Annotated in this window: 45 protein-coding genes and 1 pseudogene (2 of these 46 running past the window's edge); 31 read left to right on the top strand and 15 right to left on the bottom strand. The window is 68.7% G+C overall.

The window, feature by feature from the left end:
- The 3 genes from P2Q00_RS43080 to P2Q00_RS43070 form a co-directional block, all read right to left on the bottom strand.
- Nucleotides 1–88, bottom strand: partial view of a hypothetical protein gene (locus P2Q00_RS43080; protein WP_275780225.1) — the 5' portion only. Its footprint begins 1,196 nt before the window's first position; the window shows 88 of its 1,284 coding nt (coding positions 1–88); its start codon is at nucleotides 86–88; its stop codon lies off the left edge, out of view.
- Nucleotides 89–113: 25 nt separating this feature from the next.
- Complete coding sequence (locus P2Q00_RS43075; RefSeq protein ID WP_275780224.1) at nucleotides 114–1,307, bottom strand: OmpA family protein; 1,194 nt, start codon at nucleotides 1,305–1,307, stop codon at nucleotides 114–116.
- Between the two features lie 583 nt (nucleotides 1,308–1,890).
- Entirely contained in the window at nucleotides 1,891–2,898 is a 1,008-nt protein-coding gene (locus P2Q00_RS43070) for a hypothetical protein (RefSeq protein ID WP_275780223.1), read from the bottom strand.
- 300 nt (nucleotides 2,899–3,198) lie between these two features.
- On the opposite strand from P2Q00_RS43070, the gene P2Q00_RS43065 reads away from it, so the two are divergent.
- Complete coding sequence (locus tag P2Q00_RS43065) at nucleotides 3,199–4,422, top strand: hypothetical protein (protein ID WP_275780222.1); 1,224 nt, start codon at nucleotides 3,199–3,201, stop codon at nucleotides 4,420–4,422.
- 11 nt (nucleotides 4,423–4,433) lie between these two features.
- On the top strand, nucleotides 4,434–5,972 hold the full coding sequence (locus P2Q00_RS43060) for a hypothetical protein (protein ID WP_275780221.1): 1,539 nt from the start codon (nucleotides 4,434–4,436) through the stop codon (nucleotides 5,970–5,972).
- Nucleotides 5,973–6,034: 62 nt separating this feature from the next.
- Here P2Q00_RS43060 and P2Q00_RS43055 read toward each other — a convergent pair whose 3' ends face one another.
- Nucleotides 6,035–9,346 (bottom strand): CHAT domain-containing protein, encoded by a 3,312-nt coding sequence (locus P2Q00_RS43055; protein WP_275780220.1) that lies wholly within the window; start codon nucleotides 9,344–9,346, stop codon nucleotides 6,035–6,037.
- Nucleotides 9,347–9,705: 359 nt separating this feature from the next.
- Nucleotides 9,706–10,005 (bottom strand): hypothetical protein, encoded by a 300-nt coding sequence (locus P2Q00_RS43050; protein ID WP_275780219.1) that lies wholly within the window; start codon nucleotides 10,003–10,005, stop codon nucleotides 9,706–9,708.
- Between the two features lie 200 nt (nucleotides 10,006–10,205).
- On the opposite strand from P2Q00_RS43050, the pseudogene P2Q00_RS43045 reads away from it, so the two are divergent.
- A pseudogene (locus tag P2Q00_RS43045) lies at nucleotides 10,206–11,366 on the top strand (IS3 family transposase).
- A 70-nt stretch (nucleotides 11,367–11,436) separates the two neighbouring features.
- Complete coding sequence (locus P2Q00_RS43040; protein ID WP_275780218.1) at nucleotides 11,437–12,549, top strand: site-specific integrase; 1,113 nt, start codon at nucleotides 11,437–11,439, stop codon at nucleotides 12,547–12,549.
- On the opposite strand, the gene P2Q00_RS43035 is transcribed toward P2Q00_RS43040, so the two are convergent.
- The gene (locus tag P2Q00_RS43035; RefSeq protein ID WP_275780217.1) at nucleotides 12,524–13,150 is read right to left on the bottom strand and encodes a nucleotidyltransferase family protein; all 627 of its coding nucleotides are present in this window, start codon (nucleotides 13,148–13,150) and stop codon (nucleotides 12,524–12,526) included. The two genes, P2Q00_RS43040 and P2Q00_RS43035, sit on opposite strands and share 26 nt — an antisense overlap.
- 192 nt (nucleotides 13,151–13,342) lie before the next feature.
- Between P2Q00_RS43035 and P2Q00_RS43030 the strand changes: the two genes are divergently transcribed.
- The 4 genes from P2Q00_RS43030 to P2Q00_RS43015 all read left to right on the top strand — a co-directional run bounded on the left by P2Q00_RS43030 (nucleotide 13,343) and on the right by P2Q00_RS43015 (nucleotide 16,757).
- Nucleotides 13,343–13,714: a hypothetical protein gene (locus tag P2Q00_RS43030; protein WP_275780216.1), complete on the top strand. Its 372-nt coding sequence runs from the start codon at nucleotides 13,343–13,345 to the stop codon at nucleotides 13,712–13,714.
- Nucleotides 13,715–13,856: 142 nt separating this feature from the next.
- Nucleotides 13,857–15,203: a pentapeptide repeat-containing protein gene (locus P2Q00_RS43025; protein ID WP_275780215.1), complete on the top strand. Its 1,347-nt coding sequence runs from the start codon at nucleotides 13,857–13,859 to the stop codon at nucleotides 15,201–15,203.
- 413 nt (nucleotides 15,204–15,616) lie between these two features.
- Nucleotides 15,617–16,495 (top strand): hypothetical protein, encoded by an 879-nt coding sequence (locus P2Q00_RS43020; RefSeq protein ID WP_275780214.1) that lies wholly within the window; start codon nucleotides 15,617–15,619, stop codon nucleotides 16,493–16,495.
- A gap of 139 nt (nucleotides 16,496–16,634) precedes the next feature.
- A complete protein-coding gene (locus P2Q00_RS43015; RefSeq protein WP_275780213.1) occupies nucleotides 16,635–16,757 on the top strand; it encodes a hypothetical protein in 123 nt (40 codons plus the stop codon).
- A 232-nt stretch (nucleotides 16,758–16,989) separates the two neighbouring features.
- Here P2Q00_RS43015 and ligA read toward each other — a convergent pair whose 3' ends face one another.
- Nucleotides 16,990–19,077, bottom strand: coding sequence for an NAD-dependent DNA ligase LigA (gene ligA, locus P2Q00_RS43010; protein ID WP_275780212.1), 2,088 nt, complete (start codon nucleotides 19,075–19,077; stop codon nucleotides 16,990–16,992).
- A 596-nt stretch (nucleotides 19,078–19,673) separates the two neighbouring features.
- Between ligA and P2Q00_RS43005 the strand changes: the two genes are divergently transcribed.
- Entirely contained in the window at nucleotides 19,674–24,308 is a 4,635-nt protein-coding gene (locus P2Q00_RS43005; RefSeq protein ID WP_275780211.1) for a hypothetical protein, read from the top strand.
- 207 nt (nucleotides 24,309–24,515) lie between these two features.
- Nucleotides 24,516–25,355, top strand: coding sequence for a hypothetical protein (locus P2Q00_RS43000; RefSeq protein WP_275780210.1), 840 nt, complete (start codon nucleotides 24,516–24,518; stop codon nucleotides 25,353–25,355).
- A gap of 423 nt (nucleotides 25,356–25,778) precedes the next feature.
- Here P2Q00_RS43000 and P2Q00_RS42995 read toward each other — a convergent pair whose 3' ends face one another.
- A complete protein-coding gene (locus tag P2Q00_RS42995) occupies nucleotides 25,779–26,276 on the bottom strand; it encodes a hypothetical protein (protein WP_275780209.1) in 498 nt (165 codons plus the stop codon).
- A gap of 58 nt (nucleotides 26,277–26,334) precedes the next feature.
- Here P2Q00_RS42995 and P2Q00_RS42990 point away from each other — a divergent pair, with 58 nt between their 5' ends.
- A complete protein-coding gene (locus tag P2Q00_RS42990; protein ID WP_275780208.1) occupies nucleotides 26,335–27,402 on the top strand; it encodes a DUF6292 family protein in 1,068 nt (355 codons plus the stop codon).
- A gap of 130 nt (nucleotides 27,403–27,532) precedes the next feature.
- Here P2Q00_RS42990 and P2Q00_RS42985 read toward each other — a convergent pair whose 3' ends face one another.
- Both P2Q00_RS42985 and P2Q00_RS42980 read right to left on the bottom strand, forming a co-directional pair.
- Nucleotides 27,533–27,721: a hypothetical protein gene (locus P2Q00_RS42985; RefSeq protein ID WP_275780207.1), complete on the bottom strand. Its 189-nt coding sequence runs from the start codon at nucleotides 27,719–27,721 to the stop codon at nucleotides 27,533–27,535.
- Nucleotides 27,722–27,842: 121 nt separating this feature from the next.
- Entirely contained in the window at nucleotides 27,843–28,778 is a 936-nt protein-coding gene (locus tag P2Q00_RS42980) for a hypothetical protein (protein ID WP_275780206.1), read from the bottom strand.
- Between the two features lie 757 nt (nucleotides 28,779–29,535).
- On the opposite strand from P2Q00_RS42980, the gene P2Q00_RS42975 reads away from it, so the two are divergent.
- Nucleotides 29,536–30,765, top strand: a complete 1,230-nt coding sequence (locus P2Q00_RS42975) for a PIN domain-containing protein (RefSeq protein ID WP_275780205.1) — start codon at nucleotides 29,536–29,538, stop codon at nucleotides 30,763–30,765.
- A gap of 45 nt (nucleotides 30,766–30,810) precedes the next feature.
- Here the strand turns inward: P2Q00_RS42975 and P2Q00_RS42970 are convergent, their stop codons facing one another.
- Nucleotides 30,811–30,939, bottom strand: coding sequence for a hypothetical protein (locus P2Q00_RS42970; RefSeq protein WP_275780204.1), 129 nt, complete (start codon nucleotides 30,937–30,939; stop codon nucleotides 30,811–30,813).
- 228 nt (nucleotides 30,940–31,167) lie between these two features.
- Entirely contained in the window at nucleotides 31,168–31,947 is a 780-nt protein-coding gene (locus P2Q00_RS42965) for a hypothetical protein (RefSeq protein ID WP_275780203.1), read from the bottom strand.
- Nucleotides 31,948–32,095: 148 nt separating this feature from the next.
- Here P2Q00_RS42965 and P2Q00_RS42960 point away from each other — a divergent pair, with 148 nt between their 5' ends.
- A complete protein-coding gene (locus tag P2Q00_RS42960) occupies nucleotides 32,096–32,269 on the top strand; it encodes a DNA ligase-like domain-containing protein (RefSeq protein WP_275780202.1) in 174 nt (57 codons plus the stop codon).
- A gap of 215 nt (nucleotides 32,270–32,484) precedes the next feature.
- Here P2Q00_RS42960 and P2Q00_RS42955 read toward each other — a convergent pair whose 3' ends face one another.
- Nucleotides 32,485–32,661 (bottom strand): hypothetical protein, encoded by a 177-nt coding sequence (locus tag P2Q00_RS42955; protein ID WP_275780201.1) that lies wholly within the window; start codon nucleotides 32,659–32,661, stop codon nucleotides 32,485–32,487.
- 168 nt (nucleotides 32,662–32,829) lie between these two features.
- Between P2Q00_RS42955 and P2Q00_RS42950 the strand changes: the two genes are divergently transcribed.
- The 7 genes from P2Q00_RS42950 (at nucleotide 32,830) to istB (ending at nucleotide 39,613) form a co-directional block, all read left to right on the top strand.
- Nucleotides 32,830–34,446 carry a hypothetical protein gene (locus P2Q00_RS42950; protein WP_275780200.1) on the top strand — a complete coding sequence of 539 codons (1,617 nt, stop codon included), beginning with the start codon at nucleotides 32,830–32,832 and terminating at the stop codon, nucleotides 34,444–34,446.
- A gap of 747 nt (nucleotides 34,447–35,193) precedes the next feature.
- A complete protein-coding gene (locus P2Q00_RS42945) occupies nucleotides 35,194–35,592 on the top strand; it encodes a DUF3846 domain-containing protein (RefSeq protein WP_275780199.1) in 399 nt (132 codons plus the stop codon).
- A gap of 78 nt (nucleotides 35,593–35,670) precedes the next feature.
- Nucleotides 35,671–35,907 carry a hypothetical protein gene (locus tag P2Q00_RS42940; protein WP_275780198.1) on the top strand — a complete coding sequence of 79 codons (237 nt, stop codon included), beginning with the start codon at nucleotides 35,671–35,673 and terminating at the stop codon, nucleotides 35,905–35,907.
- Complete coding sequence (locus tag P2Q00_RS42935; RefSeq protein ID WP_275780197.1) at nucleotides 35,895–36,113, top strand: hypothetical protein; 219 nt, start codon at nucleotides 35,895–35,897, stop codon at nucleotides 36,111–36,113. The genes P2Q00_RS42940 and P2Q00_RS42935 overlap by 13 nt, the downstream gene beginning before the upstream one ends.
- Nucleotides 36,114–36,210: 97 nt before the next feature.
- Nucleotides 36,211–37,074 (top strand): DUF932 domain-containing protein, encoded by an 864-nt coding sequence (locus tag P2Q00_RS42930; RefSeq protein WP_275780196.1) that lies wholly within the window; start codon nucleotides 36,211–36,213, stop codon nucleotides 37,072–37,074.
- A gap of 104 nt (nucleotides 37,075–37,178) precedes the next feature.
- Nucleotides 37,179–38,828 (top strand): IS21 family transposase, encoded by a 1,650-nt coding sequence (istA, locus tag P2Q00_RS42925; protein ID WP_338059408.1) that lies wholly within the window; start codon nucleotides 37,179–37,181, stop codon nucleotides 38,826–38,828.
- Nucleotides 38,825–39,613, top strand: a complete 789-nt coding sequence (istB, locus tag P2Q00_RS42920) for an IS21-like element helper ATPase IstB (protein WP_425579548.1) — start codon at nucleotides 38,825–38,827, stop codon at nucleotides 39,611–39,613. Before istA ends, istB begins: the two co-directional genes overlap by 4 nt.
- Before the next feature lie 42 nt (nucleotides 39,614–39,655).
- Here the strand turns inward: istB and P2Q00_RS42915 are convergent, their stop codons facing one another.
- On the bottom strand, nucleotides 39,656–40,129 hold the full coding sequence (locus P2Q00_RS42915) for a phosphoribosyltransferase family protein (protein WP_275780195.1): 474 nt from the start codon (nucleotides 40,127–40,129) through the stop codon (nucleotides 39,656–39,658).
- Between the two features lie 6 nt (nucleotides 40,130–40,135).
- On the opposite strand from P2Q00_RS42915, the gene P2Q00_RS42910 reads away from it, so the two are divergent.
- The 7 genes from P2Q00_RS42910 to P2Q00_RS42885 all read left to right on the top strand — a co-directional run bounded on the left by P2Q00_RS42910 (nucleotide 40,136) and on the right by P2Q00_RS42885 (nucleotide 46,307).
- Complete coding sequence (locus P2Q00_RS42910; RefSeq protein WP_275780193.1) at nucleotides 40,136–40,702, top strand: hypothetical protein; 567 nt, start codon at nucleotides 40,136–40,138, stop codon at nucleotides 40,700–40,702.
- A 656-nt stretch (nucleotides 40,703–41,358) separates the two neighbouring features.
- The gene (locus P2Q00_RS42905) at nucleotides 41,359–42,753 is read left to right on the top strand and encodes a hypothetical protein (RefSeq protein WP_275780192.1); all 1,395 of its coding nucleotides are present in this window, start codon (nucleotides 41,359–41,361) and stop codon (nucleotides 42,751–42,753) included.
- Entirely contained in the window at nucleotides 42,653–43,105 is a 453-nt protein-coding gene (locus P2Q00_RS51030) for a HEAT repeat domain-containing protein (RefSeq protein WP_369293697.1), read from the top strand. The genes P2Q00_RS42905 and P2Q00_RS51030 overlap by 101 nt, the downstream gene beginning before the upstream one ends.
- Before the next feature lie 50 nt (nucleotides 43,106–43,155).
- Nucleotides 43,156–44,409: an IS256 family transposase gene (locus P2Q00_RS42900; protein ID WP_275780191.1), complete on the top strand. Its 1,254-nt coding sequence runs from the start codon at nucleotides 43,156–43,158 to the stop codon at nucleotides 44,407–44,409.
- Entirely contained in the window at nucleotides 44,406–44,885 is a 480-nt protein-coding gene (locus P2Q00_RS42895) for a hypothetical protein (RefSeq protein WP_275780190.1), read from the top strand. The genes P2Q00_RS42900 and P2Q00_RS42895 overlap by 4 nt, the downstream gene beginning before the upstream one ends.
- 30 nt (nucleotides 44,886–44,915) lie before the next feature.
- Nucleotides 44,916–45,476: a HEAT repeat domain-containing protein gene (locus P2Q00_RS42890; protein ID WP_275780189.1), complete on the top strand. Its 561-nt coding sequence runs from the start codon at nucleotides 44,916–44,918 to the stop codon at nucleotides 45,474–45,476.
- A 255-nt stretch (nucleotides 45,477–45,731) separates the two neighbouring features.
- Nucleotides 45,732–46,307, top strand: a complete 576-nt coding sequence (locus P2Q00_RS42885) for a DUF6650 family protein (RefSeq protein WP_275780188.1) — start codon at nucleotides 45,732–45,734, stop codon at nucleotides 46,305–46,307.
- Nucleotides 46,308–46,401: 94 nt separating this feature from the next.
- On the opposite strand, the gene P2Q00_RS42880 is transcribed toward P2Q00_RS42885, so the two are convergent.
- A complete protein-coding gene (locus tag P2Q00_RS42880) occupies nucleotides 46,402–48,567 on the bottom strand; it encodes an AfsR/SARP family transcriptional regulator (protein WP_275780187.1) in 2,166 nt (721 codons plus the stop codon).
- 3,067 nt (nucleotides 48,568–51,634) lie between these two features.
- On the opposite strand from P2Q00_RS42880, the gene P2Q00_RS42875 reads away from it, so the two are divergent.
- The 4 genes from P2Q00_RS42875 to cas7e form a co-directional block, all read left to right on the top strand.
- The gene (locus P2Q00_RS42875; protein WP_275780186.1) at nucleotides 51,635–54,586 is read left to right on the top strand and encodes an HD domain-containing protein; all 2,952 of its coding nucleotides are present in this window, start codon (nucleotides 51,635–51,637) and stop codon (nucleotides 54,584–54,586) included.
- A gap of 375 nt (nucleotides 54,587–54,961) precedes the next feature.
- Entirely contained in the window at nucleotides 54,962–56,548 is a 1,587-nt protein-coding gene (casA, locus tag P2Q00_RS42870; protein WP_275780185.1) for a type I-E CRISPR-associated protein Cse1/CasA, read from the top strand.
- Nucleotides 56,535–57,119, top strand: coding sequence for a type I-E CRISPR-associated protein Cse2/CasB (gene casB, locus P2Q00_RS42865; RefSeq protein WP_275780184.1), 585 nt, complete (start codon nucleotides 56,535–56,537; stop codon nucleotides 57,117–57,119). The genes casA and casB overlap by 14 nt, the downstream gene beginning before the upstream one ends.
- Nucleotides 57,116–57,671, top strand: partial view of a type I-E CRISPR-associated protein Cas7/Cse4/CasC gene (gene cas7e, locus P2Q00_RS42860; protein WP_275780183.1) — the start only. Its footprint extends 632 nt past the window's final position; 556 of the gene's 1,188 nt are visible here — the first part of the coding sequence; the start codon lies at nucleotides 57,116–57,118; its stop codon lies off the right edge, out of view. The genes casB and cas7e overlap by 4 nt, the downstream gene beginning before the upstream one ends.

Below are 57,671 nucleotides of genomic sequence, written 5' to 3'. Positions count from 1 at the left end.
CCTTCTTTGAGACAGCTCCCCGGGTAGCCGTCGGGGACAGGGAGCCGTCGGAGGACGGTGGTGAGGTGGTGAATGCGGTGATGGCCATGATCGTGATGTCCTTTATGGGGTGTTCAGCGGGTGGTGGTCGTGGTGTCGAGCAGAACCTCGGTCCTGCGGTTTCTCGAGGCCAGGGCCTCGTTGAAGGAGCCGTTGGTCCAGTTGTGGATGACCGGGTCGAGGTCACCGCGGCCGGTGACTGAGCGCAGGGCACCCCGGGGTGCTCCCAGAGCGACGAGACGGTCCGCGACGGCGCGGGCCCGCCGCAGGCTCAGCTGCATGCCGTCGTGGCCCGGGCCGACGTCGGCAACGTGTCCTGTGATGTCGGCGCGCAGGTGGCGGGTGTTGATCAGCTGGACCAGCGGACGCAAGGCGGCGTCCGCGGCCGGGGACAGGGCCGCGCTGTCGGCTCGGAAGCCGAGCACGGTGTCCGGGAGGGATGCCTTCTGGCTGCCGGGCCGGGGGCCCGGACGGGTTACGGTGAGGGGGACGTTGATGCGGGGGACGGGTTTGGTGGCGGTCGGCGGCATCGCCGCCGCGAGCTCGTCGATGACCTGGCAGCTGCTGGCGTCGGCCAGCGTGCAGATCCGGCGCCAGGTCTCTTGAAGGGTCTGTCGGGCAGCCGGGGGCAGCGCCGACTGACCGCCGGCGGTCTCTCCCAGGCCCGCGAAGGAGATCTGGTGGCCAGACAGATCTGGCAGCAGGTGACGCGCCTTCAGGTCGGCGGCGACCTTCTGCGGATCCCCGGACAGGCCGAGCTGACGGTAGTCCACCGGGTCGGCGGTCGACAGGCCGGAACTGATCACGATGATCCGCGTATGAGACTGCACCCGGGCCGCCCGGTCGAGCAGGTTCAGAAGATCGAGCCCCGGGGCGCCGGACCGGGCGGTCCTGAGCCGGCTGTCGAACGCCTCGAGTCCCTTCTGGATCTTGCCTTCACGCTGGCGGGGGCTGTGCTCAACGGCGCCATTGCTGCGGCGGGGCGTGAGGTCTGCGGCGAAGGCCAGCTGCGGCCGGGCACCACCGCCCACGAGCAGCCTCACCACAGCATCCCCAGGCCGCTTCGACGCAGCTGCGGCCTGGTGCAGCTCCTTCATCACCGACTCGGGCAACGCCGGGGCGGGCTCAGCGCTCGTCGCGGTGACGGCGACCGTGACATCGGCAGGCTTGTGATGCGGTGACGAGCAGCCGGTCGCGGCCACAGCCGTGCTGGCCACCGCCACCGCGGTCAACACAGGCCCGACTATCCGGCCAAGAACACGATGCATAAGAAACACTCCTCTCATCCGGCCCCCGGGCGGGGCCGTCACACTGTGGCTGCTGGCGGGACTTCGCGTGACGGGAAACCCAGCCGCCCCTGCGGGACAGCCCAACCCGAGATGCGGAAAGCACGCAGGTCCTCAAGGACCGTGGAAGGGAAAGGGGCTGACCAATGGCAGGGTGCAGCCCGGAACGGGTGGGACGAGAGCCGGTGTCAGCGCCGCGGGCAGATCGACCGGTCCGGGTCCTTGAGCTTGCGGAAACCGCCACCCTCAATACGGATCCGAAGCATGCATGACGAGAGCGCATGGCAGCGCTGGCGTCCCTGTGACGCACCAGGCCAGGTACGGCGGGACTCCCGGCCAGGCGCCACGGGGCCAGGGCAAGCCGACAGCCAGCAGAATCACGGCGTGCAGCGCGCGGTCCAGGGCGCCCGGAGGGCCATCGCGCCAGCGACACGGGTGAGGGCGTGGCCAGCGCTGCGAGTCCGGACAACCGGAGATCGGGTGGCCCGGCCCCACCTTGCACCTCGTGCGTGCGCGCGGGGATGGGGAGGCGCGCAGAGAATGGCGGGCCTCCCCATCTGGAGGGCTACGCGGGCTCTTCCCGGTGGCCGTTCGTGCTGCCGCCGGATGAGACCGCGGGAAGCGGCGTGTCGTTCCGGCGCCGGGCATCGAGGATGTCTCCGCCTCCGGCGGCGCCGTCGCGCCCTGCCCCGCCTGTGGGAGCAGATTTCTCGGGACTCGCCGGGACCTGAAGCTCCGTCTTCCACGGGTGGTAGAGATTCAGGGCGGCCCGGGCGGTGTCCAGTGCCGGGGTCGGCAGGGTGGGCAGGCGCAGCGCGCCGAAGATCGGGAAGATCCTGCCGGGGTCGGGGATGCCGGGCACGGTACCGCCGGGTGGGTCGGTGTTGATGTCGGGCTGGATGAGGTCGGGCGGAAGCGCCCCGGTGTGGCCGCCGAGCGCGCGGGCCAGCAGCAGTGGCCCGATCGCATCCGCGTATCGCTGGTCCAAGTGCTGGGAGAGTTCGCCCAGCAGTCCTGCCAGCTCCCACCAGACGATCTCGAACCGCTCACGGGCCTTCCGGGCCGCCTCAGAAAGGGCGTCGAGTTCGGCGCGTGCGGCAGCCGCCGCGGCCGCGGCCGCAGCCAGCACCCGCTCCGCGTCATCCGCTGCGCCCGCCAGTGGGTCGGTGGAGCTCAGTCTGTGCCGCGCTGCCAGCTCCCGGCTGGCCCGGGCTGCCTCGTCCCGAGCCTGCTCGGCCGCCCTGAGCCGGCCACCGTGCTCGGCCCTGTCGTGCCTGGCCCGCGCGGCCGCGGCGGCGTGAGAGGCCTCGACGAGGCGGGCGACACCTGCCCGGGCCGGCGTGGCCGCCGCGCTGATCAAAGCATGTCCCGCCAGCAGTGCGGGCAGTACCAGATGCAGTTCGGTGTTATCCCATCGGTCACGGTCGTGCTCATGCCCCAGCACCACCACAGCCTCGATCAGCCGCTCCCTCTCTTCCTCGGACAACGGCTGCATCGTCAGTGGCGGCCCCGCCTCCGGCCCCTGTACCGGCGGCGCGACGCCCGCCGACCTCTTGCTGATTCCGAAAGGCATGATCTTCTCCTTGATTCCCGAGACACGGCACCGCGATTCGATGCCTGTACAGAGCACCCACGGGCTGTGCTGGCTGTGACGGGAATGGGGACGCCCCCTCATCGGAGCGATGCCCCGGTGGCTGCGGAGCTGCCATGGCCATGCCCCGGGTGACCATGCGAAGGGCAGGCACAGGCTCGCGGGACTATGGCTGCTGGGACATCCTTGAAGCACGGCGACGGTTGGAGCACGTGGGGCAGCGGTCCGCAGACACGGCCGGACAGAGCGCACAGCACCGCAGGCGCCGAACGGAGACAGCTGATGGATCCAACGAACGCAGACAAGACCCGGGGCGGGCAGTCGATGGCCGATGCCTGGCCGGAGATCCAGCAGCGGGTCTTCGGTTCAGTGCTGTACTTGGACCGCGCCTGTGAGTTCCAGGCGCGCCCCGGTGAGCCCGGGACAGAGGAACTGGCAACCCGGGACAGGGGAAACGCGTTGCAGGAAGACGACTTCAGTTCGGACTTCCACGCGCTCATCGTCCGGCTGGTGGCCGAATTGGAGCTCCCGGCAAGGAATCTGCTGCGGCTCAAGCGGTCCACCTGGACGGCGCTGAAGAACTCGGCCCTGGCCGAGGATCGGGTGGTGCTGAGCGCGGGCACTCATGTGGGGCGGGTCGCACGAATCACCTGCACGCGGGCGATCTACGGCTCGGGAAAGGTGTCCTGGACGTGGATACCGGCCGAGCGGCGACGGTGGCATCCCGTGCCCAGCACGAAAAGCGCGGAGGAGGCCTACCTGCAGCAGCAGGATCGGCACGAGGACGAAGCCCAGTTCGAGCAGGACCTGGCAATCCTGCTCCAAGCGGTCAATACGTACGCCGCCCAGAACGCCTGCTGCCCCGTACACGAAACCTTGCACGCGTACCGCAACCGAGCGGCCAACCAGAAAGTCCCCGTCGCAGTCTTCACGCTGGTCAACCAGCTGGGTGATCTACGGCCAGTCGATCAGGCCAGTCGGTCCAAGCAGATCAGAGTGGACGACGTACTTGCCGAGGCCTTGGCCGAAGCAGACCCTGACACGTTTGCGCAAGGCGGGAACCGGGCGCGTAAGGCCCGGTCCCGGCTATACCCCTGCCTGGGCACTTGGCTGATCCACACGGCCTGGCTGGCGGCATCCGCCGGGAGGCCCGGACTGCTGTTCGCGATCGCGAGCGAGCTGGGCCGGACGGCGGTGGCCGAACACATACTGACCCGCCTCGGCGACTATGCGAGCGAGTGCAGCCGGCGGGGAGGCAATCCGGACCCGGTGGAGGCCGCCCTGGAGCAGACGGAGGACTCGGTTTCCTGGTTGGGAAGCCCGGACCGCCTCCGCCATACCGCTGATCACCGCGCCGGCCTGCGTACGAAACTGGGGTCTGAACTTGAAACGACGTCCGGTGCCGTGACTAAGCACGCGAAGGACTGCCCACGCCCGGACGCCGCTGCCGTACTCACCCAGACAGCAGGGGCGCTGAACCGGCTGGCCGCCGTCTTCATCATCTGAAAGGGGCAGCCATGGGCACGACGACCCCGCCGAGTCCGCCGCCGGACGTGGGGGTGCGCTACGACGCCGACCTGGCCGCCTGGCGCATCGGCGAGCAGCCGGTAGGGCCAGCGGGGGGAGCCGTCCTCACCCTGGCGCCGGGGCTGTTGCTGCGTGTGGACCGCGCCAGCGGCCAGGCCACCGGGCTGGAGGTGCTGCTCGGTGCCTCCGATGACCGGCCCAGAGCCCACCCAGAGGCGGTCGATCTGGTCACGTCGCTGCTCGGACGGCAGGTCGCCGCGCTGCTGGGCGACGCCCCCTCTACCGGCAGTGCCCAGCGCCGCGTGCCGCTGGACACCAGCTCTGCGAACCGGTGGCGAGCCGCCTGCCGGCTGGTGCTCCTGGAGGCGGTCCGCGACGACGAGGTCGACGAGCCCTCGCTGTGGGCGGCCGAAGCTGCCCTGCTCACCCGTGAGGCGGGGCTCCGCGAGGAGTGCGCGATCGAGCAGGCGCACCTGGCCGCAGAGGCGCTGGAAGCCCTCCCTCCGCAGCAAGCTCTCGCCCGGTGGTTGCCTGAGCCCGCTCGGTTGCGCGCCCCTTTGACGGTGGTTCGCAGTGTGGTCGGTGACCAGCAGGCCGTGGTGGGCTGGTTGCAGGCGATCGAGGGGCCGTATTCCTCCCGCGTCCGCTTGTCGGAGGAGGAGGTGCAAGAACGGCTGGACGCGCTGGAGGCTCACGAGTATCGAGGCATGAGCGTAACCGCAGCCGAGGAGTCCCCGGCGGGCGCGTTCAGGCTGGCCGAACCAGTCCGCGAGGCCGACGCGTCTTCGGTCGCCGCCATGTTGCAGGGCACGCTGCCGGGCGACGCAGTGTTGCTGCCTCGCTCCGCCCTCGCCGGTCCGGCTCGGTGGACGTTCGCCCCCATCCCCAGGACGCTGCGGATCGAGGCCCCCTTGGCTGCACAGTCAGACACCCGGCTGCCAAGGCACGTGTGGGCCCGCGCCAGCGAGGACGATGGGACCATCCTGGCGATGGCGGCCTGCCGGCGTGACGACCACACTCTGACCGCGACCATGCGGCTGCCTGCCATCAGTCCCGGCGGATACCGTCCCGTCGATGTCCACCGGCTATGGATGGAGATCCTGTCGGACCCCGCCCGGCCTGTGGTACCTCCCGGGGAGCGCGAGCTGCAAGCAGCCTGCCGCCTCGGCGCCGTCGCCGCCGACCTGGCGGCCGCCGCCGAGGTGGCCCGCTACTCCGGCTTCCCCCCGCCAGCCGTGGCCGACGTCTGGCGGTCAGCCGGCGACGCCTGGCAGACAGCTGGCGGCGCCTGGCAGCGCCTTGACGACGACCGGTACGCGGTCAGCCTCGGCTACGCCCAGTACTGCTGGCAGCAGGCCTTCCATGCCGCTGGTGCGGCAGCGGATGCAGCCAAACGAGCTCACCGGATCTCCCAGAAACTGATGCAGCTCGCCCCTGGCCTGACCTGGGGCGCCTACGTTCTTCGTGCCCCCGTCCCCGTGGCCGAGCCGTTCCTCGTCGAGCCCCTTGCCACCCGCCGTCCCGCCTGACCGGCCTCATGCCGGGCCAGCCAGCCCCGCGGCCGCCGTGCCTTCACCCGGGCACCGTGAGATCACGGGCCAGCGTGGACGTAGGGGGCCCACCGCAGGGGGTCGCCCGGGTTGCTTGCGCGGAGCTCGCGGACCGCGGCGTGCAAGGCGGAAGCGGTCCCTCCAACGTCCGGTTCCAGGGCGTCGGAGGCGTCCAGCTCAGCGTAGATCCTCTCGGCCACCTGGACCGACGACTGATCGAGCACCGGCCACATCGCGGCAACGACGTGTTGATAGCCCGCGAGCTGGAACGCGGAGGCCAGGTGGACTGCCTCGTCCGGGAGCGCCGCTCCGCCGCGGTAGGTGCTGCAGGCGGACAGGAAGGCCAGTGCGGCGTCGTTGGCCTGCAGCCGTGAGACGTCGACGATAGTCAAGGGGGCGCCGTGGAGGAGCAGGTGGCTGTTCGAAGGGCTCGCCATGTCGCTGTAGGCATGGCACGCGAAGTGCGCCCATGAGCAATCCCGGAGAGCTGCGAGTACACGGTCGCGTGTTGCCGCGGCCGCCAGCAGGAACTCGGTTCCGGGAAACCGGTGCGTGATGATCTGTGCCTCTTGTTCTGCTCCGGGGAGGTCGGCCTGACCGGGAGTGCGGGGCATGGCCACGACGAGCTGGCGGGCTGTTTGGGCCAGCTGTTCCATGGACCAGGCACGGCCGCCTTCCGATTCCAGGCCGGGGTCCAGGGCTTGCTTCCGCCGGGCGTCCTGCAGGGCACGGACGGTTGGGGTGTAGGAGGAGATCGCCCGGTCCAAGACCGTGGGCGGCGCCGTCTGCGTCAGGCGATCGTGGTGGCCAGCCGCGTGGAGGGGGAGGAAGTTGAGCAGCCCGGTCGGCGACCACCAGATACGTGGCCAGGGCTGGCCGTGTTCGGGTGGCGTGATCAGGCCGAGGTCGGTGAGCACCGGCTCGGCGAGCACGTCCCACAGCCAGCCGAGTGTGCTCTGCACGCGGTCTGCTGCGTCCCTGCGCTTCTTCTGGGCGGTCTCGACCGCGGTCAGGAATGTCGCGACGTGCCCGGCCACCGCTTCGGGGGTGAGGGCGGGCAGCGGCACGGCATGCGCCCCCTGGGGGGTCAGAATGAGAGCATCGGAGCGATATCCGCTGACGTTGACGGTGATGATCGCGCCTGCCTGGGCGGCAGGGAGCAGGTCATCCAGGCTCGGGGGCAGCAAGAAGCGCTGCAGTTCGGGTTCTGACCTGTTGCGAATCTTTTGGATCAGGATGTCCCACTGGAGGGCCAGCGCATGGCGCCGATCCGCCGAGCCTCTTGGAGCCGATCCGAGGCCGTCGGTTACGAGTGGCGCAGTGTAGAGGTCGTCGTCCAGTGCTTGGCGCAGTTGGTTGACCTGTGCGGCCAGCTTGGGGTCGTGCTTGTGCAGTTCGGTGAGGTCGCTGCGGGACTCCAGGGCCTGGGCGAGTAGGACTGCGCGCCCCTGCTCCAGCACTTCCATGGCTCTGTCCGCCCTCCCGCACTGCAGGGCGGCGGCCGCGGCATCGGACGCAAGCCCCGGGAAGTGGGTCAGCTGATGCTCTTGGTCGCTTCGTTGCAGATGGCGTGCAGCCAAGCGTGGCAACAAGCCGACGGCTGTCGACAGCCCCTCGGCCGCCTCCGCCCAGTGCCCGGCCGCTGCCTCAAGACGGCCCCAGTCACGGGCAGCGCACAGGCGGACGTTGGGCGGCGCGGCGGTCACGCCCGCCGCTTCTCGCAACGCCCCTGCAGCCTTGTCGCGGGCCGCGGTGTCCCCGGGGCGCGCATGCTGCTGTTGGGCGTTCAATACGCCGCCAAGGTTCGCCAGAACCTTGGCGCTGTCTGGGTGTGGGGGTGGGGGATCCGTGGGGGTTGCCGCGACTGCTCTCCGGCAGTACTGAACTGCTTCCTCCAAGGCGGACAAGTCCCCCGTACGCTCGTAACGCGTCCGCAGCGCAAGGCCCACGCCGGACAGAACGATGCCCCGATTGGGGCTGTCGTCCGGCGCTTCCTCCGAGGCCTGCCTCAACACGGTGATCGCCTCGGCGAGAGGATCCGGGGCGCCGGTCTGCTCGTGCCGGGCCATTAGGACGCCGCCCAGATTGGTCAGGATGCCAGCTCGCCGGGAATCGCCGGGCGGAACTTCCTCGGCCGCCTGCTGGCTGGTGCGAATCGCTTCCTCAATCGTCGCCTCGTCCGGTATCCGCTCGTAGCGGACTCTCAGAGCATTGCTAAGGCCGGTCAGGAATCCCGGCCGCAGAGGGCCGCCACGGGTCACCGCGACGGCTTCCCGCAGGTTGTCGATGGCATCGTCAAGCGTGGTCAGGTCGCCTGTCGCGTCGTATCGAACGCGCAGGGCGATACCCAGGGCGGACAGGTTGGCCCCACGCCCCTTATGCCTAGGAGGAGTCTCCTCGACGGCTTCCCGGTAGAACCCGATCGCCTCCTCCAGCGCGGCAGGGTCTCCCGTGCGTTTGTGCCAGAGCAGCAAGCCGCCGGCGAGGCTGCCCAGGGAGGACCATCGGAGTGGGTGGCCGGACGCAGTCTCTGCCAGTGCTTCGCGGCCCAGTTCAATGGCCTCCTTCAGCCGCTCCGGGTCCTCCACCCGCTCGTGCATGGCCTGCAGCGCGTTGCCGAGGGCGCGTACAAAGTCGGGGCGGTCCTCGGCAGAACTTTTCGTGACCGCTTCGCGCAGCGCGGATATGCCCTGCGTGAGCGCCTTCAGGTCGTCCACGCGCTCGTGCCACACGTGGAGCACCTGGCCATAGTGGGACAGGTAGCGGGCCAGTGTCGGATCGTCGACTCCGGTCGCCTTGCCCGCCTCGACTGCCTCCTGGCCGATTCGCACGGCCTCCGCGAGCACGTCCAGATTTCCCGTGTTGGCGTGCAAGTCCACCAACGCGCTGCACAGGGTCGACAAATACATCGCGCGTAGGGGGTCGATGAGCGCCGTATACTCCAGCGCCCGCTGCAGCAGGTCTCTGGCCTTCTCGATTGCGGCGCGGTCTTGGGTGTCGGCCGCGTCCAGCAGGTCAACGGCGCGGTTGTGCCAAGTAGTCACCTCATCAAGGAACTCTCGAATCTGCCCGGGGACAACGTCTGGGCTCTCCCGGTACACGGGGCTGAGAAGCTCAACTGCCCGCTCCAGCTCTTCCGGGCCTTGGTCTTCCGGAAGAGCGAGGTAGCGCTGCCAGTGCAGGAGACCGGCCGCACACAGAGGCTCCCAGTCAGACACCGGGTCCGTACGGCAGTCCATCAAGGCCGCGGCCTCAGCCAGCGCCCTGGGTTCAAGAACTACTCGGGCATTACCCGTCGCATGAAACTCTTTAAGCCGTTCTATCACAGCGGCCAACAGACTCTCGCGCGTCATGTGTCCTGAGCCCCTTATCTGGCTAGCGCTCTTGACGGGGCCGGGTGTACCGGACTGCACCGGGGCCGGGAACGGTAAGCCGCCAGGGGAAACCGGTTTGCGGCAGATGTCGATTAGTCCGTTATCCCGGCCGTCGCTGGTGTAGGTTATTTCACCCGTCCGTTGCCTGGCTGCCCTGCGCGGCAAGCTGGCTTCAGGTGATATTGCAGCCGAGTGAACCGCTCATTCGTCGAACCAGGAGAAAAGCGCTCCGCCCCTAGTCTAGGAGTGGCTGGGCGCGTTGTCCTGTTGCTGCACTTTGCAGCTGAATGCTCGCGCAGCGCGATAGACGCCGCAGTCTTTAGAGCCCATCCTCTCGCTCAGTGCCAATCGGCCGGCTGAACGAGAACAGTGGGATTCGGTATCCCAGCAGGCTCAGGGGGCGGAAATTTGCCCGACTTTTTTATGCAGTCGGCGCAGACGATCAGCGGCAAATCTTCGTACTTTTGATGACTGAAAACCTCGTCGGGTTCACAGTCAAGAAGGTTGCCGATCATGTATTTGGCGTCACCGGGCGAGATTCCCAGTGCCATCAGGACGCCGGTCAGCCACTTGCCGCCTCCCTGGAGGCAGAGGAGTGTGTCAGTGGGCTTCCCGCAGATGGTGCATTTCGCTTCCATAGCCAGTCCATGACTGCTTGCCGATTATCTGGTCCACTTCCAGTGTGTGCCGCAGTCTCCGAGCCTTCCAGTTGAGCCCCTACGTGATCACGGTTTGCAGTTGTTGAGGCGTCATCCAGTGACAGTGGGACACCGGGCCTTGACCCCTGATCTTGGACACACGAGACACTGGATCCTGAGGATCTGAGGACGGACATCTCGTGGTCATGAAGAACTATCCGTCGCAGTTCAAGGCGGACGCGGTCGCGCTGTACCAGTCGCGGCCCGAGGCGACGATCCGGCAGGTTGCCGCCGATTTGGGAATCAACCCCGAGACCTTGCGGAACTGGGTCCGGGCAGCCGGCGCGAGCCGGCCGCGCGGACGCCGGGCGGAGTTGCCGGCCGAGCCGTCGACACCGCTGGAGGCGGAGAACGCTGCTCTGCGCAAGAAGGTCCGCGAACTGGAGGAAGAACGCGAGATCCTGCGCAAGGCGCCGAAGTATTTCGCCGGGGAGACGCGCTGGTGAACCGCTTCCAGTTCGTTGCCGACCACCAGCGCGCTACGGCGTGAAGCGGCTGTGCACCATCCTCGGCATCGCCCGCTCCAGCTTCTATTACTGGTGCCGGACGGCCGCGGACCGGGCCGCCCGGCAGGCGGCCGACGCCCGCCTCGCCACCCGGATACGGACCGTGCACCACGAATCGGGCGGCACCTACGGCGTCCCCAGGATCACCGCCGAACTCCGCGGCGACGGTGAGCGAGTCAACCACAAGCGGATCGCGCGGGTGATGCGGAGCATCGGCCTGGCAGGCGTGCGGCTTCGTCGCAGGCACCGCACCACGACCGCGGACCCGGCCGCGGTGAAGGCCCCGGACCTGATCGGCCGCGACTTCACCGAGAGCGAGCCGAACACGAAGTACGTCGGCGACATCACCTATCTCCCGCTGGAGGGCGGGAAGTTCCTGTATTTGGCAACCGTCATCGATCTCGCCTCACGCCGCCTGGCCGGCTGGGCGATCGCGGACCACATGCGCACCGACCTCGTCACCGACGCCCTGGCCGCCGAACGCACCCGCGGCAGCATCGCCGGAGCGGTCATGCACCTTCGCCGTGCCGCCAGGCCGGCGTCCGCCAGTCGATGAGCGCGATCGGCTCCAGCGCGGACAACGCACTCGCCGAGTCCTTCAACGCGACGTTCAAACGAGAGACGCTCCAGGGCCGCAAGCACTGGTCCAGCGAGCGCGAGGCCCGCCTCGACGCGTTCGGCTGGCTGCACCGCTACAACACCCGACGCCGTCACTCCCGCCTCGGACACCGCAGCCCCATCGCCTACGAGACAGCACTCGGCACAACATCAACTACCCTGGCCCAAGCCGCATAGCCCGTGTCCAAGATTCCGGGTCAAGGCCCCCGGCACCATCGCTCCTGAACTTGTGCCGCTCCACCAGGCATTGACGACTGCCGAGCGCCCCGACGTCGCTCTGGCCTGGATCTCCCGGCCGAAGGTCCAGGACCTGCTGGAACGCATCGGCCGCGACGAACGTCGCGTCACCCACGACATCCTCGACGACCTTCCTTCGGGCAAGGTGCTCGCGCACCTACGCAGCGTCCTCGTCGCTACGGGCGCCCTGACGCCGGGTGACGAACGGCTCGTCGCTCTGGAGAAATGGATCACCGAAACGGTCCAGGCCCGCACGGACCTCACCGCACGCCGGATCCTGCACGGCTACGCGGTCTGGCACCACCTGCGCCGACTCCGCCGGCGCATCGGTGACCAGCACACCACCCAGCTCCAGGACATCAACGTTCGCTGCCACGTCACCGCCGCCGACAACTTCCTCACCTGGCTCGCCGCCCAGGGACTTGCCCTGGGCACCTGCACGCAAGCCGACCTGGAACGTTGGATGACCGATCCCGCCTTCACCTACCGTGACGAGACCGGCCATTTCGTCCGCTGGTCCGTACAGCACCGCCATGCCCATGGCCTCACCTTCGGCACCGTCCGCTGGACGGGCCCGCAGGGCACCATCGACAGCGAGAAACGCTGGGCCGACGCACGACGCCTCCTCAACGACGACACCCTGCCCACCGCGGACCGCGTCGCCGGACTGCTGCTGATCCTCTACGCACAGAAGATCTCCACCATCAGCCAACTCACCGTCGACGACGTCAATATCAGCGGCGAGACCGTCGCGATCACCTTCGGGACCTCGCCGGTCGTCCTCCCCATGTCGCTGGCCACCCTGGTCCACGAACTCCTCGCGAACCGACGAGGCAAGGCCAAGATCGGCACCCCGGATGATGGCCCCTGGCTCTTCCCTGGAGGCCAGCCAGGTCGCTCGCTCAGCGACAGCCAGATCGGCCTGCGGCTCCACAAGATCGGCATTCGCCCCCAACAGGACCGCTCCACTGCCCTGTTCACCCTCGCCGCAGAACTCCCCGCCGCGATCCTCGCCCGGATGCTCGGCGTCCACATCCAGGTCGCCGTCCAGTGGCAGAAGGCATCCGGCGGGGACTGGGCCGCCTACGCCGCCGACGTCAGTCGCCGGACGAGTTCGACGTGACGCTTGTGGAAGGCCAGTCCAGGACAGTCAGTTCGGGCCATTGCTCTCGCCACCGCGCTGCCTTCGTCTCATAGACCGCCCGGGGGGCAAGCACCGGGTTTGGCCGAACGACGAGGTTGAACACGTCCGACAGGCCGTGCGGTGCATACACGCGCCACTGACCGTCCGCCTCCACTCGTACTCCGAGGCAGCATGTCGTGGCGGCGAAACTGTCGATCGCCGCCTCGGTGGAGTCATACGGTGGACACGCCACCCCGAACTTTTCCTCATACCAGAGGTGAACCCGTGCCTCGTTACGGATCTCGACCTCTACAGGCAGGTCGGCGAAGATCTCTCGCCCGGCCTTGATCACCGCGTCTTCGGCTTCCCAGGACAGATCACCGGCGTCGAAGTAGAAGACGTCGTAGTCCTTGATGCCGTTGGTCGGCGGGCTGCCCGTGACGACGTTCCACACGGTCTGGAACAGACAGCCGGCCGTCACATACCACCCGGGGAGATCCAACGTCGCAGCCCGCGCCAACACCTCCGTCAACATACCGTTACGGGACAGAACTGCACGAAGGGACTCGAGTTGCTGATCGAGAGGGAGTCGGCTGATCATCAGCCCTGCCTACCACAGCTCGTGCGCCGGAGGGGCCAGAGCTGCCTCAAGCACCCCCGCATCCGGGAGGTATTCCGGGAGTTCCAATACCCGACTCCACCATTAGCGATCTACCCGGAAGACGCCATCGAGACTCACCGAGCCTTCATCGCCCGGCACCGCGGCCTACGGCCCGCCGGGGAGTACCGGGCGGTGACCGACGAGGAGTGGCAGGAGTTCCTCGGGCACTTCGAGCGGCGCAAGCTGGCCCTGGGACAGTGCGGCCGAGCATACGGAAGCAGCTGCGTGCATGAGCACGCATATGTTCGATGCCCAATACTAATCGTGGGGCCAGGCGAACGGCCCCGCCTGGAAGAGATCCGCGAGAACCTCCACGCCAGGATCACCGAAGCCGAGCGCGAAGGATGGCTGGGCGACGTCGAGCAGCTGACCGTCAGCCTCGCGGCCACCGATGACAAGATCGGCCAAATTGACTCCAATGAGCGACGAAGGAACTTGCCGGTGTTCGTTGCCACCGATCGGCCAACTCGTAGTTCGAAACGCCGACGCCGAGAACCGGCATAAAACGGACTGACTGCGACGCAGTCAGACGTGAGTCAACCCCTGAAGTCATGTTCGAGTCAGAGACGCGTCGCGTTTCCGGCGCGTCGGCGGTCCTCGCCGAGCCCTTGCCAGAATCCGACGACTTTGATCTACCGTCACAGCCATGACGACGCTGACCAGCCTGGTGGACGTCTTAGGGGCGCTTGCCGTAGGTCCGCTGCCTCAGCCTCCCGGCCAGGGGACAGCGCCGGGAACGCCATGGTGGGCTCTTGGGGGTGCGCTGATCGGCGGTGGCATCGCAGTACTGGCAGCCTGGCTCTCAGCTAAGCAACTCCGCCAGAGCGCCAAGGAAGCATTGGACCATGAACGGGTACGGCTGCTCAACGAGCGGTTCGCGACGGCCGCCAGCCTCCTCGGGCATGAGGAACCTGCCTGTCGGCTGGCTGGCGTCCACGCGATGGCAGGCCTCGCCGACGACTGGGACAAACGTCGCCAGACTTGTATCGACGTCCTCTGTGCGTATCTACGCATGCCCTACCCGGCCGAGCCCGCCGAGACCGCACCGAGCGAGGAGCGATTGACCTGGCAGGCTGACCGCGAGGTCCGACACACGGTCATCCGCATCATCCGTGATCACCTGCAGGAGGAAGTCACCGGTTTCGGGACCTCGTGGGAGGGGCACGACTTCGACTTCAGTGGTGCGGTATTCGACGGCGGAAATTTCACTGGCGCGCGGTTCGCAAAGGGAAAAGTCTCCTTTGTGCGTGCGCACTTCACCGGAGGTCAGGTGTCGTTCGACGACGCCCACTTCAGCGGCGGAGAGGTGTCATTCGAACGTGCGCACTTCACCGGAGGTCAGGTGTCGTTCGACGACGCCCACTTCAGCGGCGGAGAGGTGTCATTCGAACGTGCGCACTTCACCGGAGGTAGGGTGTTCTTCCGGAGCGCTCGGTTCACTGGAGCCACGGTGATGTTCTCCTGTGCCAGCTTCGCGGGGGGTGAGGTGTGGTTCTCGGAAGGCCGTTTCGCACGGGGCGAGGTGTCGTTCGAAGGAGCAGACTTCACTGGAGCTGAGGTGAGATTCTTCCACGCCCGCTTCACTGGTGCCAGCGTGTTCTTTGGAACCGACGCGGCCAACAGTGATCGTCCTCATGTGCTCACTACGCTCTATCGCGGCGAACTGTTCTTCGACGATGCACACTTTACCGACGGTGAAGTCTCGTTCGCCGAAACCCGTTTCAATGGGACGCGGGTCTCTTTTGCGGGTGTGCACTTCACGGGCGCCTCTGTCTCATTCCGCAAGGCTGTCTTCACTGGTAAAGAGAGGGTTTACTTCGATCGCGCCAGATTCATCAATAGCGATATTTCCTTCGCCGGAGTTTCGTTCAGCGGTGGCGTAGTGGACTTTCGATCGAATGCGGCCTGGACCCATCGGCCGACCTTCGACGCCGGTGTACTGGACGCCCCACCGGCTGGCCTGCTACTTCCTATTCTTCGGGACCGAGAATGAGAAGGCAGACAAGCTCGGCAACGCCGTCGACTCGGCCATGACGGATGGCCTGGCCCAGGAAGCGCTGGACACTGGGCTCGCTGCGGCGACTGGCAATCATCGGGGCCGTTATCTTGGCAACCCTCCGGGGTGCGATCCCAGTTTCACGAGCAGTCACGTGCCTAATGTGCCTGTAGCCCCTGCATAGCCGCTGAGCTGCGAAGTCAGACACCGGACCCTAGATAACACACGGGTCCGGGTTGATCTCGGACGAAGTCCCGTCTCGCAGTAGTTCGGAGAAGACATGTGAGCCAAGTGGCCCGGCCGGTACTTGCCTCACGGATTATCTGGGGGTTGTAAGGCACGTTCGGCACGTGAATCACGGCTGCGCCGATCGGCTCGCATACGCTCCTTCGGTTTCTTACCGTGCTGGTATGTCCTCCGACGCTTGGGGCGATCTCACTAACTCCCTCACCGCGGTGTGCGACCAGTTCAGCCAGGACCGCCAGATCTACGAAGGCTTCCTCACTGGCTCGCCGGCGGCCCTGGAGGTCGTCGGCGAGCCTTATGCCGACGACTGGGGTCCGAGGCCGAGCCGAAACGCCAACATGGCCGGACTGCTGCTCACCCTCGTAGCCGTGGACCACTTGGCCTGCCTGGCTGCCCTACTGCGGCCGCAGTCGCGGGTGATCTACGGCCCGTCGGCTGAAGCCCGCAGCGCGATGGAAGTCGCGGCCCGGGGATATCACCTGCTTGACCCGGAGATCACACCGCTTGAGCGGATATGTCGACAGCAGAACGAACGGCTGGTGTCTCTGTCGGAGGGGAAGCGACTGGCAGTGTTGCTGAAGCAGCCCCAAGAGAGCATCAACGTGCTGGACAACCGGACCAAGGCCATCTTCGACTCGGCGCGCAACCACGGCTTGACCCCGCACCCCAAGGCGAATCCGCATCCCTACATCGGCTCGAAGCCGCCCAGCGCGACCAAGCTGATCGACGAGGCGGTTGGCCAGCCCAAGGGGCTCGGCGAGACCTACTACAAGGTCATGTCCGCAGTGGCCCATGGCCGCGAACACGGCATCACGCAGTACTTCACCTATCAGGGTGCGCTGTTGGACCCCACTCACGCAGATGCCTTCGGCAGCATCGAGACCACTCCGAAGATGACTGCCCAGTACTTGAGCGGGACGCCACGGGCCATGGCGAACATTTTGGATCGGCTCTACGACCGATTTGGGTGGCCGGGCGCGGCCATCCAACCGGCTCTGACGAGGATGCGGGCCACCTGGGACCGGATCGCCACGTCAACGTGAGCACAAGGATGTCGCACATGCCTCACGTAGCTGAATGGATGATCACCGAGCTGACGTGCTGCGACGTGTCAGCGACCCCAGATAACACATGAGGTCATCGGGCGAGGCTACCGGCGCGAGCGTCATAGGATCCATGGACGTGGCACACACATTCGATGATCTCGTGGAGATGCAGCAGGCAGCCGACGAGGCGCACGCTCAGGTACTGGAACTGCGGGACCGCTACGGTCGGCCCACGGAAGCACCGTGGTCGCAGGAGTAGACCGAGACGTACGAGAAGGCCTGGCAGCACTGGTGGAAGGCGGCCGACAAGGTTCAAGCCGCCGTCACTGCCCACGCGAACGACGAGGGCAAGCCCCGATTCGACGTCGAGGCCGCCGTACGGACCAAGGCCTGGCATCCGGAACCCGAGCCGGCGGAAGCCGCGGCCAGCTGAACCCAACGTGTGGGGCCCGCACCGTGCCGGTGCGGGCCCCACACGCATGACCGGCAGCTCAGATCAGGTGGTCGGCGACCAAGGCGGCGAACTCGTCGGGGGTAGCGAGGCTGATGCCGAGCTGTTCGGCCTTGGCGCGCTTTGAGCCCGCACCCTCGCCCGCGACGACGAGCGTCGTCTTCCTGGAGACGCTGGACGAGGAGCGCCCGCCGGCCCGCTCGATGAGCTCGTTCATCTCGTTGCGGGACAGCTTCTCCAGGGCCCCGGTCATCGCGCCGGTGACGACCACCGTCATCCCGGCCAGCGGGCCGCCGTCCGCCGCAGCCGCGGGTGCCTCCTCGCCGGGAGCGGCTTCGGCCGCCGCTGGCGGGGTGGCGCCGGGCTCGGTCATGGTGACGCCCGTGGCGGCGAGCTTGTCGATGAGCGGGGCGAGCTCGGCGAGTTCAGCGACGATCGAGGGCGCCTTCTCCGCACCGATGCCCTCGACCTGCTGCATGGCCTCGGCGTCGGCGGCACGGATGGCGTCCATGGTGGCGAAGTGGCGGGCGATCCGCCGGGACATGGACCGGCCGGTGCCGCGCACCCCGAGCGCGCACAACACCCGAGACAGCGGCTGCTGTTTGGCCTTCTCGATCGCGGCGAGCAGGTTGTCGGTGCTGGTCTCGCCCATCCGCTCCAGGCCGAGCAAGTGCTCGCGGTTGAGGGTGAACACATCGGCGAGATCGGCGACCAGGCCGGCGTCGACCAGCTGGACGATCCGGGTGGCGCCGAGGCCCTCGATGTCGAGCTGATCGCGGCCGGCGGCATACGAGAGGGAGGCGACCAGGTGGCAGTTGCGGCCCTGCGCGCACCGCCAGCGCTCCTCGCTCTTGTCGATGTCCGATCCACAGCGCGGGCAGAACTCCGGGAAGACGATGGGCTGTTCGTCGCCGGTGCGCAGGTGGGCGACCGGCGCCTCGATGCGGGGGATGACGTCACCGGCCCGGTGGACCATGACGTGGTCGCCCAGACGCAGATCGCGACGGGTGATGTCGGCCGGATTGTGCAAGGTGGCATAAGTGATCGTCGAGCCGTCGATGACGACCGGCTCGAGCACGCCGCGCGGCGCGATGATCCCGGTCCGGCCGACGTTCCACTCCACCTCCAGCAGCCGCGTGATCTTCTCCACGGCTGGCAGCTTGTAGGCGATCGCCCACCTCGGCGCGCGCGAGCCGGATCCCGCGGCCTGCTGGTCGGCAGCGAGGTCGGTCTTGATGACGATGCCGTCGATGCCGAACGGCAGCTCGGCGCGGGCCGCGGCGATTTCCTGCACCCGGGCCAGGACCTGCTCCACGCTCTCGGCGAGCGTGTCCGGGACCGCGGTGCCGGCGCTGGTGTGCACGCCGAGCTCGGCCACCAGGCCCATCAGGTCACTGTGCGCGGACGCGGTCAGCCGCTCGGCCAGGGCGGGCTCGGTGTCGGGCAGGGGCAACAGGCCGTAGCCGAAGAACGTCATCGGCACCGTGTAGAGGCGTTCCTTGGCCCGCAGCGTGCCCGCCGCCGCATTGCGCGGGTTCGCGAACGGCTGCCCGCCATGCCCGGTGCGCACCTCGTTGGCGTACTCGAACTGGGCCGTCGTCATCAGGACTTCGCCGCGCACCTCCACGGTGACCGGCTTGCCCAGTTGCTCGGGCAGCCCCTCGATGGTGCCGATCGCATGCGAGACGTCCTCCCCGGCCGTCCCGTCCCCGCGGGTGATCAGCCGGGTGAGGCGGCCACCGGTGTAGCGGGCGGCGACCGCGAGCCCGTCCAGCTTCGGCCCCACGTGGAAGCGGGTGACCTCGTGGCCGATCCGGCGGGCCAGGGACTCCGTCCAGGCGGTGAACTCCTCCGGCGAGAACACGTTGTCCAGGCTCAGCATCGCCACCGTGTGCGGGACATCGCCCTCCACCGCGCCGCCAGCCACCTTCCCGCTGGGGGAATCGGGCAGCACCTGCTCGGGGTGCTCGGCCTCGTATGCGGCGATTCCGCGCACCAGCCGGTCGTAGGTGTCGTCGTCGAGCGGCGAGGTGCCGCCCTCGTAGTACGCGGCCGCCGCCCGAACGGCGTCCTCGACCGCCTGCGCGTAGGCGGCGGCATCCACGATCAGTGCTGCAGGTGTTGTCATGGCCAGCATCCTGCCGCCCGCCACTGACAGTGGGCCCAAGCCCTGCAGATGCGAAGAGGGCCAGGTCCGGGGTGCGGCTGGGACTGCGGCCGGCGAACTGGTCGGCGTAGTTGCTTCCTTAGTGGGCCCCACCGTTGGCTGGACGGTTGGCTCCACCGTTGCACCGAGAGGTGCACCGAGGGTTGCAGCACCCCTTCGCGCGCTCTCGGCGTTCGCCCAGCTCAGCCCCCATGGGCAAGCCCCTCACCCTTAGCGACACCTCTTTCTCCGCGTAAGTCGGAGGAAGAGGACTCAGTTCAGCACAGGCCAGCCCAGAGTTCAGCCCCGCTCAGCTCCGGCTGTTCGCCCTGGCGGCACCCGGCCGGCTCGGCCTCCGCTGGCGCCCGCCGCCGGCCCGCCCGAGGGTGCCGCGGGCGGGGGTGCGCGCGCCCGTACGGGCGGCGGCGTGCGAGCCGCTGACCAGCGGCGATTCTCGAAAACGCGCCGCTAACCCCCTTCCGTGGGTGATGAAAGTGCGGTATATTTCTCTCGTTGGGTCGGTCGGTGGCACGGCCCCCGACACCGAAGCGCACACCCCTCACTACGGAGGACACCGCATGCCGAACAACACGGTCCCCATGCTCGTTGCCGACGCGATGACGCGTGAGGGTCTGTCGGAGGCTGACACCGTTTACGACACCGACGCCAACAGCGTTGCCGTGTCCCTCACTCTGCTGGGGTTCAGCGTCCGCAACCGTGCCGGTCGCTTCGACTTCATCGAGACGGACGGAACCCTGCACCCGCGCGGATACAAGACCCGCGGTCCGGTCACCTCTTGGGCCCGGAAGCGTGCGGCAAAGGCGACCCCGGGCGCACCGATTTCCGAGGCGGCGCCGGTCGACGAGATCCCGGACCCCGTGGCGGACGCGCAGGAAGCGCAGGATAAGGATGCGGAAGCCTTCCGGGTCAAGGCGACTCGGGCACATGACCGTGTGGTGAAGGGGCACAAGCGCGTGATGGCTGCCCACGAGCGCGCGCACGCCGCACTGACCCGCGCGGAGGCTGCACGCGAGCGTGCGGAGGCGGCGGAGGCCACCGAGTCCGAGCGTGCCTACGTTCGGGTTGCGGAGGCGGACGCGCTCATGTGGACGAACACCCCAGGGGCGACGGAGTACCGGCACGCGTTCGGCGCATTCGTCTCGGCGCGTTTCGACGCTGAATTCCTTCCGGTATCGGAGGCGTGCGCGGAGGCCTACGCGTACGCGGAGGCGGCGGAGGCTGCCACGGGTACCGAGTACGAGAACGGCGACGGAAAGGACGTCCCGGGGGTCGAACAGTGCGCGGAGGACGCTGACCACGCACGCAAGGAGACCAAGATCGAATACGGTGTGTTCGAGCCGTCGCCCTGGTCCGGTAAGTGGAGCGCAAGTCGCTTCGACGCTGAAACGGGGTGCGACCTGATCTGCGCTCACGCGCGGGACATGGCTGCCGCGGTGCGGCATGCGGAGGCGGCCGCGGAGGCAGCGGAGGCGGCCGCGGAGCAGGCGGAGGCTTGGGCGGACGCTGCGGAGGAGCAGACGGACACCGCCGAATACGAATCTGACGCACTGTTCGCCCTGGGGGCCGATGACGCACAGCGGGCCCTGGCGCGCGCGTACTGGGGAGTGTCGGACGTCGTGGCAGAGGAGGCGGCGGAAAATGCCGCGGAGGCTGCCGAGCGTGCGCCGTCGCCGGTCGCCGTCGCCGTTGCTGCGCCGGTCGCTGCGGAGCGTCCTGCGCAGGCAGAGTGGCCTGCGGTCATGGTTCCCGCGGGTGTTGCGCGGTGGGAGTCGCAGGAGGCGGAGGGCGCGCCGCTCACCGTTGCTGGTCCGCGCGGGGAGGTTCAGGTCTGGTACGCAGGCTACTGGGATGTCTGCTGGGGGCACTGCCCGATGCAGCACGCGCACAAGGGAGGCACGTGCGGGTGCGCTCACGTGCTGCGGCCGGTCCTGCTCTGTGATGGGGAGGGTGAGTCGTACACGTGGCAGGACTGCCCCGAGTGCATGGCGCGGGAGTTGAAGACTGACGTTGACACCGTGTGGTCGCTTGCCCCGGAGGGGGCGCGCGCGGATGTCGTGCGCGCGTCGGTCGTCGCTGAATCCTGGTACGTGGCGGAGGAGTGGGAGGGCGGACGCACCCCGGACGGCGCGAACCTGGACGCGCGCGAGACGGCCGCCGTGGCCGTGGCCGACGTTGAGGCCACCGTGCGGGCACTGGAGTCCACCCCGGGGGCGACGATGGGCGCGCTGGAAACGTCCCTGTACGAGGTGCGCGAGGCTGCGCGCGTGGTGGAGTCCTGGGCTGACCACGTGTGGGAGGTCGACCGCGAGAATGCGCGGCGTGCCGAAGCTGCCGAGCGGCAGACCACCGGCGATGTGGCCACTCCTGAAATGGGTACATGTACCGAACCGAATGCCGACGTTGCCCCGGAAGGAGAGGCAGCCGACGACACCCCGGAGGCGGCGCCGGTGGCCACAGGTCCGAAGGTGGTGCCGGTCGCTGAGACTGTCCGGCGCGCCCGTACGGCGCAAGCTGATGCTGAGGCGGTCATGTGGGACGCGCAGACGTCCGTGAACGATTTGGCCGAGACGTACGGGAAGCGCGAGTCTCTTCGCCTGTCCTGGGACCAGGAAGAGGGACTGCGGAAGTCACTCGCGCGCGAGCGTGAGGCGGCGGCGCGCGCCACTCAGGCCGCGTTCCAGGCACGCGTCACCGCGGACTCCTGGCAGCGGGACAGCGAGCACGCGGCGGCGGACATGGACGCGATGCGCGCGCGGACGGCGCGGCTGTTCTCCGGCGAGGGTGATGGCCGGTCCCGTTGGGTGTCGGCGGACGGCCGCACGGTCATCGCGCTCGCACTGCCCGCGGCCGCTGACGCTGTCTCCGACGTTGACGCCCGGTACGCGGACGTGTTGGCCGGTGCCATTGCAGCCAAGGACTCCGGCCGCGTACTGAAGTCGACCGGCATCCCCAACAAGAAGACGCACGCGCGCGGCCCGGGGGCGGACTTCAAGTCGGCTGTCGTTCGCGCGAGCCAGCCGCTGGTGAATCCGTGGAAGGCCCCCCGGATCCCGTCGGAGGGCAAGCCGCTCATGGATGACGCACTGTCCGGTTTCGCGGACGCGGGGGACGTCGTGGCCGAGACGGAGGCGGCACCGGGAGTGTGGCTGCCCATGGCCGCGGTGCGGGTGGCCGACACGGCCGGTGCGAACGGGTGGACCGTCGCAATGGAGCGGCACGAGGGCGGCTCTGTGGTGATCGTTCGAGCCGCCGGTGTCATCGAGCGCAAGGGCAGGGACGGCGAGACGGCGACGGTCGCTGGTGAGTGCGTGGCGGTGTTCGAGGGTGGCCAGTTCAACCAAGCGCGGTCCGGCGCTCTGGTGGGCATCCGGTACGTGGGCGGGGCGACGCTGTCGCAGGTCCTCACGACGGTGGGGCAGGCGGCGAAGCCGGGCCACCTCGTGCCAGTCACGGTCACCCCGGACAGCGCCCCCGCCCCCGCCGGGGTGAGCGACCCCGGAAGCATGGACACCTGGGAGACGGACGGCGGTGCCTGCCCCGGCGTCGACCAGCCCGGTGCGCCCGACGCGGGACGGGATGCTGCGCCTGTCGACGCCGACCCCTCACCGGAAATGAGTACATGTACTGCTCCGGCCACCGACGTCACCCCGGTACGCCCCGACGTCGTCAGCGACCCGGGAGCCGTCGGCACCTGGGACGGCGAGGGCGGCGCAGTCCCGGGCGTGGTCGTACCGGCTGTGCGGCTGACTCCGGGGGAGCGGGTGATCTATGACGGGCCGTCGGGCATCCCCGCGCGCGGCGTCTTCGAGCGGTACTCCACCTACGGGCGGGCGTACATCCTGCGCGACGGCGACCACACTCCCGTACTCGTCCAGGCCTCGGACCTCACCGCCGACCCGAAGCCGCCCACGCACATCGTGCGCGTCTCCGTCTTCTCGGGCGGAGGAACGCCGCGGGCGGGCTATGACCCGCGGCTGGAGGACACGGCCGTTGCCCAGTGCTCGTGCGGCTGGTCTGCATCGGCGACGGGCGGAAACTGGGCTGCCGTCCAGATGTGGGGCCGCGGGCACGTCGAGTCAGCGGACGCGAGCGAAGCTGACCGCCCGGCGGCGGCTGACACTGTGAGCGATCCGGGCATGGTCGACGCCTGGGATGGGGAGGGCGGCGCCGTGCCCAGGGTCGAGCAGCCGCGTGTCCACCCTGGCGATGAACAACAGACGGCAGACGGCGACACCTACGCCGTCCGTCCGGCCGTGCCCGAGTGGACGCCCGTACCGGACGGGAACAGCCGAATCACCGAACTGACCTGCGCGGGGCGGCAGTACCGCGTGTATCACGCGCCGGACGCGGTACTGCCCTACACCGTGCGCTACACCCTCGGCGGCGCCGACGTCGACCTGGGAGGGTGGGTCGGCCTGGACGACGTGTACGCCATCGTGCGGGCCGACCGGCGCCGCAGTGCCGCCCTGGAAGCAGAGCGCGGTCGCGTCGAGCAGCAACGGCGGCGCGCGGCCTACCGGTTGCAGGGCGAGCGGCGGCAGGCCCCCGTCCGGCTGACCGAGGAAACCCGCCTGGCCATCGCCCGTCGTGCGGAGGAGAAGCACCGTCCCGTGGCCGCGGAACTCTACGTCTCGCCAGTCACGGGGAACGCGGTACTCGCCTTCGTGTGCGGGACGTGCGCCACCACGCACGATGACCCGCTGTGGCGGCCGCAGACCATCGGCGGGAGCTACCGCACCCCGCTGTCCGTCGAACGGGCCACCCTCACCGCCCTGGTGGAAAAGCACGGCTGGACCATCACCGGAACCTGGACGGCCCACGGCACGCGCGGTGACACCATGCGCGCATGGATCGCCCCGACCGAGGCCTACCTCGCATGGGTGGACACGGCCCACGGCCCGGACCCCGCCACGCCCGAGGTGGAGGCGGGGGAGCGCATCACCCGCGCCCAGCGGGGATGGTGGGACGTGATCAGCAAGGAAGGCCACCGCTACGAACTCACCTGGCGGCCGACCCTGACCGGGCCGGTGTGGAGCGTGCGCCGCCGCGGCGCCGACGGATTCGAAACGGTCGCCACGACCGGCCTGGCCGGCACGGTCCTGATGGGCATGCGCGTCGACTCCGCCGAGCGCGGCAACCAGCCCGCGGACGAGGGGAACCCCGAATCAGTACATGTACCACTCGCGAGCTGACAACGCGGCCTTCTTGGTCCCTGCCTCCGGCGGAGCCCAGGAAGGCCGCGTTAGGCACCGCCGCGCCGGGGCAATTGGCCCCGGGGACGCCCGTGCTGAGACGGCAGCCCGGCGGAGATCAACAGGGCGTCACCGTCGACGGGACCTAACCAGGATTCGGCGAAACGGAGTTGACCACGGGGCGGAAGAAATTGGTACTTGTACCTGATGAGCGCGCGCATCAAGTGGCAGGACATCATCGACCGGGCCCGCGACATCGTCGACGGCTACGACGGCGGCGTCACCGTACGACAGGTCATGTACCGGCTGGTCGCCGAGGGGCTGCTGCCAAACACCGCACCGACCTACCGCAGGTTGTCCTCCCGGCTTGCTCAGGCCCGCCGTGACGGGCTGTTCCCGGACCTCGTCGACACGATCCGCGAAGTCCACGTCCCGCCGGCCTGGCCGGATGCGGCCGCGTTCGTGGCGGACATGCCCGAGTGGTTCCGCCTGGATCGCACCCGCGGGCAGGAGTGGGCGTTGTACGTGGCGGCCGAGAAAGACACGCTGCGCCAGCTGCTGACCGGGTGGCTCGCCGAGTACGGCGTCCCCGTCCTGGTGGTGAGAGGCTTCGGCAGCCAGAGCTATGCCGATGTCGTGCGTGACCGTGCGCGCAGCGATCCCCGGCCGGCGGCGCTGATCTACCTCGGTGACTTCGACGCAAGCGGCTCCGACATCGAACGCGACTGGGTGGAGCGCACCGACTGCTGGGAGCGGGTGGAGCGGGTGCTGCTGACGGACGGTCAGGTCCGTGAGTACCAGCTGCCGCCGGCCGAGGGGAAGAGGGACGATCCGCGCTGGCCCGGGTTCGCCCGCCGCTACGGCTTCGACCTTGACCGTCCCGTGCAGTGGGAGGTCGAGGCGCTGGAACCGGCCGAACTCAAGCGTCTGGTGATGGAGGCTGTCGACGGCTACATCGACCGGGAGATCCTCGCCGAGGTCATGGCCGAGGAAGAGCAGCAGCGTGCCCGGCTCATCGCCATGCTCGGCCAGCAGCAGGACGGCTGAACGAGGGCACGGACTCGGCCATCAGGAAGAGTCGGTGCGGCGAAAACCGGGCTGGACGGGGCTCGCGCTGCGACACTGACCCTGCCCCGCCGTTCCCCGTCGGCGGGGCACCCACGCTGCAGGGGTCGGCGGCCGGCCGCGGGCAAAAGAGCGGCCGGCGCCCAATCCGCCGAAGCGGGTGGCAAGGGCACCGGCCAACCGAAGACACACACCGCTCAGGACAGGAAGTGACCCGCACGGGTTGCGCCGTCCTTCGAGTGTAGCGGCGCGACAGGCTCGAGGAACGCATCCTTGCCCGCGATGACGTAAGTCCGGTAACTTTCTTTCGTTGGGTGTGTTGTGGCAAGCGCACCCGGCCCGAAGTCATCAGCGTCGTCAAGGAGTTCCTCCATGCTGCACCCCGCACGACCCCGTGCCGCCGCGTTACGCCGCGCGCGCGGAGACACCGGCTCTGTGCCCATCGAGACCCTGCTCCGCGTCGCCGGCCCCGTCATCTGCGCGGTCGCGGGCTTCGTCCTGCTGGTCCGCGCGAAGGCGAGCCTCGACGCTCTCGAGGCCGGACGCCCCGTGCCGCCGCTGCTGCCCGAGGTCGCGGTCCCGTGGAAGACGGTCGGTGTCGCCGCCGGCGCGCTCCTGCTGACCGTCGTGACCACGTTGCTCGTGGTGAGCTGCCGGGCCGTGTCGAAAGCGCGTCAAGATGACCGTCGCCGCCGCGCCGCCCTCGAGGTGCGCCACGATCGTGTCCTGGAGGACCTCGGCGCGCGCCTTGTCGACGACCCGGCCTGCCGACTCCTGGATGAGTCGCTGCTGTTCGAGGCCCTGCAGGAGGCCCAGGACGCGCGGACCGATACCGCTCAGCCGTCCGCACTCTCGAAACCCAATGGCGTGCCACCGCCGCCGGCACGCCCGCCCCCACGGCATAACCGCCCCGCTCGCAACGCCGACGCCGGCGCCCTGCACAACCGACCAGGAGAGAGTGATGATCCGCGCCGGACGCCGGAAGTACGCCCAGAACAGCGAAGAGCTCGCCGCCACCATGGGCGTGACGATCGGCACCTTCCGCAACAAGCAGCCCTACGCCGACGAGGACTTCCCGCCCCAGATCAGCTCCGACGGGGCGCGGGTGAAACTGTGGGACAGCGAGCAGACCGCCGCCCACCGGGCCGGCCGTCCCGTCCCCGAACTGCCGCAGGAGGACGACGAGCAGGACCTCCTCGACCGCAACGAGGCCGCCGCCGAACTGGGCGTCAGCCCCAAGACCTGGGACAAGAACTACAAGACACACCCGCAGATCGCCCCCCACCTGACCACCGTCAAGGGCGTGGAGCACTGCCCCCGCGGCCTCGTGCAGGCCTTCCGCACCGGCAAGGACGCCGGCGCAGACGCCGGACTCAAAGGCCGCCCCAAAGGCAGCGGGGACATGGTGCCGCGCGACGAGATCTCCGCCCGGGTCGGCGACTTGCTCGACGAGGACCCGGCGGTGACCCTCGCAACGGTCCAGGAGCGCGTCGGCCTGTCCTACGCCGCGGCCGCGCGTGCCCTGCCCCGGCTGCGCGGGGAGCGGATCGCCGACCTGCTGCAGGCCGAACCGGACGTGAGCCCTGAGGAGGCCGCCACCCGTCTCGGCTACCCGACCGCGGTGCAGCGCACCGCCGTTGCCAGCGCCGCCACCGAGCTGCGCGCCCGGCAGGTCCAGCCGTACCTGCAGCGCGTCGCCGACGTCCTGGTCGGCGCAGGCCTGGCCGAGGCACAGGACGTCCAGGTGCAGCGCCTGGAGGGCGATGTGCTCGCCGCGGCTGTGGCGCTGAGCGGATCCGGTGCGCCCGCCCTTGTGTGGGACGAGCGCTACGGCTGGCGCACCGCCGTCAGCAAGCGTCACCCGATCGGCAAGCAGGCCAGCACCCCGCCGGAGGGGGACGGCATCCGCTACCTCAGCGAGCACCAGCAGCCCGAACCCGCCGAGCTGCTGGCCGCGCTCACCGACCGTCGGCACGGCTTCCGGCGTCCCAAGACCGTCCACTCAGCCGGAGGCGCTCTGCAGGGCTGACTCCCGGCAAGGAAGCGGGCGGCGCGACAACCTGGCCAGTGGCCCGGACACCACATCCGTCGGTGTCCGGGCTGCTGTGCCTGATCGTCTTCCCCGTCTGCATTGGACCGAGCTGGGGCCGGCCAGCACGTCACGGATGCTGCCATGGCGTGTAGCGGTCGACGGGCTCCGCTGCGTACGTTCCGTCGGGCAGCAACGCATCGGTCAGCCTCACCCGCTCTGCCTGACTGGCGCCCAGATGCAGCACGATGATAGTGCCCGCGGGAGAGGTAGAACTGTGCACGATCGGGTTCCCGTTCACGCTGAGTGCGTTGAGCACCGTATACCGGCGCACCTTCGGGCGCCGGGCAGACCAGCGCCGCGCCAGACTGCCTCAATGACGGCCAGGATGGAGACGACGAGACCACCGACTATCTCGGGCAGGGAGTCGAAGAGAATCCTCACAGTGACGGACCTCCAGCTTGCTGGACACGCAGCCCGACCCTGCGCCTCTGTTCGACGGCGAGCCGTTTCACCTTGCGACGGACTCGCGCGCCGAGCGACACAGGGTCGGCGGCTCCCGTAGCCGCTGCAGCTTCGGCCCAGGTAATTCCATCGTGCGTGGCGTACGCCATGACAACGGAGCGTTCGCCCGGGGCGAGGGCACGCAGAACGGAGTTGAGACGCTCGTCCGCGAACATTTCCTCCGCAGAGGGAACGCTGCAATCGGTACCGATCAGGTCGTACAGGGAGAGCCGGCCGTCGCCGGCATCCAGCGACAAGATGCGCCGGCCCATGACGCGGTGCCGCCACAAAGGCACCGCCTGCCTGTGCAGAGTTCGGGCTTCCGCTTTGAGATCTAGTAGGGCGGCATTGGTCAACTGCCCGCTGTCCAACAGCGGTCGGCTCCAGCCACCCAGCATGGCGGTGTGAACGGCCGTGTACCACCTCTCACCGCGGGGGAGGAACAGAACCTTCGCGATGAAGTCGTCTACCTGGGCGGAGACGTCGACCGACCGCCACTTGCAGATAGTGGTGCGGAGCCGCAGAGCCTGCACCAAGGCAGGATCCCCCGGGTGAGCGTCGGAGCGGACCCCGCTCTGGGAAGCTGAATCCCCGCCTTTCTTAAGGCGCGAGAGGTCGTACGCGGGAGGCCATCCCTGGGGGGCCCTGAGGGTTTCAGGCGGCTCGAAAGCCGTATCGGGGAGGAGGTGTGAAAGCTCGTAGGCGCGATCTGAGCCGCGAGGGGCCTTGATGATCGACGGGCGGTTCTGGGTGCGAGGGAAGCTGTCGTAGAGCGGCGTGAGGTTGTAGGGGGTACGCCAGTGGTGGGGGAGCCTGAACCTGTTGTACGTGAATGGGGGTGTCGGTTGTGGACTCTCCCCGATCACGTCCATGACGCGGTGGGATAGGGCGTCGTGGCGAATCGCGTCATCGAGCCAGCCTCTTTTCCCGGGGGATTCACGGGAGGCGCAGGGCGGAGAAGCGACAGGCTGGCGGGGCTGCACAGCCGTATCCCGTCTTTGGTCGTGGCTACGGTCACCGTGTTGGGTGACTGCGATGCTTCGAGCGCGTTTGCGCGGCGACGCTCCTGAATTTCGAGGGCATAGAAGGTGGGCTTCGTGCTCTCCGCTGTCATGGGGCCCCTCCTCTGAGGTCGGTCTTCACCTATCGGTCCCGGGCGGAGGCGCCACCGACAAAAAATCTTGATGACTTGTGGGATACAGGTCCTTAGCTGTCACGGCGTCGCGCTGGTCCATTCTGGCGCCGGAGTAGGAGTTCCGACAGAACAGCACACGGGCCACTTGGTTCTCCGGCGTGGCCTACCAGGAGTCCTGCCTCGGAGGCCCAGTTCAGGAAGGCGCCCAGGCGCCAGGGATCGCGCGTCCCCGGCCGTCGGCGCCACCTCCCCCGGTGGTCCTACCCCAGGGCAACGCTCAGGGATGGGACGCCGGTCCGGCCCTACGGGGCCCGCATCCGGCTGGACTAACGCAAGCCTGAAGAGCGGCCCTGCTGCCCCGTCTACCGGAGAAGCCAGGCCCCCCCCGCAACCCCCGAGCGCAGGGGCCTGGCCCCGTTCGGAAAGCCAGTGCATCCACGCGCTCAACCCTGCGATCCTCGATCACGCAGCGTCGAGACAGCGGGAGCCGAGCCTTGATCATTCTGGACACCAGCATCCTCCGGACCTTCAGCCCGGAGAGCAGCAGCGCCGACCTTCTACGGGCGATCCGCGCCCTAGATGCTGAACGGGTCGCGGCTCCGTGGACAGTGCTGACAGAACTCTGCGCCCAACAAGCCATCAAGTATCGCGAGCAATACGAGAAGGCGGCCGAGGCCGTTGAATGCCTCCGAAACACGACTCCTTGGCCGTTGGAGGTGCCGCTCGGTCCGTGCGACGAGGACGCTTTCCGAGAGTACTGGCGCAGCAAGTGGCTGGAGGTCGTAGAAGAGATTCCAACCAGCGGCGAAGCGATGCGACAGGGAATCTTTCGCGAGTCGAACAATCTGCCTCCGTGCAGGACCGTGAAAGGCCTGAAGATCGGTGCGAGAGATGCATCCATCTGGCTGTCCGCCGTGGAATATGCGCGTGAACACCCGGACGAGACCGTCTACTTCGTCAGTGCCAACACCACCGACTTCGCCACTGGCGCGCCCTATCCCTCCCCCATGAGCGAAGACCTCGTCGGCTTGGAGAGCCGATTCGTCCACTTGACCAGCATGGACGAGGTGGCAGCCCGGTTCACGGAGCCGATCACGATCGACCAGGAGTACGCGGTCGCCATGCTGGGGTCGCCAATGTTCCTGGACGAGGTCGTGCGAGTATCCCGCGAGACCCTCGCCCTCCCCAGGGACGGATCATTCGCGTGCACTATCGCAGCCGGGCTAGGTGACGAGCACGTAATCATCCCTGCCACGGGATGGATCACCACCAAGGCTGCCTTCGGCGCGGTCGAGAACTTGCGGACGTACCGCATCGGCGAACAAGAGTGGTGCACCGCCACCGCTCGATGGCATCTCGTCGGGGCCGTCCTCACCGAACTCCGCCTTCCCGAGGGGGTTGCTGCCGCGGGGGCCTGTAGCTGGACCACCTCGGTGCTGTTCACCCCACGCGGTGCAGAGTCGCGACTTACCGTCTTGCGCGACGACACTCCACTCGCGATCAGTGGAGAGGAGTTCGACGCTATGGACCTGCCGATCAGGGCTCTGGACGCCTCGGTGACACCAGTAGAGGCCACGGTCGAAGACCTCCTGCAGGCTGCTGCCAGGGAGGCGGCCGTGGTCAACATGTCCCGGGCGCGAGGAATCCCGCGCGCTTACGAGGGCGCCGCCATGCGTAGGGCTGTGGGCAGGCAGGCTCGGCTCGGTGACACCTCGAAGGGCTGAGCAGACCTGGCCTGAGGAAGTACTACCAGGGTCGAGTCGTGCGGATCAGAAGAGGGCCAACACCCCAAGCGTGTCCACCGGCTCCTCGTCGGCCGGCTCGTCGTCGACCTCCACGAACTCCATCTGCACGCCGGGGCTCCCGGCAGGTCCACGATCGCCAGAGAGCCCGCGCACGGCACCAGGGCATCGCCGAACACCTCGGGCCGCTCGGTCGGATCGTGTCGCCACAGCCGGCCCTTGCTGAGACCGTCCGGCCACTATCCCGGCAGCGATCGACCGCTGGCAGAACTCGCACTCGAGTCGGGGCATCTTCGTGCAAACCAGTGTGTCGATGCCCGGTCTGCCACGTACAGCAGACCGGGCATCAGGGTCACCAGGCGGGCGATGTCACTGGAAGCCCTGTCACCTCGTGTGGGCTTCCAACGCCTCTGCTGCCTCGCACAGGGCCTTGAGGTCGCGGAGGAAGTTCCGCATCGCCTCCGCACCCTCCCCCTCGTGATGCGCTTTCCAGGGACTGCGTCCGCCCGTCAGCAAGTCCTCAACGGCCTGATCGGCGGCAGTCTCCGTGGCCTTGTCGATCCAAGCGTCAGCCATCTCGGCTCTCACCCCGTCGAGCCTCCGCCAACTCTTTTGCACCCCTACCCGCCACAACCGCATGTTCTGGGCTTCGTTGCTGTGCCGAGGAAACGATGACCACGTGCCGTGAGGTCGTCCCCCAGGCGCCGGGAGCAGTTCGTTGAAAGCAACGCGCAAGTCGCCCTCGCGGTCCTTTCGGCCCGGATCATTGCCGCGCATCATTTTGATCGCCAGGGCCTCGCTGAGGAGAGCACGCACCCTGTCTGACACCTCGTCCAGGGTGAGGCCGTTGAAGACATCCAGCAGGCTCTCCACGAAGACGGAGGCCGCGACGACGGCCCGCGCACGGACTCGCTCGGCCTCTCGGTGCTCCTCCTGATTCTTGATCAGGTAGTCCAGTCCCACGAGCGCGAAGGGGACACCGAAGCAGACACCGGTGAGGCCGGAGAAGATGTTCAGGACGTAGCTGTGGCGCGACCACCAGTCGACAGAGTCGAGCCACACGCCAAAGGCAAAGCAGGCGATTCCGGCTGGAATGCCGACGCATATGACGATGCGCGTAGTCCGAGGTCGACTTCTCAACCAGGTGAATGCCTGCGTGTTCACTTGCGGCACGATCCCCCCTAACTCATCTGCAGTAGCGGGACGTTAGCGCACGCTCGCGCAGCTGGGGCGCGCCTACGTCGTTCAGACCGCGTCTCGGGCCGTTCGAACCGACGCGCGCTGAGATGCCGCCCCGGCTAAAAGTGATCAAGTGACGCTGTCTCCTGCTATCGAGCCGATGCTGGCCGAAGCGCTGCGCGAGTTGCCCTCGGACAAGGCGCTGCCCGGGCGCCTGGTCGCCGAGCAGAAGCCAGACGGGTTCCGGGCCGTGCTGTTCGCCCGGACCGGCAGGGCGATGCTCCAGTCGCGCATGGCGCGGATCTGACGCCGGCGTTCCCGGAGATCGCCGCCGCGGCGGCGCTCGAGGAGGACCTGGTCCTCGACGGCGAACTCGTCGTGCCGCACGAGGGCCGTCTGTACTTCGGCCAGCTCCAGAGCCGGCAGGCTCCGCGCCCTGCTTCCTCGCTCCGCGTTGCCGGTCCTTGCCCTCGGCGCGCCGCGCCTTTTGGCCCCTGCCGGGTTGCCGTGGTGTCCCAGGAGCTACGAGTTGTTGGGTGGGGGCGACGGCTTAGTGCGGGTCGTCAGTCGGCGACGACGTCGGGCGCGTAGAGCGCCGACGGTGAGGGCGGCGATGGCTGTTGTGGCGAGTTGTGAGGGCAGCTCGGTCACGAGTCCGTGGAGGATCTGGTGAAGGGTGTGCTGGAGAAGATCGAGCATCGATAGGGTCTCCCAAACGTGCGTACGAACACGGCGGTATGCCCCTGGTGGTGGGGCTTGTGTCGTGCGGTGTTGCACACCCTGCACCGCGCTGGAAGGACCGTTCCAGTTGTCTGGCCGATGGGCCGGACAAGGTCGGACAGCGCCAAGGACGGATGGAGAAGCGGGTTGGGTGACTTAAAGCGGCGTACCAGGCCGTGGGGTGATCTCAAAGGCCCCACGAAGCAGGCCGACGCCCTGGCGAGTCTGCTGCGGGGCTGGCTGGACACAGCGCAGCTGCGCATCGATGACGTCGCGGCGCATCTGACGCCTGAGCACTTCAGCAGCGGGCGTATACCTGGCCGTTCCACCATCGGCGAGCGGCTTGCCGGGGTGCGCCTGGACGATGAATTCGTCCAGGCGATCGCTGATATCTGCTCCGGTGACGATGCCGCGCTCCGGGAGCGGATGCTCACCGAAGCCCGCGCCCTAGCCTCGCACAAAGACTCCACCCGGCCGGCGAAGACCACCGAGAGGAAGCCGGACCCGGCTGCGCTGGCGAACGAGCTGGTCGCCGTGCAGAGGCGTTCACTGGCCCTGCAGGACAAGCTGATGCGGGCGTGGGAGCGCGCCGTGGAACTGGATCGTGAGCGCTCCAGAAGCCATCAGATGGTCATGGTGCTGTTGACCATGGTCGACAAGCTGCAGCGCGACATCACCACCCTGCATGCTGAGCGCGACAGGCTACGGGAGCGCGAACACCGTCCTCAACAGCTGGAGGAGGTGAGTCAGAAGCTGGCGCGCAGTGAAGAGCAGCGGCGGTCCGCGGAAGCCGAACTCGAACGTGCCCGGGAGGAACGCAGCAAGGCCGACCGGCTGGCCGAAGAAGCAGCCGAACAGATCCGCACCCTCAATGAGGAACTCGAGCGGCTTCGTCAGGGCACCGGACGACCGGATAACTCGCCCCCACTGACGGTTCCCGGTCCCTCGGCATCCGATGGCGAGGACTTCGAGGCGGAAGCGGACGACATCGATGACGCGCTGGCCAAAGCCTCGCGGCACCTGGACGACGGGGCCCGGCGTCTCGACCAGCTCGCCTGTGCGCTGCAACTGGACGATCCATTGGACAACTCCGTCATAGCCGAGACCGGGGACGCAGCCGACCCGTCGGACACCGAGCTGGATGCTGAAACCTTGACACTGCGGATCCTGACGCAGGTGCGGGAGATGAAGGCGCGTGGATCTTCGTTCGTCTCCTTCGCCCTTGACGCGCCGGCGGATCTCTTCGTCGGGGTGATGGGGGTCCTGCTTCGCGTCGACGACAGTCAGAAGGACTGGGACCTGGCCCACGAGATGCTGTACGTCGCAGGCGCTCAGGGAACCCCGCCCCATCTCTGTGCCCTGCTGACCGAGCTGCGCTCCTACCCAAACGGGGGCCTTTACGCTTACAAGCTGCTGAGCGCGATCGCAGCGAACCGCTCGCCCGGCGAACTGGTCGCCACCGTGGCTGCATTGCGCGCGTCAGAGCAGGACGCGGACGCCTACCAACTCCTGACCGCAGTGGCACGGGTCGGCCCGGCCTGGTTCATCTCACCCATCGCGCTGCAGCTCAGCGACACGGATGCGACATGGCTGATCGAGGCGCTGATGGCTGAACGCATGGAAAAGGACATCGTCACGGTCCGCCAGATGCTCGAGTACGCGGGCCGCCAGAATTACGTCGCACTGCTCTCGGTCCCCCAAGTCCGCAAGCGCACTCTCGACATGCCGCCGGTGCAGGTACCGCCTGTCTTCGCCGACGCGTGACTTCCTACCTTGTGCGCTGGGACATCTATCTGGATGCCAGCGACCCTGTCGACGCCGCTCTACCGTGCAAGGCGAGCACCAGGACGCGGTCCAGGTGGCGAGCGTCGATCTCGACCCCGAGGGCTCGACCATTCCGGCAACGGGACACGTGAGGTTGAGCTGGTCGGCTGATCCCCGTGTGCTGTCCCGGGGCGTGGCTTCACACCCCGGGACAGCAAGTAACCCTCGCAGCGCCCTTGAGGAGGGCGCGGGTGCCGACCTCACGGCCTCCCCGGAGGCAGCCGGACACAGAGTCGTCCAGGCGCGGCAGAGTGGGGCGCAGCATCAGTTCTCTCCTCGGCCGGGGCGCACCGCCGTGCGTGCCGGTCGGCGGTAAGGCACGCTCCGCGCGCCGTACCGCCTTGCCGCGTGTCGGGCAGCCGCTCCGCGCCCGCCCGGACCGAGCGCTCCGCGCTCTCACGCGCTGCGGGATACGGCAGGCGGTCCCAGTGCGCTCCGCGCCCTGCTCCCTCGCTCCGCGCTGCCGAATCCCTTGCCCGCGACGCTGCGCGCCACGGGCCCCGACACGCCCCGCGACGTGTCCCGGCCGGGCGCCTCAAAACCCGCTCTGGCCAGGCGAAATACCCCAAAGAAAGATCGTGCCACCCCTGCAAATCCTGATACTAGTGCGGTATATTTGTCTTGTTGGCCGGTCCTGTGGCAAGGCCCCAACACCGAAGACCCACACCCCAGTTCAGGAGGGCACCTATGTCCCCGATCACCACCACTACCGCCAGCGATGACCAGCGCTTCGCCCTGATCATCCAGCCAACCGGCGTCTTCCGCCTGCTGGCCTGGCTCCCCGTCAGCAACCCGCGCCACGCGCTGTGCTGCGACACCGCCCGCCCGGTCGACCTCACCACCACCCTGACCCTGTGGGTCGACGAGGACGCCGCAGCGTACGGCGAGAAGCCCAACAGGGCCGCCCACGGCCTCATCGGGCTCTACCGGCCCACCCCGCTGCCGTACCTCGGCGACGTCGTCCTCACCGGCACCCCCGACGCCGACGGCAACGCCGCCGGACTCAGCCACCCCCAGGCCCTCGCCCTGATCGACCTCTACCTCGACATGGCCACGGTCGGCCTCATGCCCCGTCCCCGCTCCTGATCACAGGTCACGCGCTGGCCCCCGCCCCCGTCCGGGGGCCAGCCAACCCCGAGCAATTCAGCAGAGAGGGAACAGCCAATGCAGAACGCGGCTGTTCAGACTTTCACCGTCATCGGCCTGCGCTCGGACGTCGACATGAGCGACCTATTCATCGCTGGAGTAATCCCCGGACCCGTCGCCGACGAATTCGTAATTCTCAAAACCAGCGAAGAAGAATTCACCCGCTGGGCAATGGAATTCGATGCCCCCGACGCGGATTCCGCAGCCGATCAGGCCCACGCCTACTGCCAAGAAGAGGACCCATGTTCCTGGTGACCACTGACACCCAGCTCGGCGCCGTCGTCGTCGCCCCGGAGTGCGCCGACGACCTCGACGACGAGACCCGCGCCGCCATCGAGGGCGCCGCCTTCACCTGGCAGTCCGACATCGAAGCCTTCACCCAGCCCGGCCAGGACCGACAGACGGCCGCCCACATGGCCATGCGGCTGGCACAGCTCGGGCACGACGTCCTGGCCGTCTGACCAGCCAGCACCCATCCACCCCGGCGGCCGGGGGAGTGGCACCCCCGCCGCCGGGACCGACCGAAGTCACACCCGACGAAGTCCCAAGGAGTACACCGTGACCATCACCGACGTGAACACCGCCTTCGCCGACGAGAAGGCCCGCCAGATCGCCGCCGTATGCAACCGTGAGCGCACCTTCCAGGCCCGCGTCGACCGGGGCGAAATCCGTCTGCTCGGCGGCAACCAATACGAGGTCCTGACCGGCTGGGACCGGGGCGAAGTGTTCACGGTCTCCCGCAACGCCGAAGGCGAGATTGACGCGATCCTCGCGAACCACGGTCTCGACTCCCGCGCGGACGGCACGATCGCCCTGTACGCGTCGTCCCCGGCCTGGCACGGACTGGGCCAGATCATCCCCGGCGGCACCACAGACATCGACACCGTGCTTGGCGAAGGCGGGCTCGACTTCACCGTCACCACCGTCCCCGCCCTGTACCAGTGGGACGGCGAACTGCGCGAGCACGCGGACCAGTTCCACACGGTTCGCGAAGACACCGGCGCCGCGCTCGGCGCCGTCGGCCGCCGCTATCAGCCGATCCAGAACCGCGCCGGGTTCGAGTTCCTCCAGGAGCTGGTGGGGCGCTTCGATGTCGTGTGGGAGTCCGCTGGAGTGATCCGGGGCGGGCGCCGCGTGTTCATCTCGATCAGGCTCCCCGAGTCCGTCACCGTCGACGCTGAGGGCATCAACGACGTCGTCGTCCCGTACGTCGCGGTGATGAACGACCACAGCGGGCAGGGGCAGTTCCAGTGCGTTGTAACGCCCTGGCGGCCGGTCTGCGCCAACACCGAGCGCTTCGCGGTGCGCGACGCGGCCTCACGCTGGGCGGTGCGCCACACGGCCGGAGCCACGAACCAGATCAAGGAAGCCCGCCGCACCCTCGTGGCTATGAACGTGAGTTGGGGAGTCGTTTCGCGATGAGTGCGGGAGTCGTGTTCTGACCGAGTTTGCGATGACGGTTTGTTTTGACGTCAGTTGGGGGCTTGCGGTGGGACTGTGAGGTGTGCTCAAGGGCTGGGGGCCTCGTGGGTAACTCACAGTCGAAGGTGGAGTTGTACGCGGCGATTCGCAAGGATCACCTGCTGGGGATGTCGATGCGGTCGTTGCAGCGGGTGCACAACGTGACGTGGCGAACCGTGCGGCGGGCCTTGGACGGGAAGTGGCCGGAGCCACGCAAGAAGTCGCGGCGCCAGGAATCGCGGCTCGACCCCTACAAGCCGTTGATCGACGCGATGCTGCGGGCAGATCTGGATGCACCGCCCAAGCAGCGGCACACCGCTCAGCGGATCTTTGACCGGCTGGTCGAGGGGCACGAGGCCCGCGACATTTCGTACTGCATGGTCCGCCTCTATGTGAAGGACCGCCGCAGGGAGATCCGCCGCAAGGCCGGGGTGGGCCCGGAGGCGATGTTCGTGCCGCAGAGGCATCTGCCCGGGGTGGAGGCGGAGGTCGACTTCGGTGACGTGCACATCGTGCTCGCCGGGGAGCCCGCCAGGGTCTTCCTGTTCTCGTTGCGGCTGTCCTACTCCGGCAAAGCGGTGCACCGGGTGTTCGCCTCTTGCGGGCAGGAGGCCTTCCTGGAAGGACACGAGCACGCGTTTCGCAGGCTGGGTGGTGTCCCGCGCGGGAAGATCCGCTACGACGACCTGCGGGCTGCGGTCGAGCGGGTGCTGGGCCTGGGGCGGGCCCGGGTGGAGTCGGATCGCTGGACGGCGTTTCGTTCGCACTGGGGCATCGATGCCTTCTACTGCCGCCCCGGCATCGAGGGCGCGCACGAGAAGGGCGGCGTCGAGGGACAGATCGGCTACTACCGCCGCAACCACTTCGTCCCGGTCCCCGAGGTCGCTTCGCTGGCGGAGCTGAACGAGCTGGTCGACCGGTGGGACCTGGAGGACGAGGGCCGCCGGCTGCGCTCGCGGACCCGCACCATCGGGGAGTCCTTCGCTGGCGAGCAGCCGCTGCTGAGACCGCTGCCCAGGGAGGTGTTCGAGACGGGACGGTGGTTCACTCCGCGCGTCAACCGCTTCGGGCAGATCACGGTCCGCTCCAACGCCTATTCGGTGCCGGTGAGGTTCATCGGTCGGCAGCTGCGGGTCCTGCTGCACGCCAACGATCTCGCGGTCTACGACGGCCGCACCGAGGTTGCCCGCCACGAGCGGCTCAGCGGCCGGGGTGGCTCCCGGCTCGTGCTCGATCACTATCTGGAGGCCCTGTTGCGCAAGCCCGGCGCCTTTCCGGGCTCGACTCCGCTGGAACAGGCCCGCTCCGCGGGCCGGTTCACCCCGGTCCACGACCGGTGGTGGACGGCGGCCTGCGCGGCGCACGGGGACGCGGCCGGCACCAGGGCCCTGATCGAGGTCCTGCTGCTGGCGCGGCACATGGAACACGAACATGTCGTCGCGGGGCTGGCCGCCGCGTTTCGGGCGGGGGCTCTGACCGCGGACGCGGTCGCGCTGGAGGCACGCAAAGCAGCCGAAGGCGACAGTGGGGAACTGCCCGCCCCGGTCCCTGGCACAGGTCGCGCGGAGGGGCCCGCGGCGACGGTCACGTTCCTGTCCGACTGGCGGCTGTCCCACCTGCCGCCGGACAACCGGCCGCTGCCTTCGGTGGCCCACTACGACCAGCTCCTGAACCGGCACGGCCGCAGGACCGGAAACGAGAAAGAGGGATCATGAGCCCACGCAAGCGCGGACTGACCGAAGAAGCCGCCGCAGCCTCGATCGAGCAGGCATGCCGACTGCTGCGACTGCCCTCTATCCGCCAGCAGTTCGCCGACCTGGCCGACGGCGCGGCCCGCGACCAGATGTCATATCGGGCCTTCCTGGCCGAGCTGCTGATGACCGAGTGCGACGACCGGGCCCGGCGTCGTTCCGAGCGCCGCATCAAGGCTGCCGCGTTTCCCCGGGACAAGTCACTGCGGACCTTCGACTTCGAGGCCAATCCGAACGTCGACCCGGCCACCGTCAACACCCTGGCGACCTGCGAGTGGGTCAAGAAGGGAGAGCCGCTCTGCCTGATCGGGGACTCGGGCACCGGCAAGTCCCATCTGCTGATCGCGCTGGGCACCGAGGCCGCGATGAACGGTTTCCGGGTCCGCTACGTGCTGGCCACCAAGCTCGTGAACGAGCTGGTCGAGGCCGCCGACGAGAAGCAGCTGACCAAGACCATCGCCCGCTACGGGCGCGTTGACCTTTTATGCATTGATGAACTCGGCTATATGGAACTTGACCGCAGGGGCGCTGAGCTGCTGTTTCAGGTTCTAACGGAGCGCGAGGAGAAGAACAGCGTCGCTATCGCTTCGAACGAGAGTTTCAGTGGATGGACCAAGACCTTCACCGACCCCCGGCTCTGCGCAGCCATCGTGGACCGGCTCACCTTCAACGGCGCCATCATCCAGACCGGCACCGACTCCTACCGCCTCGCTCACACCAAAGCCCAGGCCGACCAAGCCGCGAGCTGAGCTCCACTGCCCGAACCCATCCTCACCCTCGCTGAGTTGCTTTCAGGATTCGCACGGTGGAAGTTCCTGCGCAGTCAGCAGCCCTCGAACGGTGCCGAGAGTGTGCTCCGGCGAATCGGTGAGCTGATCAACGATGACGCTGCATCCCATCCAGACGGAGCCGCACTCCTCGGCCATGCTCCTGACGGCCGCAGCCTGGCTGCCGGTCTCGATCCAGTCATCGATCAGCAGGACACGGTCCCCAGGCCCCAGCGAGGATCGCTGGAGTCGCAGTGTGTGACGAAGGCGTCGGTAGTCGGGGGACGACTGACGCACGACTTTGCCGCCCGGGAAGAGGCCCTCACCCTTCCGGACGGGCACGAATCCGACGCCGAGTTCGACGGCTGCGGCACCACCCAGAAGGAATCCCCGTGACTCGATCCCGCAGACCGCTGTGATCCGCTCGTCCCGGAACGGTTCCACGAGACCAGCTACCACCGCGGCCAGCGCCTTGGCATCCCGGAAGATCGCCCACACATCCGCGTGACCATCGATCCACCGGAAGTGTTCAAGCGTCAGATCACGCGCAGTCGTAGGCATGAGCGCGAGTCTCCCGAGTGCCGAACCAACGCGGCAACCCAATATCGGCGCCCGAAGACAAAACTGAACCGGCGGCGAGTGACATCAAAAGCCATCGCGATTGATCATGCCAACACGCGCTCAGTGACTCCCCAACACACCGCGAAACGACTCCCGCTCAGACCTCCACAGCCAGTCGACCAAGGGGTGTACCACCGGCGGGCCGTTCTGCACATTCACGGCAACGGCCTGAATCTCGGCTTTCCCCAGAACCTGGCCGCGTGGGCCCTGGCGAGCGCCTGGCGTGGCATGCCCCTGTACCCGCTGGCCGGCCCCATCGTCATCACCGGCCGAACCGCGAGCGGAGAGGTGACAGCGCTCGACGACGACCTCGTGCAGCATGCATTGGCTGTTACGCAGACCGTCCGGGAGACGCTGGGGGAGTGGCGGACCCGTCCGCCCGGGTCGAACGAGGCCGCCCTCAACGAGCTCCTTGCCTACGCGGCCCGGGATGTCACCGACCGTCGATAACGCATCCCGCGCAGCGGTGCCGAGCATGCGCGAGCTTGTCACCCGCGCCGCCGGGCCTCCGGCGTGCAATCCGACGGTTGCCGGTCCACCGCAGGTGACAAGGCCGCACCCTCGGCGGAGGCTTCGAGCAACCGAATGCTCCGCGGTTCCAGCTCACCGACGGGGGTCTGTCCGATCGGTGAGGCATGCCGCAGGCAGGCCGCATCGTCGGCCTGGTCTTGCTCCCGGCGGCGCGGAGAGCGGCTGACCCGAGACAGGATCCACGAGGCCGCGGAGACGACGAGGGTCGCCGCCAAGGCTCCGAGGCACTCAGGCACAGCTGCCAACAGGAGGTGAACCGCTGCGTCCCGTACTCCAGCCGAAACCGGGGTGCCAACGGACGGAGCAGTAGGACAGTTGAGCATGGCGGGCACGGACCCGTCCTCCTTCGCGTGATCCCCGGCATTGCTGCGAAGCCGGGCGAGATGAGGAGACAATGGGCCGTCAGGAACCGGTCCCCAACTGGCCACGGGACGTGCTGGGACAGCCCGGGACAGTCGGCGCGACGGCGCAGATCACACCGGGCAGCGAGGCCAGGACAGTTCTCTGTCCCGGGGACACGGTGGGGAAGTGCGGGACATGAGGGCTTCGACGCAGGCCCGGGCGGCGTGGAGGCCATGATCAGTCAGAGTGGCGCCGAGAGCGATCCGCAGCAGGAGTACGCGGACTTCCTACAGGGCCAGGCCCGCAAGGCTGGCCTCACGCTGCGCCAAGTGTCCGAAGCCTTCAACTGCGCGCAGAAGGAACGAGAGCAGAAGGCAGCGGCAGCCGGCAGCGCACCGGGATCGCCGGTGGGGGCGATGAGCGTCTCCAAGTCGGAGCTCGGCCGAATCCTCAACGGTCAGTCCGTGCCCCGTCAGCTTCTGCCGTTCACGCGTCAATTCCTCACGATCACCAGCCGGGTAGGCCAGCTGACCGAGAATCAACACCGTGACCTCGTCCAAAGAGCCGAACAACTGATCCACGCTGTCGTGAACAGAATCGTCGACCACAACCCCGCACGCATTCCGTCTCGGCGCCCAAGCTCCGCCCTGGAAGAGGGCTCCCATGTCGAGACGATCGCCGCGCTGCGTCTCGAAGTTGAACTTGAACGGGTTCGCCACACCGAGACCCGCCTGCGATACGCACTCAACGATGCCCAGATCCTCATGGCGACGCTGTTGCGCATCATCAGCGCGTTGCGGGACCTGATCTCTGGCCAGGACGCCCTGGAGGCCAGGGCCTACCACGACCGCATGGATCGTGCGGAGCTCACCCGGCTGCAGGGAGTGACCGAGCAGGCCCAGGCCTACAAGGCCCAAGCTCACGAAGAGGCCGACCGGACTGCGCACCGTCTCCGGGAACTCGAAGGACTGTGGGAGCGAGCCCGCGCCGAGAAACAACGCCTCGCATTGCACCCCGAGGCCGTCGACCTCGTACACCTCAGCCAGGACCCGCAGACGACGCCTCTCCCCGCCCCGCCGGAGGACATCCTCGACCAGCCCGTACTCGACGACATTGCCGGGGCACTGAGCAAGGCCCGGGACATCAACACCGAGGCAGAGCTGGCAGTCCGCGACCTAGAGCACGCCGTGATGGCCGAAGGCCCGGTCAGCCCCAACGAGGAGCTGGACGTGCTGGTGGCCGCCTCACGGCTTACGCAAGCCAGCCATCGCGCTCTGGCCCTCGAAAGTCATGTTGGCGACTGGCCCGAACGGGAGGAAACCCGCGACGCCGTCCTCCGTCTCACCCACGACCGCGATGGCGCTGTCCAGCGGGCAGCTCTGGACCAGCTGGGTCGTCTCTGGCCCGGTCACCCCGATGCCCGCGAAACCCTGCTCGAGGTTGTCCAAGGGAGCCCGGAGCCCCTGAGCCAGCAGGGGGGTAGCCGGGCTGCCGCCGCGGAACTCCTGGTGCAGGGATGGCCGAACGATCCGGGCGTCCGCGAAGTGCTCCCTTCAACTCACCCTCGACACCGACCACAGGGTCAGGGAAACGGCCGTCGAAGGGCTCGGAAACACCCACCGAGGTGATGCCGAAGTCCGCAACGTCTTGATCCGTGCCCTGGACGATGACGAGGAGAGCGTCTGGCACCTGGCCGGACTCGCGCTGGCGGGAGGATGGCCAGGCAACGCCGAGGTCCGCAACGCCATGCTACGGGTCTTCAACACGGACAGGGACTCCCAGATGCACCTCGGCCGCTGCCTGGCCAAGGGATGGCCTGGCGACCCTGACGTCCGTGACCTACTCCTCAAACTTGCCCGGCACGACGACGAGCGCACACGGTTTAGCGCCGTGGCCACCATGGCGGGAGCAATGCTCAGGATCTGTGGATCGGCCTCGGGGTGGCACGCGAAGGGCGTACCTTCCCGAGTGATCGATTGAAGGTCACCGAGTAGGCCGACGCTGCGAACGTCGGTCGGGAAGGCACGCCCGTGCTCAGCGTAGTCAACGCCGATGGCACCACCCCGAAGGGCTCCCTGATTGACGAGATCGTCAGGGAGGGCGCACGACGCATGCTGGCCGCCGCGCTGGAGGCCGAAGTCGACACCTATATAGCCGAGTTGGCAGAACAGAGGGACGAGACCGGCCGGCGTCTGGTCGTGCGCAACGGTTTCCACCAGCCGAGGAAGGTCACCACGGCGGCCGGGGCAGTCGAGGTCAGGGCCCCGCGGGTGAACGACAGGCGGATCGATGAGTCGACCGGTGAGCGCAAGCGGTTCTCCTCGGCGAACTTGCCGCCCTGGTGCCGCAAGTCCCCGAAGATCAGCGAAGTGCTGCCGCTGCTCTACCTCCATGGCCTGTCCTCCGGTGATTTCATGCCCGCGCTCGAGCAGTTCCTCGGCTCCGTGGCGGGCCTCTCGCCCACGACGGTCACCCGGCTGACCGCCCAGTGGCAGGCCGACCACACGGCGTTCATGGACCGCGATCTGTCCGCCACCGACTACGTCTACGTCTGGGCCGATGGCGTCCACCTGCGGATCCGACTGGAAGAGGCAAAGGCCGCCGTGCTGGTGTTGATGGGGGTGCGCGCGGACGGCACGAAGGAGCTGATCGCGATGACCGACGGCTACCGCGAGTCGTGCGAAGCGTGGGCAGGGCTGCTGCGGGACTGCGCCCGCCGGGGCATGCGAGCCCCGATCCTGGCGGTCGGCGACGGCGCACTCGGCTTCTGGAACGCGTCGCAGGAGGTCTTCCCCGACACTCGCCACCAGCGGTGCTGGGTGCACAAGACCGCCAACGTCCTGGACGCACTGCCGAAGTCGGCCCAGCCCGCCGCCAAGCGCGCGATCCAGGAGATCTACAACGCCGAGGACAAGGAGCACGCCGCCAAGGCCGTCGCTGCATTCGCCAAGCAGTACGGGGCGAAGTACCCCAAGGTCGTCAAGCGGATCACCGACGACGAGGACGAGCTTCTGGCGTTTTTCGACTTTCCCGCCGAGCACTGGATCCATCTGCGGACCACGAACCCCATCGAGTCAACCTTCGCCACCGTCCGGCTGCGAACCAAGGTCACCAAGGGCGCCGGCAGCCGGGCTGCCGCGCTGAGCATGGTGTTCAAGCTGATCGAATCTGCGCAGGCCCGCTGGCGCTCAGTCAACGCACCTCACCTCGTTGCACTGGTCCGGGCAGGTGCCCGCTTCGAGCGCGGCCGGCTGGTTGAGCGGCCGGAAGGGCTCGCGGCATGATCGGCCCCCACTTCGACGAGGAGCCCGCCGAGCATCGGCGCTTCGCCCGCTACCTGCAGGCCCTGGAGGCCGTCGCCGAGGCGGACGAGGCCGGCCTGGTGGCCGCCGTCCTGCGCGACCAGGACACGACGATGGCGGACAGCGCGGTGGGCCGCCATCTGGACCGCCGCGCCGACGACTTGCTGACCGGCCCCTGGTTCACCGCCTGGGCTCAGACCATGACCGAGGTGATCGCGGATCGCGACTTCCTCACCCTCCGCCTGCGCGAGTGGACCCTGCTCAGAACCATCGCCCTGGGCAACCCATGGACCGCCGAGGAACTCACCGGAGCAACCGACTGGTTCCAGCGCATGGCCGCAACCACGCAGATCGTGACCTCACCCAAGGCCCTCAGGCTGCTGGCAGAACGCGGACGAACCCGCCGCGTCCGAAACGCAGCAAGCCGTCAGCTGCGACGCCGGGACCAGCCCAACTGACTTGATCCACAGGTCTTGACGATTTCTCCCATGGCGGTGTCGTGGCAGCGCGATGTGGATGTAGCTGAGGCTCTGGTCGGCTTGACCTTCACCGAAGAGGAGTCCGTGCGGAAGTCGGCGGAGAGCGCGCTGGCAGAGGTGTGGCACTGGGCTGATGCCGTGCGCGACAGCCTCTTCAAGCTCGCCAGCCACACGGATCCCCGAACGCGAATCGCCGCTGCGAAGAAGCTGGCGCTCTTGGGGAGTCACGACGGGAACGTCCACGACACCCTCGTAGGCTTGACGACCGATGACGTGGAGGCTGTGAGGATCGCCGCGGCCCAAGAGCTGGTGCGTGAGTGGCCAGACGAGCCTGCCGGCCACACAGTCCTGCTTCAACTTGCCACCGACCTGGGGGCGTACGACGTCGACCTCCGTGACGCGTTGATACGGCTGACCGACAACAGAGACAAGACTGTCAGGATCACTGCAGCGCAAAAGCTCATGCGAGTGTGGCGCGACGACCCGGCAGTGAAGGAGGCGTTGCAACACTTCACCCAGGAGCGGGACGAGGACGTCAACGAGACCGCTCGGAGGCCTCTGGGAACGTGAGAAGCCGAACGCGAGACCAGCTGGCAGGTACAGCCCAAAGTCTTACCCGAGGGCATGCGGCGACGAACTCCTCACGTACGCAGCCCCAGACGTTGCCTCCTGCCGCTGACCCCTGCCTGTCCGGTCGGCAGTGCGCACGCTGTCGTGCGGAGGCCTTGCCCGCCCCTCATGCTGGCTGGGTAAATGGGACGCCCACCTCTGAAGGCGAGCCGCCATCAAGCCGGCCGAATCCGAGACGAACGGGGGATCGTTCACGTGGTGCTGCGACGAAGGCGGGACAAGAAGCTGCGGCTAACTGGCATCAGCGTCTCCCTCACGGGCGCGAGCCTCAGCTGGGACACCGTCCAGGCCGAACAGGGGCGTGCGCGGCAGATCCTGCATCGGCTGGAGGACCACCGCGTTCTGTACAACCCGCTGATGTATGAGGTGGTGGGTGTCGAGGAGTCGATCGAGAAGCTGCGGGCCTACCTCGGCGAGCAGATTCCGCAGTGCGAGTCGGTCGAACTCCGCGATGAGGTGCGCGAGATCCAGGCCGCGCTACGGCAGTGCCTGACCGACAGCAGCCTCGGAAACAATGTTGGGGGCGCATGGGCACGGCACGACAACCTTCCCGCCGCGCGTTACGCCATCCCACTGGTCGCCCAGGCGCTCGGTGTGATGCGTGCGCGTGTGGGAGCAGCGGTCGCGGAGATCGCTAGCCTCTTCGACATTCCCGTGGACGGCGACCTGGCCCGGATCGTTCCGCAGGACCTTGGCGACGCAGAATCGGACGATCCACCTTCGATCTACCGCGATGTTGACATGCCCCCGGGGACCGGCCCACGTCAGTAGCAAGTGCAGTCGCAGACGGCCGCCCTAAGTCGGCCCAGACCGTTCCCAGGTCACTGGACGGCCTTGCGGACACGCGCGTCCTCTTGGCGGTCAGCTACTGAGCCTTCCGGCCCGAGCGAACGGACCCATTGAGCAACTCGTTGATGAGCTGTGAGGTCTCCATCTCAAGTGAACAGTCGAGCGCGCGGTTGACCTGTTGGACGCGGGAGATGGCCATGTGGAATCCCTGCCGGTTTCCGGCCGCATACTCGATCCGGAGCCAGTCCCGATACAGGAGCTCGGCGGTGTCGTCGACGTCGAGGCCGGTCGCGACGGCCTGGCGGGCGGTGCTGAGGTCGTGGTGCGGGCCTGCAGGCGTGCGGTGGGTGGCCACCGTGTGTGCCACGTCGATGATGCGCGTGACCATTTCCTGCTGGTACGGCTCAGCCCAGGGCAGCGCCTTGCCGCCGAACGGCCGGCCGCGCACCAAGGTGAGTGCCTTCTCCAGATCGGTCAAGCCGGAGGGCCCCAAGGGGAGAGCGCGTTCGACGAGTTGCAGGAAGCGGCTCCAGTCGCAGCGCACCCCGGGGGCGAGCTGATAGGGGTCCTCACCGGAACTGCGGCGCCGTACGTAGGGGTTGCCGGCGGGATCGTTGCCCAGTGAGCGACGCAGGCCCTGCAAGCGGGCGTTGAGGGTGCTGGAGGACCAGGGGCTGACGGGATCCATGTCGGAGCACAGCACGTCTGCACTCCGGCCGGGCCGGAAGAAGAGCAATGCGGCGAGCTGTGCCATCCGCGGGCCGTGGCCGGTGCTGTCCACGCCGGTCACCTCGACCGGGCCCAACACTCTGATCTCCGGCGCGTGCAGGTCATGCGCCTCGCATTCCTCCGCCTCAGGCCCTTCGCGTTCCTCGAGCGAGGCCTCGTGGGCGTCGGCCTCCGGGGCTTCGGCGCCTTCGGTGGTCTCAGCTGCAGCCGGGGGCGCAGGCACTGCCTCGGTGCCCGGGCCGGGATCGCCGCCAGCCGGAGTTGAAGGCGTGGCGGTGGGCAGGAGCCGCAGGCCGGACGGATCAGCGCTAGCGGTCAGCAGCGCCGGGAACACGCCGCTGCCCGCGTCGGAGGGTGCCGCCAGCGAGACGCTCGGGACGGCGGCGGACGCGGTCTGCTCCTCCGGAGCGGTCTGCTTGGGCTGTTTCATGTGGTCGGGCTCGTCGGGGACGTTCTGCCAGGGGCCTTCGGCCGGGTGGGCCGGCTGCCCGGACACCTTCAACGCCGTGGTGATCTGGAGGTAGGCGGCGTGTTCCAGGCGCTGCACCGTGATGTCGACGCCGGTGTAGTCGAGGTTCTGCGGTTCGTGGAGGGAGGCGTTGAGGATCTCCGCCTCGGGGAAGTGCGCGGCCGCCGTACTCGCGGGGGCGATCAGAGTGACGGGCACCGTGCCCGCCTTGTCGATGGCATCGGTGAACTGCCAGGCCGTGTCCGCGTCCAGAGACGACGCGCACAGCAGCAGGTACGGCTGGTGCTCGGTTTCGGGCATCTGGTGCGCTTCCAGCAGCCGTTCGCTCAGATCGCGCAGGGCGTGGGCGGCCTGCCGCATGTGGGCGATCCGGGCGGTGGGCAGCAGCTGCGGCAGGTCCTCGCCGAATCCCACGGTGACGACCTCGACTTCGCTTGCCCATGGGCTCATTGCGAGTTCCAGGGCGAGCGAGGTGCATACCTCGGTGATGTGGAGCGGGTTGCCGTCCAGCAGCAGCGCGGGCAGCTGCGCGAGGTTGAGTAGCAGCAGGTCGCCCGTCTCGGTGCTGCCGATCGTGACCAGCCCCGGATACGGCGCCGGCACCTCGCGTGCGGCCTCCTCGTCCAGGAGGGCGGCATCGGAGGGCAGGGCCCACCATCCGCCCTTCCCGGCCGCGAAGGGCGCCGCAGGGTCCGCGGTGAGATCCTCGGGCAGCACCTCCACCGCGCGGGTGCCGATCCGGGCAGCCCGCAGCGGCGGCAGGATCGCGTCCTCGTCCTGTGCCGCCTGGTGGGCCAGCGTCCGCAAAGCGACGTCCAGGCGGGCAGCGCCGCCCGGCTCGGCGGCCGCCGCCAACTGGGCCTCGGCCGCGGATGTCTCCGACGCGATGGCGATCTTCTCGCCGGGCTTGCGGCGGCGGCGCTGCAGCGTACGGCGCAGGGCAAGAGCACCGGTGATGGCGGCCGCCAGCAGCGCGCCGGCACCGAGAACGGTGCGCAGGTTCAGTGGACTGCTGGCCGGAGCCGTCGCCGGGGTCTCGGACACCGTCGGGGCGGGGGAGGAGGCAGCACCGGAACCGGACGCTTCAGCTGACGCCGACAGGGAGGCGGCAGACGGCGACGCGCTGACGCTGGGCGCCGGGGTCGAGGAGGCCGCTGCCGAGGGCGATGCCTGATTCTGCCCGGGCTGCTCGGCAGGGCGACTGGCCGGCGCGCTGGGGGCTGACGAACGGGGTGCGGGCGTGGCGGTCTGGCTGGGTGCGGGGGCCTGTGCATCGCCTGTGTTGTTGCCCGGTGTCTGTGTGCCGTCGGGATGGTGGGTGGCCGGGGGAGTGGTCTCGTGGCTGCCAGCTTCATCACTCTGGTCACGGTCCTGGGATGTCTGGGCGGTGGGTGATGACTCGCACAAAACTGTCCAAACAGTTCGCGTGAAAGTGTCCGACTGAAATTCTGCTTTGACCTGTGGCCATGGTGTGGTTGGCCTCTTGGGGAGGGTGGACACATTTCCGCGAAACAGCAGGACATTTTCACGCGATTCCCGATAGGTAGAGTGGTTGCTGACCTGCCGTTTTACCGATGTGAGTGTGTGTCCATCCATATCGAAGTGAGAGGTGTGGACGGACCCCACGCATGGGGACGGGACTCCTCGTGCGGTTCGAAGCCGCGCAGGCAGATGGAGAGACCTCCACGAGTGGGGACTGGACGACGGCCAGAGACAGCACGTCAGCAAGGCGCAGGATGGACCCTCACGCATGGGACCTGGATGCCTCAAGTCGCGGGAGGAAATCCACCGTGAGGGATGGACCCTGACGCGTGGGGACTGGCCGCGGGCGGCCTTGAGCAGACGGTGCTGGAGGCGGATGGACCCCCACGCGTGGGGACTGGCCCGGAACTGATGGAGCCCCGCTCTCAGCGGTGGGGATGGACCCCCACGCATGGGGACTGGCCCATGTCCTGCGGCTCACTCCGGCCGGGCGTTCGGATGGACCCCCACGCATGGGGACTGGCCGCCGTGACCGCGCTGCCGAGCTGGGAGTTGATGGATGGACCCCCACGCATGGGGACTGGCCCCTTGGTGACCTGCACGGCTGTTGCCGTGTGGAGGCGATTTTACTTGTGTTTGCATGAGTGTGAGGGGTTCTTCTTCGATCCCGTACGTGGACTGAGGTTGTGGGGGGCGCCCGGGCGTGTACAGGCAGGCTGGCTGCCGGTACATGCAGCGGAGGTGGCATGGACGTGGGGGCGGCTGCCGCGGAATGCCTGTGGAGCATCGCCGAGCGGGAGGATGGACCCCCACGCGTGGGGACTGGCCGTCGTCCAATTCGCCCCGATGCGGGCCAACGAGGATGGACCCCCACGCCCGGGGACGGGACCTGCGCAACACGCCCGGGGTGCTCGGTCGTTCGGAGAGACCCCCACGCGGGTGGGGAATGCACGACCACGGCGCGATGTTCGCCGGGCGGACCTTCGATAGACCCCCACGGGTAGGGAACGTACCTGTCGACCCGGGCCCACAACCGTCTTGTCCGCGATAGACCCCCACGGGTGGGGAGGGAGTAGATGGGGCTTGAGGGCGGACAGGTAGGCGCCGGACAGACCCCCACGCCTGGGGACGGGACGTACGGCGCTTGAGCCCGGCCCGCGCAAGGTCGGAGAGACCCCCACGCCTGGGAATGGGGATAGCGGCGGTAGATCCGCGCCCATGGGCCGAAACCGCGCGACTGACCCCCACGGTTGGGGAAACGCACGCCCTCGCTGCCAAAGGCATCGTCGAGCGCACCGATAGACCCCCAGGCAGGGAGCGCACTTCGTCAGTACGGACCTGCTGCCCCATGGGAAGGAGAGACCCCCACGCCTGGGGACGGGACCCTTGTTGACCAGGGCGGCTGCTTCTGACTGGGGAGGATTTTACTATTCTTCGTTCCGGAGTGAGGGAGTTTGCGGGACGTCGTGTGACGGCTCCTGCCGTTGGCGGGAGGGAGCTGCCAAGACGCTCCCGGCGGCTGCGCCTTCGGGAGTGCTCCCGCGGACTCCCGAAGGCGTATGGGGAGGGCTCAGGTTCCGATGCCGACCGAGGAGACATAGGCGGACAGACCCCCACGGGTGGGGAACGCACGCCCTCGCTGCCAAGGCATCGTCGAGCGCGCTTCGTCAGTACGGTCCTGCTGCCCCATGGGAAGGAGAGACTCCTACGTCTGGGGACGGTGGGACGGGACTCCTCGACCAACGGCCGTCTGGTGCACTACGGGGAGAGACCCCCACGCTTGGGGAGGGACGCCAGGTAACCCTTCTGCGCATGGCTGGAGGCGGAGAGACCCCCACGCCTGGGGACGGGGCTCCTTGCCCGGGTCGGTCGGTGGGTTGTCGTGTGAGAAACCCCCACGCGCGTGGGAAGTACTCATGGGACCGCGCGGTCAACCATGCCCGCAGGGACGGACCCCCACGCGCCTGGGGACGGGACTTGATGGTGCCGCCGTTCTCGGTGAAGCGGCGGGGAAAACCCCACGCCTGGGGAGCGCCTGGCACGTGCTGCCTCGACCGTCTGTCGTACCAGAACTGACCCCCACTGGCAGGAAGGGCACCCTTGCTGGTCTGTGGTTCTGGTGTGTCTGGAAGGGGGGTTCGGTTTCAGCGGGGGCGGTGTGTGGGGAGCGGAGGGTTGGTGGTGCGGGTGTGGTGGAGAAGACGGTGTGACCCCCACGGGCTGAACTGGTCAGCGGACAACCGGGCCTGGGCGGGAGACTGCCTCGGGCGAAGGAGCGTCGTACCGTGACGGTATACCTCGTGACGGGTGTGTGCGGTGTTATCGGTGAAGGCGGCGTTAGTCGGGCAGAACACGCTGCGGCCCGGTGCCTGCTGATCGCCGGAGCCGTCTCACGCGCGCTTTGCGCTGCCTGGTGAGGAGAGCGTGCAGGCATGGGGGCCCGGGGACGCTTGCTCGCGTCGTCTCAGCCGCTCGAAGTGACGAGCGGCTGGTGGACGCCGTGATGGGCCGTGCGTCGTTGTGGTGGCGCGGCAACTGATGAGACCAACCGTCGCTCATCGCTGGATCGTTGCCCCAGGCGGCCTGCCGACAGGGCGGAAGCCGTGGGGGTGCGGCTGCTGCGTTCGGCATGGTCAGGGCGCGATTCACCGGTGTGGGGGATGGCAAGGGCGCCGTCCTGGCTGCTGTCCTGGCCTGGGACGGCGGGGGAGGGGCGGGCTGGATGGGCGTGGTCGAGGACAGCAGGGCTGGCGGCCTGGACCTGAAGCCGTGGGGCAAGTACAGCCTGCTCTACGGCCTGGCCTATCCGTTGCTGTTCCATCTGCTGGATGCGGCCGCGGTGATGGGGGAGTTGTGGGACCGGTACCTGACCCGCGCGCAGCGCCGGGTGATCTGCCGGGGGCTTGGCCTGGAGCCGGCCGCGGCACGGCGCGAGGCCATGTTCCTGGCCGGCGGCCACGACATCGGCAAGGCGAGCCGGTTCCAGATGTGCGAGCCGGGAGCGTGGGCGCAGCTCAGCGATGAACTGCGCGCGGACGTGGGGCCGTGGCGGCTGATGCGGCACGAACGTGCCTCCATGCACACCGCCGTTGAGCTCCTGGCCGGCCTCGGCTACCGGCTGGGAGGCAACACCAGTCCGGCGGTGCGCGCAGCCCAGATCCTCGGCGCCCATCACGGCCGCTTCCTGCAAGTAGACCTGCGCGGAGCCGCCAGTGTCGAGCGGGTAAGTCTCGATCTCGGCGGCCCGTTGTGGCAGGACCTGCGCCGCCGCTATCTCGCCCAGATCCGCTATCTCACGGGCGCCGGCACGCCGCCGCCCAGGGTGTCCGCCGAGGCGGCGGTCCTGCTGTCGGGGCTGATCATGGTCGCGGACCGGCTGGTGAGCCAGCCTCATGTGTGGATGCCACGGGCAATGGCACCGGCCGAGGGCGCGCTGGACCACTGGATCCGCACCCGCCGCCCGGCGGGCGCGGATGCCGAGGAGGGGTGGGCCGCCGAGGTGGTGACCGCGTCCGGGCTCGAACGGGTCGACCTGTCCGCAGTGCCCTTCACTCAGGCTCATCCGCGCACAGGCGGCCCGAACCGGCTGCAGGCCTCGATCCTCGCGCAGCTCGAGCCGGTGGTGCGGGAGCAGGGGGCGGGCATCCTGGTGGTCACCGACTCCACTGGCGCCGGCAAGACGATCACGGGGCAGGAGGCCGCCCGGATCTTCAACACCCATTGCGGGACCCGGGGGATGGCCGTGCTGCAGCCCACCACGGCCATCGCGGACGCCGCCTACGACACCCTGGTGGACTATGTGGCCGCGCACAAGCCAGCGCGGGCCCCGGTGTCACTGGTGCACAGCCGCAGCTGGCGCAGCGCCGCCTGGTCCGACCAGCGGCTGCTGGAATCGGCCGGCCAGCTCACCCTGGACGAGTACTTCGACGCACACCAGGACACCGCTGGCCGCCCCGGGCACCGCGTCACCGTCCCGGACCCGTTCCTGCGCGGCTGGGACAGGGCGCTGCTGGCCCAGTTCACCGTCGCTACCGTCGACCAGGCGCTGATGGCCGTCCTTCCGGTGCGCTACGCCGCACTGCGGATGCTGGCCCTGTCCGGGCGCACCGTCATCCTCGACGAAATTCACGTCGCCACCCCCTACATGCGGCGCCTGACCGCGCGGCTCCTGCACTGGCTGGCGGCGGTGGGTACGCCGGTCGTGCTGCTGTCGGCCACGCTGGCCCCGCCGGTGGTCCGGGAACTGGTGCACGCCTATCTGGCCGGTGCGGGACTGCGGCCCGGCCAACTGGACGGTTTGGAGGTGGAGGTGCCTTACCCGGGCTGGCTGTTCGCCGCCGCCCGCGACGGTGCGATCACCCGGATCGAGCCCGCCCGGGCCGCCGCCCACGCCCAGGCCACCCGCCGCCGGCTGACCGTGCGGCGCCAGCCGGTACGAGCGGTCCGGCTCGGCACCGGCGAACGGACCGTCGCCGCCGGGGAGCGGCTGCACCACATTGCCGGGGAGATCCGCCCCGTGCTGGCACACGGCGGGGTCGTGATCGTGGTGTGCGCCACCGTCGCCGACGCCCAGGACACCTTCCGTCACGTCGCCCGTATGCCCTGGCCCCGCCCCCGGGAGGAGCTGGTGCTGCTGCACGCCAGATTTCCCGGCCATCAGCGCGAGGCGGTCACCCGGCGGGTACGCGCCTGGCTCGGCCCGGCCGGGACGCGCCCCGAGCGGCTGGTCGTGGTCACCACCAGCCTGCTCGACATGAGCCTGGACCTCGACTGCGATCTCATGATCAGCGATCTGGCGTCGCTGGGCCGACTGCTGCAACGGGCCGGCCGGCTGTGGCGCTTCGAACGACTGTGGCGCGAAGAACGCGGCACGGACCGCCGCAGGCCCGACTGGATCCTGCAGCGCGGACCGCAACTGACCGTACTGGACCCGGTCGTTGACGGCCGAACGGAATTCCCGCACTGGTGGGGGAGGGGCGAGCCGGCCTTCGAACTGCATGCCGCCGCACACCTGCTGGCCCACCCGCCCGACCGCAGCCTCGACCTGCCCGCCCAGCTCCCCGGCCTGCTGGAGGCCGTCAGCACCGGCATCCCCGACACGCTGGCCGACCTGCACACCGCCTACCAGGCCGAACTGACGGGCCACGAACACCTGGGGCAGGAACAAGCCGTGCCGCCGCCCGCCCGCACCGGCTCCCTGGCTGACCTCTACCGCCGGCCCACCACCGCCGGTGCTGCGCCCACCCGGGAGGGCTCCCGCCCCCGACGCCTGCTGGCCTGCTACCGCCGGCCGGACGGCTCGCTGTACCTGGACCCGGCCGGCACCCACCCCCTGCCCGACAGTCCCCGGCTCTCCGCGCCCGCCGTCCGCACGATCCTCGAACACACCCTGGACGTCCCCGAGGACTGGGTCGCCGACGCCCCGGTGTGGCTGCCTGAATCCTGGCGCCAGCATGCGCTGCTGGCGGACCTGACCCTGCTGACCCACGACGCCGCCGCCCCCGGGCCCGTCCGCTTCGGTCGGCACGTCCTGCACCTCGACCCCGACCTCGGCCTCATCCACGACGAGACGCCGCTCTGATCTTGTCCTCCCGTTCTCGCGCGCGCCAACGCCGCTCATTCGTAGGACCGTTCACCGGGAGCTGTACGCCGGCGTACACGCGGTGGCTTCTGGCCGCTGCCGGCACGCGCCCCCACATGGGTGCCCGGCCTGGCCCTCACGCGCGGGCATTTATACACCCCCGGGTCGGCATCGCGGGCTGAATCCCCCATAACGGATGCGCCTTTGGGCGGGAGTGCTTCAGTGAAAGACACCTGAGGCAGGCACGGCCTGCACCGGCTTCTGCCGCGCTGCACATCGCCTGCCGTGTGCAGCGACTGAACGTCTTGTCCACACCGATCCTCCCGCGCCGCGGGCCTGCGGCCTGCCGCTGTCACGGGAAGGAGAGCCCCTTCCATGCCCGCTTTACCGGCCTACCCCGTCGACCTGCGTCCCTGCATCCCGGTGCAGGTGGCCGGGCGGTACCAGGCGCTCGGACTGCGCGAGGTACTCCTGCAGGCCCACCGCATCGACGACCTGGCGCTGCCCCTGCCGCCCGCGCATTCCGCACTGCTGCGGATGCTGACCGCCATCACCGCCGAGCTCACTGGCCTGGACGATACGAACCTGTCACTGGATGAATGGCACGAACGGCGAAGGGGCCTGCTCACCAGCGGCCGCGGGCTGAAACCCCAGGACGTCCACGACTACTGCGACGCCTCCACCTGGGACCTCTACGACCCGCACCGCCCTCTTCTGCAGGACCCGCGCCTGGCCGAGCAGTGCACGAAGACCTCCGGCATCAACAAACTCGTCTTCGGCCGGCCCGCGGGCAACAACCTCTCCTGGCTCAGCGTCCACACCGACACCGCCCCCCACCCTCTGCCCAGCGACGAGGCCTTCTGGCACCTGCTCATCCAGCACTACTACGGTGCCGCGGGCCGCTGCACCACCCGCAGCGCCGGCCCCCACACCAGCGGCCGGGCCACCGCCGGGCCACTGCGCTCCACCCTCTCCTTCCACCCCCAGGGCGCCACCCTCCTCGAGACGCTCCTGCTGCACCAGTTCCCCTACCGCGGCGGCCCCCAGCGCCCCCCGGACGCCTGCCCCTGGCAGGAGCCCGACCCCCCCGACCCCGTCAACCCCCCGCCCCCGGTGACCTGGCCCAAACGCCTGCTGACCGGCCGCTCCCGCCACGCCGTACTGCTGATCCCCAACGCCGACGGCAGCGCCGCCACCAACTCCTACCTCACCTGGGCCGCCCAGCACCCCGCCTACCCGGCCACCGACCCCTGCCTCATCATCGACACCCACACCCGGGCCAAGGCCGAACAACGCGACACACCCCGCCGCGCCGACGCCGACCGCGCCCTGTGGCGCGACCTGGACGCCCTGCTGCTGGCCGGCGACGAGAACAACACCCAGCGCCGGCCCGCCGTCTTCGACACCCTCAACGACCTGCCCGATGCCGTCCGGGCCCGGCTGCGGGTACGGGTGTGCGGCTTCGACCAGGACGGCCGCACCACCAACAGCATCTGGTACACCGCCCTGACCCCACCTCTATGGAACTGGGCCGAAGAACACGATCCGCCCGCCGCCCGCCGGATCGCCGCCTGCCGCCAGGCCGCCGAACACCTGGCCGCCCTCCTGCGCACCCACGCCAACACCGCCTGGAACGAAACCCAAACCCCCACGGGCGGGACACCGCCCGCCCCGCGCCGCGGCCAGAAGCCCAGCCGGTGGGCGCGCGAGGCACTGGCCCTGTACTGGCCGCGCGCCGAGCAGGCGTTCTGGAACCTCGTCCACCAGAACCCCGACGAGGCGAGCGAGCCCTATCCGGTCTTCGCCCGCACCGCCACAGACGCGCTGCGCCAGGCCGTCCGCCCGGACCTGGCCCGCCACCGCATGGCCGGCCCCGCCCTGGCCCGCGCCGTCCGCGCCCTCACCGCCGCAGCAACTCCCGCCGCCCGCCGCACGAAAGCAGCCCGCCATGCCCAGCCGTGACGACTACCGCGCCCACTGCGACGCCTACGTCGCCGCCGTCCGCGACCTGTGCACCACCCCGGAGATCCGCTCCGCTCTCGAGGACGGCCGCGGCAAACCCGTCGACCACTGCCAGCGCCTCCACCCCTGTCTCAGCCGCCTCACCCACAAACAACCCGACCGGCGAGCCCACTACACCCTCGCCTGCCTCATCGCCCACGAACGCCCCGACCGCCGCCCCATCACCCCCGCCCCGGACCCCGACCAGCCCGTCGCCTGGCGATCCCGACCCAACCTCGGCGCCACCCTGGCCCGCGCCGCACAAGGACGCACCGACGGCCCCTACGAGAAGGAACTGCACGTCCTCATCCGCCTCTCCGAGGACCTGCTCCACCGGCGCCTGCCCGGCCTGACCCGCCAACTGCTGGGCGCCGGCTGCCCGCCCGACTTTGCCGTCTTGCTGGCCGACCTCACCTACTGGAGCAGCAACCGCCTCAGCATCGCCACCCGCTGGCAGGACGCCTTCTACCTGACAGCCCCCGCCCCACCCGCGGCCACCCAGCCCAACACACCGGAAACGAGCAGCACATGACCATCCCCCGCCTCGCCCGCTATGTCGACCTGCACATCCTCCAGGACATCCCCGCCTCCTGCCTCAACCGCGGCGAGTACAACGAACCCAAATCCCTCATGATCGGTAACACCCAGCGCGGAGCCATCTCCAGCCAGTGCGCCAAACGCGCCGACCGGCACGAGCTGGAGACCCTCCTGGGCGAACCCGCCGCCCGCACCCGCATGCTGCCTCCCCGCCTGGCCGCCGCCCTGCGAGAGGCCGACTGGCCCGAGGACCTCGCCCGCTTCGCCGCCGCCCAGATCCCCCGCAGCGCCACCACCGAAGGCCTGGCCACCGACCCGGACGCCGACGACCGCACCCTGGCCATGCTCTACGTACCCGCCGCCACCATCCTCGACGACCTCGCCGCCCTGTGCGCCCGCCACCGCGCCGCCCTGGAAAAGGGCATGGCCAAGGAAGCCACGTCCACCGCGAAAACCCCCGCCGCCTACCTGCCCCCCGACGACGTGGTGCGCCTGCTGTGCCAACGCACCACCAGCATCAGCCTCTTCGGCCGTTTCCTCGCCGGGC

The sequence above is a fragment of the Streptomyces coacervatus genome, from assembly GCF_029223485.1.
Classification (GTDB): Bacteria; Actinomycetota; Actinomycetes; order Streptomycetales; family Streptomycetaceae; genus Streptomyces; species Streptomyces coacervatus.
This window is presented reverse-complemented; position numbering and strand designations above follow the sequence as displayed.

Coding starts and splice junctions, on each gene's coding strand:
- P2Q00_RS43060 (WP_275780221.1), top strand. CDS start 4,434: ATGGGCACGACGACCCCGCCGAGTCCGCCGCCGGACGTGGGGGTGCGC.
- P2Q00_RS42935 (WP_275780197.1), top strand. CDS start 35,895: ATGTTCCTGGTGACCACTGACACCCAGCTCGGCGCCGTCGTCGTCGCC.
- P2Q00_RS42995 (WP_275780209.1), bottom strand. CDS start 26,276: ATGCCGTGGGGGCGGGCGTGCCGGCGGCGGTGGCACGCCATTGGGTTT.
- P2Q00_RS43005 (WP_275780211.1), top strand. CDS start 19,674: ATGCCGAACAACACGGTCCCCATGCTCGTTGCCGACGCGATGACGCGT.
- P2Q00_RS43055 (WP_275780220.1), bottom strand. CDS start 9,346: ATGACGCGCGAGAGTCTGTTGGCCGCTGTGATAGAACGGCTTAAAGAG.
- P2Q00_RS42875 (WP_275780186.1), top strand. CDS start 51,635: ATGGTCAGGGCGCGATTCACCGGTGTGGGGGATGGCAAGGGCGCCGTC.
- P2Q00_RS43020 (WP_275780214.1), top strand. CDS start 15,617: ATGTCCTCCGACGCTTGGGGCGATCTCACTAACTCCCTCACCGCGGTG.
- P2Q00_RS42955 (WP_275780201.1), bottom strand. CDS start 32,661: ATGCTCGATCTTCTCCAGCACACCCTTCACCAGATCCTCCACGGACTC.
- casA (WP_275780185.1), top strand. CDS start 54,962: ATGCCCGCTTTACCGGCCTACCCCGTCGACCTGCGTCCCTGCATCCCG.
- P2Q00_RS43000 (WP_275780210.1), top strand. CDS start 24,516: ATGAGCGCGCGCATCAAGTGGCAGGACATCATCGACCGGGCCCGCGAC.
- P2Q00_RS43075 (WP_275780224.1), bottom strand. CDS start 1,307: ATGCATCGTGTTCTTGGCCGGATAGTCGGGCCTGTGTTGACCGCGGTG.
- casB (WP_275780184.1), top strand. CDS start 56,535: ATGCCCAGCCGTGACGACTACCGCGCCCACTGCGACGCCTACGTCGCC.
- P2Q00_RS43050 (WP_275780219.1), bottom strand. CDS start 10,005: ATGGAAGCGAAATGCACCATCTGCGGGAAGCCCACTGACACACTCCTC.
- P2Q00_RS42895 (WP_275780190.1), top strand. CDS start 44,406: ATGATCGGCCCCCACTTCGACGAGGAGCCCGCCGAGCATCGGCGCTTC.
- P2Q00_RS42990 (WP_275780208.1), top strand. CDS start 26,335: ATGATCCGCGCCGGACGCCGGAAGTACGCCCAGAACAGCGAAGAGCTC.
- ligA (WP_275780212.1), bottom strand. CDS start 19,077: ATGACAACACCTGCAGCACTGATCGTGGATGCCGCCGCCTACGCGCAG.
- P2Q00_RS42905 (WP_275780192.1), top strand. CDS start 41,359: ATGATCAGTCAGAGTGGCGCCGAGAGCGATCCGCAGCAGGAGTACGCG.
- P2Q00_RS43065 (WP_275780222.1), top strand. CDS start 3,199: ATGGATCCAACGAACGCAGACAAGACCCGGGGCGGGCAGTCGATGGCC.
- P2Q00_RS43035 (WP_275780217.1), bottom strand. CDS start 13,150: ATGATCAGCCGACTCCCTCTCGATCAGCAACTCGAGTCCCTTCGTGCA.
- P2Q00_RS43025 (WP_275780215.1), top strand. CDS start 13,857: ATGACGACGCTGACCAGCCTGGTGGACGTCTTAGGGGCGCTTGCCGTA.
- istB (WP_425579548.1), top strand. CDS start 38,825: ATGAGCCCACGCAAGCGCGGACTGACCGAAGAAGCCGCCGCAGCCTCG.
- P2Q00_RS42945 (WP_275780199.1), top strand. CDS start 35,194: ATGTCCCCGATCACCACCACTACCGCCAGCGATGACCAGCGCTTCGCC.
- P2Q00_RS43070 (WP_275780223.1), bottom strand. CDS start 2,898: ATGCCTTTCGGAATCAGCAAGAGGTCGGCGGGCGTCGCGCCGCCGGTA.
- P2Q00_RS42940 (WP_275780198.1), top strand. CDS start 35,671: ATGCAGAACGCGGCTGTTCAGACTTTCACCGTCATCGGCCTGCGCTCG.
- P2Q00_RS42890 (WP_275780189.1), top strand. CDS start 44,916: ATGGCGGTGTCGTGGCAGCGCGATGTGGATGTAGCTGAGGCTCTGGTC.
- P2Q00_RS42980 (WP_275780206.1), bottom strand. CDS start 28,778: ATGGACGTGATCGGGGAGAGTCCACAACCGACACCCCCATTCACGTAC.